Annotated in this window: 43 protein-coding genes and 1 tRNA gene (1 of these 44 running past the window's edge); 2 read left to right on the forward strand and 42 right to left on the reverse strand. The window is 69.1% G+C overall.

The genetic code is table 11. The features are described 5' to 3' along the window. Positions 1–436: 436 nt before the first annotated feature. The 30 genes from ACFV9T_RS30680 to ACFV9T_RS30825 form a co-directional block, all read right to left on the reverse strand. Positions 437–1,258, reverse strand: a complete 822-nt coding sequence (locus ACFV9T_RS30680; RefSeq protein WP_385445700.1) for a hypothetical protein — start codon at positions 1,256–1,258, stop codon at positions 437–439. Positions 1,259–1,587: 329 nt separating this feature from the next. Next, a complete protein-coding gene (locus tag ACFV9T_RS30685) occupies positions 1,588–1,908 on the reverse strand; it encodes a hypothetical protein (RefSeq protein WP_385445701.1) in 321 nt (106 codons plus the stop codon). Between the two features lie 76 nt (positions 1,909–1,984). After that, entirely contained in the window at positions 1,985–2,398 is a 414-nt protein-coding gene (locus ACFV9T_RS30690) for a hypothetical protein (protein WP_385445702.1), read from the reverse strand. Positions 2,399–2,516: 118 nt separating this feature from the next. Further along, complete coding sequence (locus ACFV9T_RS30695) at positions 2,517–2,894, reverse strand: hypothetical protein (RefSeq protein WP_385445703.1); 378 nt, start codon at positions 2,892–2,894, stop codon at positions 2,517–2,519. A 16-nt stretch (positions 2,895–2,910) separates the two neighbouring features. Beyond that, positions 2,911–5,433: a hypothetical protein gene (locus tag ACFV9T_RS30700; RefSeq protein ID WP_385445704.1), complete on the reverse strand. Its 2,523-nt coding sequence runs from the start codon at positions 5,431–5,433 to the stop codon at positions 2,911–2,913. A 177-nt stretch (positions 5,434–5,610) separates the two neighbouring features. Beyond that, entirely contained in the window at positions 5,611–6,810 is a 1,200-nt protein-coding gene (locus tag ACFV9T_RS30705) for a hypothetical protein (protein WP_385445705.1), read from the reverse strand. After that, positions 6,810–7,790: a hypothetical protein gene (locus ACFV9T_RS30710; RefSeq protein ID WP_385445706.1), complete on the reverse strand. Its 981-nt coding sequence runs from the start codon at positions 7,788–7,790 to the stop codon at positions 6,810–6,812. Before ACFV9T_RS30710 ends, ACFV9T_RS30705 begins: the two co-directional genes overlap by 1 nt. Positions 7,791–7,891: 101 nt before the next feature. Continuing rightward, positions 7,892–8,833: a hypothetical protein gene (locus ACFV9T_RS30715; RefSeq protein ID WP_385445707.1), complete on the reverse strand. Its 942-nt coding sequence runs from the start codon at positions 8,831–8,833 to the stop codon at positions 7,892–7,894. Next, positions 8,820–12,878: a hypothetical protein gene (locus ACFV9T_RS30720; protein ID WP_385445708.1), complete on the reverse strand. Its 4,059-nt coding sequence runs from the start codon at positions 12,876–12,878 to the stop codon at positions 8,820–8,822. Before ACFV9T_RS30720 ends, ACFV9T_RS30715 begins: the two co-directional genes overlap by 14 nt. Before the next feature lie 300 nt (positions 12,879–13,178). Next, entirely contained in the window at positions 13,179–13,703 is a 525-nt protein-coding gene (locus ACFV9T_RS30725; protein WP_385445709.1) for a hypothetical protein, read from the reverse strand. A gap of 101 nt (positions 13,704–13,804) precedes the next feature. Further along, a complete protein-coding gene (locus ACFV9T_RS30730; RefSeq protein ID WP_385445710.1) occupies positions 13,805–14,395 on the reverse strand; it encodes a hypothetical protein in 591 nt (196 codons plus the stop codon). A gap of 73 nt (positions 14,396–14,468) precedes the next feature. Beyond that, complete coding sequence (locus ACFV9T_RS30735) at positions 14,469–14,894, reverse strand: hypothetical protein (RefSeq protein WP_385445711.1); 426 nt, start codon at positions 14,892–14,894, stop codon at positions 14,469–14,471. Continuing rightward, the gene (locus ACFV9T_RS30740) at positions 14,894–15,142 is read right to left on the reverse strand and encodes a hypothetical protein (RefSeq protein ID WP_385445712.1); all 249 of its coding nucleotides are present in this window, start codon (positions 15,140–15,142) and stop codon (positions 14,894–14,896) included. The genes ACFV9T_RS30735 and ACFV9T_RS30740 overlap by 1 nt, the downstream gene beginning before the upstream one ends. A gap of 40 nt (positions 15,143–15,182) precedes the next feature. Beyond that, the gene (locus tag ACFV9T_RS30745; RefSeq protein ID WP_385445713.1) at positions 15,183–15,713 is read right to left on the reverse strand and encodes a hypothetical protein; all 531 of its coding nucleotides are present in this window, start codon (positions 15,711–15,713) and stop codon (positions 15,183–15,185) included. Then, entirely contained in the window at positions 15,713–16,045 is a 333-nt protein-coding gene (locus ACFV9T_RS30750; protein WP_385445714.1) for a hypothetical protein, read from the reverse strand. The genes ACFV9T_RS30745 and ACFV9T_RS30750 overlap by 1 nt, the downstream gene beginning before the upstream one ends. A gap of 15 nt (positions 16,046–16,060) precedes the next feature. Beyond that, positions 16,061–16,924, reverse strand: coding sequence for a hypothetical protein (locus ACFV9T_RS30755; RefSeq protein ID WP_385445715.1), 864 nt, complete (start codon positions 16,922–16,924; stop codon positions 16,061–16,063). Between the two features lie 12 nt (positions 16,925–16,936). Further along, positions 16,937–17,470, reverse strand: a complete 534-nt coding sequence (locus ACFV9T_RS30760) for a hypothetical protein (protein WP_385445716.1) — start codon at positions 17,468–17,470, stop codon at positions 16,937–16,939. Between the two features lie 152 nt (positions 17,471–17,622). Then, a complete protein-coding gene (locus ACFV9T_RS30765) occupies positions 17,623–18,087 on the reverse strand; it encodes an IPT/TIG domain-containing protein (protein WP_385445717.1) in 465 nt (154 codons plus the stop codon). Positions 18,088–18,211: 124 nt separating this feature from the next. Next, the gene (locus tag ACFV9T_RS30770; protein ID WP_385445718.1) at positions 18,212–19,345 is read right to left on the reverse strand and encodes a hypothetical protein; all 1,134 of its coding nucleotides are present in this window, start codon (positions 19,343–19,345) and stop codon (positions 18,212–18,214) included. Between the two features lie 110 nt (positions 19,346–19,455). Then, positions 19,456–19,731, reverse strand: coding sequence for a hypothetical protein (locus ACFV9T_RS30775; protein ID WP_385445719.1), 276 nt, complete (start codon positions 19,729–19,731; stop codon positions 19,456–19,458). Positions 19,732–19,816: 85 nt separating this feature from the next. Then, positions 19,817–21,103, reverse strand: a complete 1,287-nt coding sequence (locus ACFV9T_RS30780) for a phage major capsid protein (RefSeq protein WP_385445720.1) — start codon at positions 21,101–21,103, stop codon at positions 19,817–19,819. Positions 21,104–21,327: 224 nt separating this feature from the next. Continuing rightward, complete coding sequence (locus tag ACFV9T_RS30785; RefSeq protein ID WP_385445721.1) at positions 21,328–23,181, reverse strand: NUDIX domain-containing protein; 1,854 nt, start codon at positions 23,179–23,181, stop codon at positions 21,328–21,330. Between the two features lie 140 nt (positions 23,182–23,321). Beyond that, complete coding sequence (locus tag ACFV9T_RS30790; RefSeq protein WP_385445722.1) at positions 23,322–23,531, reverse strand: hypothetical protein; 210 nt, start codon at positions 23,529–23,531, stop codon at positions 23,322–23,324. Between the two features lie 13 nt (positions 23,532–23,544). Then, positions 23,545–24,132 carry a hypothetical protein gene (locus tag ACFV9T_RS30795; protein ID WP_385445723.1) on the reverse strand — a complete coding sequence of 196 codons (588 nt, stop codon included), beginning with the start codon at positions 24,130–24,132 and terminating at the stop codon, positions 23,545–23,547. 94 nt (positions 24,133–24,226) lie between these two features. Next, the gene (locus ACFV9T_RS30800) at positions 24,227–24,496 is read right to left on the reverse strand and encodes a hypothetical protein (protein ID WP_385445724.1); all 270 of its coding nucleotides are present in this window, start codon (positions 24,494–24,496) and stop codon (positions 24,227–24,229) included. 10 nt (positions 24,497–24,506) lie between these two features. Next, on the reverse strand, positions 24,507–41,825 hold the full coding sequence (locus ACFV9T_RS30805; protein ID WP_385445725.1) for a hypothetical protein: 17,319 nt from the start codon (positions 41,823–41,825) through the stop codon (positions 24,507–24,509). Positions 41,826–41,881: 56 nt separating this feature from the next. Then, positions 41,882–42,094: a hypothetical protein gene (locus ACFV9T_RS30810; RefSeq protein WP_385445726.1), complete on the reverse strand. Its 213-nt coding sequence runs from the start codon at positions 42,092–42,094 to the stop codon at positions 41,882–41,884. Positions 42,095–42,100: 6 nt separating this feature from the next. Continuing rightward, a complete protein-coding gene (locus ACFV9T_RS30815; RefSeq protein WP_385445727.1) occupies positions 42,101–44,512 on the reverse strand; it encodes a phage portal protein in 2,412 nt (803 codons plus the stop codon). Beyond that, a complete protein-coding gene (locus tag ACFV9T_RS30820) occupies positions 44,512–44,865 on the reverse strand; it encodes a hypothetical protein (protein ID WP_385445728.1) in 354 nt (117 codons plus the stop codon). The genes ACFV9T_RS30815 and ACFV9T_RS30820 overlap by 1 nt, the downstream gene beginning before the upstream one ends. Positions 44,866–44,906: 41 nt before the next feature. After that, the gene (locus ACFV9T_RS30825) at positions 44,907–45,428 is read right to left on the reverse strand and encodes a hypothetical protein (RefSeq protein WP_385445729.1); all 522 of its coding nucleotides are present in this window, start codon (positions 45,426–45,428) and stop codon (positions 44,907–44,909) included. A 296-nt stretch (positions 45,429–45,724) separates the two neighbouring features. Between ACFV9T_RS30825 and ACFV9T_RS30830 the strand changes: the two genes are divergently transcribed. Then, complete coding sequence (locus ACFV9T_RS30830; RefSeq protein WP_385445774.1) at positions 45,725–46,030, forward strand: HIT family protein; 306 nt, start codon at positions 45,725–45,727, stop codon at positions 46,028–46,030. 2 nt (positions 46,031–46,032) lie between these two features. On the opposite strand, the gene ACFV9T_RS30835 is transcribed toward ACFV9T_RS30830, so the two are convergent. The 11 genes from ACFV9T_RS30835 to ACFV9T_RS30885 form a co-directional block, all read right to left on the reverse strand. Beyond that, positions 46,033–47,139: a glycosyltransferase gene (locus ACFV9T_RS30835; RefSeq protein ID WP_385445730.1), complete on the reverse strand. Its 1,107-nt coding sequence runs from the start codon at positions 47,137–47,139 to the stop codon at positions 46,033–46,035. 129 nt (positions 47,140–47,268) lie between these two features. Further along, positions 47,269–47,343, reverse strand: a tRNA-Thr gene (locus tag ACFV9T_RS30840). 193 nt (positions 47,344–47,536) lie between these two features. Next, entirely contained in the window at positions 47,537–49,186 is a 1,650-nt protein-coding gene (locus ACFV9T_RS30845) for a proline--tRNA ligase (protein ID WP_385445731.1), read from the reverse strand. Next, on the reverse strand, positions 49,179–50,288 hold the full coding sequence (locus tag ACFV9T_RS30850) for a glycosyltransferase family 4 protein (protein ID WP_385445732.1): 1,110 nt from the start codon (positions 50,286–50,288) through the stop codon (positions 49,179–49,181). The genes ACFV9T_RS30845 and ACFV9T_RS30850 overlap by 8 nt, the downstream gene beginning before the upstream one ends. Further along, complete coding sequence (locus ACFV9T_RS30855) at positions 50,285–51,019, reverse strand: WbqC family protein (protein ID WP_385445733.1); 735 nt, start codon at positions 51,017–51,019, stop codon at positions 50,285–50,287. The genes ACFV9T_RS30850 and ACFV9T_RS30855 overlap by 4 nt, the downstream gene beginning before the upstream one ends. Then, positions 51,016–51,690 carry a PIG-L deacetylase family protein gene (locus ACFV9T_RS30860; protein ID WP_385445734.1) on the reverse strand — a complete coding sequence of 225 codons (675 nt, stop codon included), beginning with the start codon at positions 51,688–51,690 and terminating at the stop codon, positions 51,016–51,018. The genes ACFV9T_RS30855 and ACFV9T_RS30860 overlap by 4 nt, the downstream gene beginning before the upstream one ends. A gap of 52 nt (positions 51,691–51,742) precedes the next feature. After that, on the reverse strand, positions 51,743–52,267 hold the full coding sequence (gene dcd, locus ACFV9T_RS30865) for a dCTP deaminase (RefSeq protein WP_385445735.1): 525 nt from the start codon (positions 52,265–52,267) through the stop codon (positions 51,743–51,745). Then, entirely contained in the window at positions 52,264–52,809 is a 546-nt protein-coding gene (locus ACFV9T_RS30870) for a deoxycytidine deaminase (RefSeq protein ID WP_385445736.1), read from the reverse strand. The genes dcd and ACFV9T_RS30870 overlap by 4 nt, the downstream gene beginning before the upstream one ends. Then, positions 52,806–53,627 carry a TauD/TfdA family dioxygenase gene (locus tag ACFV9T_RS30875; RefSeq protein ID WP_385445737.1) on the reverse strand — a complete coding sequence of 274 codons (822 nt, stop codon included), beginning with the start codon at positions 53,625–53,627 and terminating at the stop codon, positions 52,806–52,808. Before ACFV9T_RS30875 ends, ACFV9T_RS30870 begins: the two co-directional genes overlap by 4 nt. Next, complete coding sequence (locus ACFV9T_RS30880; RefSeq protein WP_385445738.1) at positions 53,627–54,814, reverse strand: metallophosphoesterase; 1,188 nt, start codon at positions 54,812–54,814, stop codon at positions 53,627–53,629. The genes ACFV9T_RS30875 and ACFV9T_RS30880 overlap by 1 nt, the downstream gene beginning before the upstream one ends. Continuing rightward, positions 54,811–55,443: an rRNA adenine N-6-methyltransferase family protein gene (locus tag ACFV9T_RS30885; RefSeq protein ID WP_385445739.1), complete on the reverse strand. Its 633-nt coding sequence runs from the start codon at positions 55,441–55,443 to the stop codon at positions 54,811–54,813. Before ACFV9T_RS30885 ends, ACFV9T_RS30880 begins: the two co-directional genes overlap by 4 nt. 357 nt (positions 55,444–55,800) lie before the next feature. Between ACFV9T_RS30885 and ACFV9T_RS30890 the strand changes: the two genes are divergently transcribed. Beyond that, positions 55,801–57,240: a Twin-arginine translocation pathway signal gene (locus ACFV9T_RS30890; protein ID WP_385445740.1), complete on the forward strand. Its 1,440-nt coding sequence runs from the start codon at positions 55,801–55,803 to the stop codon at positions 57,238–57,240. Between the two features lie 92 nt (positions 57,241–57,332). Here ACFV9T_RS30890 and ACFV9T_RS30895 read toward each other — a convergent pair whose 3' ends face one another. Next, positions 57,333–57,671, reverse strand: partial view of an endonuclease/exonuclease/phosphatase family protein gene (locus tag ACFV9T_RS30895; protein WP_385445741.1) — the 3' portion only. Its footprint extends 561 nt past the window's final position; the window shows 339 of its 900 coding nt (coding positions 562–900); its start codon lies off the right edge, out of view; the stop codon is at positions 57,333–57,335.

The following is a 57,671-nucleotide window of genomic DNA, read 5'->3' on the forward strand; positions in this document are numbered from 1 at the left end:
GCCCCATCGGCGCGGGGCGCGCCCACCGATCCGCGCGGCGCGGCGCGTCTGGTCTCGACCGGTGCGCGCCCGCCCCTATGAGGCCGCGCGGCATGGCGCGCTCAGGACGGCGCTCCCCTCGGGACCGATGGCGCGCCCTGTGACCTGCGAATTCACCGAGGCATGCTGGCCGGATGGACAGCGCGCGCCTGCCCCGCGCGGGGGAACGGGCCCAAGGTGGAGGCGCGCGGTGAGTATGGCGCGGGTCTTCGAGCGCGCTGTCGTCCGCGCGGACAGACCGCGCCGCGCGGCGCGTGGCACCGGTCGGGCGCGCGCTTGTTCCCCTCGAGCGCGCCCCGCGGCGCGCCAGGACGCGCCGATCGCGCGCGCCCGGAGACGACGAAGGGCGCGCCCCAGGCGCGCCCTCTTCTCTCGATCCGGCCCGTGCCGCGCGGCCCTACGGCGCGCCCTGCCCCGCGGCCCGACGCACCGCGCGCGCGTCTCGGCGCGCCTGCTTCTTCCCCTCCGTCAGCTCCGCGCGGACCTGGCGCAGGAGACTCGACAGCTCCTCGGGGTGCTGCTCGCCGAGGAGACGGAGCGCGCGCAGCCGGACGTTCGGTTCACTCGGCATCCGGCCGTGGCGCGCCTCGGCGTACTGGATGCCGTACCGCAGGAAGCGTGCCTCGACCACGACCCGGTCGCGGAACTCCTTCACCCGGGCATCGCGCGCCTTACGGCGCTCTCCGGCCTCGGCCGCCGGCAGGAACCGGGCCGGTTCCTCCAGCATCAGCCGGCAGACCGCCTCAGCCCTGCCCGCTACTCTCGGTGAGCGGAAGGCGAGCGCTTGCACGCGACGCGGCACCGGCCCCGTGACCGGCTCGTCGCGGACAAACGCCGTCCACCGACGGGCGAACGTCTCGTCGTCGAGCGCGGCAAGCTGCTTGGCCTCCTCGTGCGTGAGGTCGTCGACAACGTCCTCGTACGGGCGCGTGGCCTCCTGGAGAGCCGCCCGGAACGGGGCGATGCGGGCCGCCTGCTGGCTCTTGCTCTCGCCCTCCTGGCGGGGCAGGAAGCTACGCACCCGCCTGATGGCCAGCTCCAGCGCATCGAGGGTCCGCGGGGCCATCCGAGGCGAGAGCAGAGCCGCGCCCTGGACGTCGCGCGGTGCGCCGGTCTTGGACCCGCCGGTGACGTACTGGACGACCGTGTTCATCAGGCCGTCGGGAGACATGCCCGACAGGCGCTTGATCTCCGCCTCGATCTCCTGCGCTTCGGCCATGCGGTCTGTTCCTCCTCGGGTTGGGCCCGCTGCTCTCGGGCCGAAGGTGCACGTCTTTCTGCCGGGGCAGCAAGAGGTGGCCGTACCGAGCCTTACGACAGCGTGTGCCGGATCATCGCTGAGCAGTGCTCCCCGGCCCCGAGTGCTCTGCACGCACCCGGTGGTCTCGATGCCTGGTGTCAGGCGCGTCCCTGGAGAAGGGTCACCGCGGTGTCCGAGAATCCAATGACGCCTGACGGCTATCTCAACGCTGTTGTCGCGGCAGCGGTACGGCCACCTCGAGTTCTGATGGTACCCCCCGGCAGGGGGCCGGCCGGGCGTCGTGGGCCTTATTCGGCCTGCTGAGCCGTCTTTTTGGCCGTCAGGGACTCGATCACCGGGGCGAGCTTGCTGGGCTTCCACACGAGGTCGTAGCTCGTCTGGGAGGCGGCCAGGACGCCGAGGATCGTCACGGCGGTCAGCTTGCCGTGCTGGAACTGCTCCCAGCCTCCGTCCGCTGCCACGGCTACGACGCCGACGATGAGTGCGGCCACGACCGCGACGACCTTCTTGCATTGCGCCGACCAGTTCGGCCGCTGCACGACTGCGGTGAGCAGGGGGAGCACCGTGCCGACCTGGGCACCGGTCGCGAGGGATTCGAGCGTTGTCATGAGGCCCAGCCCTTCATACGAGGTTGCGTATCGGGCGGACTGTGCGCGACGTCGGTGCCTTGCGTCGCGTCCTGGCTCAGCCGCTCGGCCCGTCGTCGTCCAGGTCCTCGGCGATCTCCGGAGGTGGGGCAGGGGCAGGACGCTCGTAGAGCTTGACGACCAGGTGGCGGAGCTGGTGGATGTACTCGATGGCGGTGGCCTTCCAACGACGCCACTGCCGCTGTTCTTCCTGCAGGTGCTCGACACGGCGCTCGAGGTCGCTGTACTTCGCTTCGAGGGACGCCATCCGCTCCAGGGTCTGGTTCGCCGCTGAGCGCTGCTGCTCCAGGAGGCTGGTGAATCCATCGGTGACGGTCTTCACCGCAGCCACCTGGGCGTCGCTATCGTTTTTGCGCGTGGTCTGTCGGTACACCAGCCACGCACCACCCAGCGCGCCGAGCATCCCGAAGAGAGGCGCGAGTACAGGCGCCAGCGACACGAGCCCATCCACTGGCACTCTCCTCGGCCGACCGGTCATATGGGTGCGCGGGAGCCGGAACCAGGACGGTGCGCAGCTCCCCGCGTGCCGTACCGTGCAGGATCTTCCGGCTTGTGTCTTGCCGTCGTGATCAGGTCGCACTCGGGTCCAACAGGTCGGGGGTCACCCCGGCCGTGATGTTCCAGGCGTCCTTCACCGCGGTGATGAGCTGTTCGTCGGTGACGGCGTCGCACAGCTCGGCTGGCTCCGAGCTGGGGGCGCCGGCCGCCGCGGTGAGGACGGTCTCGCATGTCGCGATGACGGGCGTGAGTCCGGCGCTGGTGGCCCCGGTGAGGTCGCTCGGGTTGAGGACTGAGCGTGCGAGGCTGACGCGTAGCGGGTTCCCGGGGGTGGAAGGGGCCTCGTCGAGGACCTGGCGAGCGACGTAGGTCCAGGCCATGCGGACACGGGCGGCAAAGGGCCCGTACAGGGCAAGGGTGTGCATGGCGGTGAGGGAGATGGCGGGCAAAGTGGTTCCTCCAGGGTTACTTGGTGTAGGTCACGCGCAGTCGCGGGGGGTTGGTCTGGCCGACGCCACGGGCGATGCCGTAGTACGTCGAACTGGTGCTGTTGGGGTCCAGGGCGATACCGCGCCAGGATGAGCTGTCGAAAACTCCGGTGATGTCGACCCACTTGCCCTCGTTGCGCTTCCACGAGATCGTCTGTGACTCCGAGTCGCTGGAGAACGTCGAGGGGCGAGACGTGTGCTTGTGGGCCTTGATGACGGCCTTTCCGCCCGCGTTCGAGTGCCAGTGCTCGAAGTAGAGATAGATCTCGGCTTTGATGATCTTGGCCCCGGACAGGTCGGTGCTCAGTGCTGAGGGGAATCCGACCAGGGCGGCCTGGGTTCCGTTTCCCGAGCTGTAGTAGCCCTGCACGCACCGGTTGCCGTAGAAGCTGTTGTGTGAGCCGCGGTTTGAGTACGAACCGCTCCAGCTCGCCGCGTAGGTCTTCGTATATTTCGTCATCGGGGGTGTGGCAGTGCCGCCGCCTGTGTTGTAGCCGCCGGTCTCTGGAATCCGGGGGCCGACGTCCTCGACGTAGTACTTGCCGAGGCTCGTGCTGGTGCCGGAGAGCGTTACCGTCTGGCCGGTGGGCTGGAACGCATTGGCGAAGGTGACCAGGGTGCGGTGCGTCCCAGCACCGAGATCCGAGCCGGAGACGATGTGCTCCAGCCGGGCCGTGAAACTGTTCCCGAGCGCCATGTGGTGAACGGCGACGTGGAGTTGCTTGCTGGTGATGGTCGGCGCCTCGGCGCCGCCGTCGCGGAGCCGGAGCTGAAGCTCTCCTCCTGCGGCCGAAGGGTTAGCACGGGCCTCGAAGACGAACCGGTACATGCGCTGGGGGTCCGCCTCGAAGTCCAGCTCGACGAACCCCATCTCGCTGCCCGACGCGGTGACGGTGCTGGACTGGTAGTCGATGGCGAGGATGCCTCGCGGGAGCTGGTTGAGGTATTCGGTCCAGTCGCTTCCGGCGACGGTGAGGGTTTCCGCGACGGCGAGCCGCTGGAAGCCTGCTCCGCCGTCCTGGTCGATCGTTGCGACGGGGGTACCGTCCGTGGCCAACGTCAAATAGTTGGGGCGGCCGGTCACCAGGGCGACGGCCTCTTGCCCGGCGTCGTCGTAGAGGAGAAGGCCCTGCGGCGATAGCTCGGCGCGGGCCCCGGCAACGCCTGACGCGAGGACGACCCGGCATGAGGAGTTGTCGTACGTCACGGTGCCTGCGGTGGAGTCCACGGTGGAGCAGGCGACGCGAACCTGGGTCGTGCCGGCGGGAGCCGCGGCGTCAGGTACCCCCGTCAGCCGCTGCCACGAGCCGCGCACCGCGCCGGCGTCGCCCGTGGTGATGGTGCTGTATCCGAGGGCCTGACCGTTGGCGTCCTGCCACTGCGCATAGAAGCTGATCCCGGTGCCAGCCCAGTCCTCGGAGACGAGGTAGTCGATGGTCAGCCACATCTTCTGGCCAGGGACGGCGGGCTGAGTGGCCAGGGCCACCGAGCGGGTGATCGCAATGGGGCTGGCGGCGTTCACCTGGAGCGCCTGGGGCGTCTCATTGCCAGGTGTCACGATCGACCAGTACGGGGAGGCGGTGACGCGCTGCGCGCTGATGGCGCCCTCAAAGGACGGGTCCGCGATGATATTGCCGTCGGTGCCCAGTGCCAGGCGGTCCGCGGTAAGCGCTCCAGCCTTGATGTGGGTGGCGTCGATCGCCCCGGCCAGGATCTTGGAGGCGGTGACAGCGTTCGCCGCGAGCTTGTCCGTCGTCACGGACAGTGCGGCCAGCTTGTCCGCGGTGATGGCCAACGCCGCGATCTTCTCGGCAGTGATCCCGAGGGCGACGATCTTCTCCGCCGTGACCGCGTTGACGGCCAACTGGCCGGCACCGATCGCGCCGAGCTTCACCTTGGCCTGTGACACGGCCTGTGCAGCGAGCTTTGTTTCGTCGATGATCCCGTCGATCAGGTCCCTCGGCACGGCCTGCCGAGGAGTGCCCTGCACGGTCGTCGACGGCGGCCCGGTGATCGAGGCGGTGTTTTGCGCGACGAGCCTCACCCAGACCGAACCGTAGCCCTCGATCGCGACGGTCACGGTCCCACCGAGCGGTGCGGTGATTGTGGCGACCTGGGTGGTCACGTCCGGCGTGTAGTCGGCGGCTGGTCCGACGTGAACCTGAACGAGGGCGAAGTCGGAGGGGGTGGCGTAGGCATCGTCCCATTCGCCGTCCCACCCGACGAGGAGTCCGGCGAGTACAGACTCGACGGTGGGAGCGGTCGGGGTGGGTGGCGGGGTCGCGTTGACCGGGACCAAGGCGACACCGCCGTCGGGCTGCACACCGACGCTGCCCTTGAGGATGCCATCCTCGTCGTAGATGTCGAGGGAGCCGCCGCCCTCGATCGATGTGTAGCCGACCTGTGTAGTGCGTTCCAGAGCCTGTAGACGCCGGTCGTAGTCGGCGAGCACCTGAGCCAGGCGTTTGGCTTGTGTCTGGCCGTCGAGGAAGTTCGCCATAGCCGTGAATGCTGAGCTCGGCGGCAGCTAACGTCGCGTGCTGCACCGGAGCTGTGGCATCAGACGGCCGCCGCTCGCCGCGAACTCGGCGCCCGGGCGCCGCCCGACGGCCGAGATCGCGGACACGACTGGGCTGGCCAAACGCACGATCACAGCTCTGCCTCGACGGCCCGTGACTCAGTAGTGGAAGCTGTCGGAGCGCTTCAAGGTGAGAGTGCAGGTGCCGTCTGCGCTGATCTCGTCTCCGACGATCCGATGCCACACGTCGATGTCACCGACCCACGGCACCTCGACCTGGACACGGATGTCGTCGCCCAAGCTCCAACTCCCGAAGCGGGCGTTGGGGTGGTTCCAGATCTGGATGGCGGGGATCTGTAGGGCCTGCGTTCGGCCAGCCAGTTCCTTTTCCCCTCGGGTGCGGAGCGCCTTGTCCGAGGACAGTGTCTTGTCCGTGACGGTAGCGACGCGACGTAGGCGGCCGTCGTACCGGTGTACCTGGGCGCGCTTCATTTTCTTGCCCTCGCCTTTGCCCAGCGCGATGGCCTCGTTGGCGTAGTCATCGCCCATCCCCTCGGGTCGAGCGATGGCGGCCACGTTCTCGCCATCTGCAACGCGCAGGTCGGTGCGTTTCCGGCCGAGGCGGGGCTTCCCCAGCCGGATGTGGTGCTCGATGGTGTTGCCGCTGTCCTCGGCCCAGGAGTGGGTTTCGGCCCAGTCGAACGGGGTCGTGCTGGTCAAGGTGTCGAGTGTCTGCCCGCAATCAGGGTTGTCCCACCAAGCCAGCTCCCAGGGGTCGCTCCCGTCCTTGGCCCCGAGCAGTTCGCCTAGGTCGTGGCTGTCGACCTTGATGCCAATGTTGCCGTACGGGCGGGATTGGACATGCCACCAGATGTGACGGAACGCCTCGAAGGTATCGAGGCGTGGCCCGCCGTACGGTTTCGGCGGCGGCGGAACCTTCTGCTTACCCTTCTTGCCGTCAACCCACCCGTCATGGTTTTTGTCCTTTCCGGCATAGGGATCTTTGGGGATGATCTTCTTGCCGGAGATGACGTAGCCCTCGTAGGGGATGCCGTGCGGGTACGTGCTGAACCCCTCGCAGGCGATGGTGTATTGCGGCCCGTCGAAGCTTGTCTTCGTGACGATGCCACCCCATCGGATGTGGCCGTCGATCTCCAGATACAGCTTGGTGCCCCACTCCTGCAGGATGGGCAGCCCGTCTGCACCGATCATCCGTGCGTACTCGGGGGTGATAGTGCCCGTCATCGAGCCGGGGCCGGACAGGTCCCGCTTCGGGTTGGCGTTGAGAGCGAACGGTACCTCCCAGTCCAAGATCGTCTCTGGTAGCGCGCGTTGAGCGATGAACCGCCACCCGTCCATCAGATCGCGTCCTCTGTTGCATCCTCGACGAATTCGATGTCCATGAAGATCGTGGCGCCACCGTCGGCCTCCAGGACGCCAGTGCCCAGGCTCGCGTCTTGGGCGCGGCACCCCTCGAGCACGACGTCGTACACGTTGCCGCGCATGCTCGACGGAATGGAGATAGTTCCTCCGCCGATGAGTGTGTGTCGCTGGGCTGAACCGACCCAGTCGCAGTTGTAGTTGGTCATTTGGGTGGCCAGGCTGCCCAGGACCGCCCGCAGGTGGCCGTAGCTGTCTTTGGCATTGCGCTGGTCCAGCCCGGACCACGTCGCGATGATCGTGGCGGATGTCGCCCACTCCGGAACCTCGACGTCCCATCTGGCGCCGTTCGGAAATTCCTCCCAGTTCGGGTAGACCGTGTTCCCGACCTCGTCCGGCGTGTCCCACACCCCACGCAAGGCCCGCACGACGCGGCGCCGGCGGGGGTTCGCCATCTCGCGCAAGTCCTTGATCATCGCCTGCGTGATGCTGTTCGTGTTCGCGGGGATGTCGATGCGCGCGAGGGTGATCGCGCTGTCACTGGCGCGGACCTGCTTCACCCTCGTAGTGGTCTTCGGTACGCCGGAGATCACCCGCGTGAAAACGTACGGGCCCACGGCCGGGTCGGCGGGCTGGGGCCACGTCTCGCCGTAGCTGTAGGGGTTCTCGATGCGGGCGACGATGAGGTCGCTGCGGGCGGACGCCCCGGTGGAGGCGATGCTCACCTGATCCGCTGAGGGCAGTCGGGCGGCGTAGGCCTGGTATTTGCCGCCCGTGGCCTTGTTCAGAATGGCGCAGGCGCCGGTGGTGATCTGCACCGCGGCGCCTGGAGTGCTGAGTGCTCGCACCTGCAGGTCGCTGTTGCCGATGATGCCCTCGGCGCCGGCGAACGCCGCGTATGCCAAGAGCCGGGCGACTTCGGAGCTGTGCTCGGCGCCGCCCTCAGTGAACCAGGGCACGGAATCCCACATATGTCTGTTGCCTCCGCTCGACTCGATGGAGGGCAGAGGCTGGCCCGTGAGAAGTGCTAACGTCGCGCGCTGCCAAGGTCTGGGCCCGGTCACAGATAGGCCCAGGCGTCGCGCCAGGCGATCGTCATGTACGACGTGCCTGTGCTATCAGTGCCACGCAGCACGAAGTCGTGGCGGCCGGGAGGAAGACGCATGTCCTTCAACCGGGGGGATGAGCGGGTCAGGGAGCCGGCCACGGACGCGGAGCCGTTGCGGAGCACGGTGCGCGCCCATGGGCGGGTGTCGATGGTGATGCGCTGCCCGGCAGACAGGGTCAGGTCCAGGGACGCCTTCCAGCCGCCGATGACCTCGCACGCGGGTTTGGAGACGGGGCCGTAGAAGGTAATGACGGGCCACGTGGGTTTTGTCCCCGCCATGACGGTTTCGCCGGGGACCTTGGTGGCTCCGGCGCCGGTCATGGACAACGGTGTTGTCAGCGGGCCGATGAGCCCACGGTGGGGTGGGGGAGCCATGTCCACGCGGATGGTGTGCTCGGTGTCGGAGTAGGCCGTGGAGTCGATGCACACGAACGTGGCCACCACGGGGGTGTATCCCTGTCGGGTGAGCTTGGACGCGGCCGGAGCGTATTTGCGCGGGCGGCCGTAGAAACGGCGCGCGCGTCCGCCCTGGACCGTCCGCAGGACCGCCGGTGTCGCGAACCGTTTCCGGACCGCCTCGCCGTCCCACGCCTGCAGCATGGCCGACACGGCGTCGAGATTCGCCCCGTGCCGACCGAGCTGGCTCGGGGCATCGGAGACGGTGTCGACCCCCACCTCGAACGTGATGGTCGCCTGCCCGCGGTAGTCCTCGCCGAGCCGGGCCCCGTCCTCGCGCGGCATGGGAACGTCGCCAGCGTCGACATCTGCGTACGTGATCTCGTACGGCTCGATCAGGTAGCAGCCCGACGCCAGAGAGCCGAACGTGAAGTTCGCGCCCGGGTGCACCCCATTGGCGCTGTACGACAGATTCCACTCACCTTCAGCCAGCGGCATATGCGCCTCCTCGGCGAATGCGACGCAATTCGAACAATGCGTCGCCCAGGGCCTCGCTCGGGGTCGTCGGCGCGCTGGTCAGGTTCAGGTTCAGGTCGCCGCCGACGAGCGCCGCGGCTGCCGGCACGGCGGCTGTCCTGGTGCTGCTCAAGCCGGTGCTCCGGCTGAGCGACACGGCGCCGTTGGCGAATCGGGACAATGCCTTCTCGGGGTAGACGACGGTTCCGCCGAAGTACTGGGCAACCCAATCGAGGATGGCCGCAGAGCGCTTCCGCTTGGCCGGAGCGAGAGGGATGTACGCCTCGCCCGGATACGTTTCCGGCTCGGCCCACAGGCGCATCTCACCGGCCCGAGCGATCTGCGCAATGTGCTGCTCGGCGCCGTTGGCGAAGGCCTTGACGCGAGCCCCGACGGTCGTGCCAAATCGGTGAATGCCGCCGTCCGCGTACCGGACGATGCCGCCGTCCGCATGGCCCGAGACCACGGACGGCTTGCCGACAGAGTTGTACTTGACCGTGACCGTGACCGTCCTGCCGGTAAGGGTGTTGATCTTGCCTTGGATCGCCTGCACCTGCTGAATGGGTGTCCTGGTCGGGGCTGTGATCCGCACTGTCTTGCCGTGGCTGCCATCCACTGTCTTGATCTTGTATCCGAGGTCTTTCAGCGCCGACTGAGCCGTCTTCGTCGGCGCCTTCACCTCGATGGACTTGCCCTTGGGCAGGCCGACGACCTTCTGCTGGACCACCTTGAGCTCGCCAGCCGCCTTCCGCACGATCGCGTTAACCGTGACGTTCTTCTTGTTCGGGGCGTTCGCGATGTCCTGCGCCAGCGCCGCCACGTTGATCCGCGCGCCTTTGGTAGGCGCGGTGATGACGACGTTCTTGCTCCCCTGCAGGCGGGTCACCGTGAAACCGAGGGCTTCGATCTGGTTGCGGGCCTCGATCGTCGGAGCCTTGACCTGGATCGACTTGCCCGGCCTGATGGACTCCAGCGTGCTCCGCAGGCTCAGGAACTCGGCAGTGGCCTGCGGGATGCCCTGCGTGATCATCAGCGTGGTGATGGTGTCTGGGACCAGCCCCATCTGATCGGCCAGAGCTTTCGCTTGCGTCTTGGGGATACCCATGTCCGTAGCAAGCTGGATCGCCTTGGCACGTGCCCGGTCCATGGCGGCCTGGCTCTTGTCCATCGCCACCGACATGGGCATAAGGCCCTGCTCTGCGGCCTCCTGGCTCTTGGTAGCGACAGCCAGCATCGAGTCGCGCAGCTCGGTGAGCTGGCTGTTGAGGGTCTGCCCGTTCTTGGTGCTGGTGTTGACCAACCCGTCGTTGGCGACGAGCGATCTGCCCCAACCGTCGGCGTGGGAGATGTTCGACTGCATGGTGGAGTCGATCCCGAGCATCACGGCATTGAGCTGGGCCTCTGCGTCGTGGAAGCTCTGGGTGTTGCCGTTCAGGGCGTCCAGTGCCCGCTTGAGGGCGTCGACGCGCTCGTCGGCCGTCTTCGTCTTGTCGCTGAACGCGGTCACCGCGGACTGCAGGCGGCCGTACGCGGTGGTGCCGGTGGTACCGGAATTGTTGATGGCATTGGCGAGGTCCTGGTGCTTCTTCTGGCTGTCCTGCAGTTCGCCTTTCACCGTGCCGATGGCGTCCTTCGCGCGGATCGCGGCGAGGCCCTCGTCGTCCCAGGACTGGGCGGCACCCTGGGCCGTGGTGGTCCAAACTTCGTGTGCGTCCGCTGTCTCCTGGAGCTTCTTCTGCAGCTCTCCGAGGGACGTGCCCTGCCCGAGGTAGGCGTTCGTGAGGTCGCCGAGGCTGATACCAGCCTTGCGGACCATGTCGACGAGCTTGCCCTTGCCGTTGGCGAGCTCCGTGTCTTGGAGGAGCGCCGCCGCCTGCGCCCGCACGTTGGCGTCGATCGCGCCGCCGGACGCGGTCAGGGCGTCAGTAAGGGATTTCACGCGTTGCTGGTGGGCCTGGGTGGCACGGGCCGCTTCCTCCTGCCGTGAGGCGAGCAGGCCGAGCCCGATGGTGACGCCGGCCAGGGCGATGCCGAGGGGGCCGCCGAGGGCGGAGGTGATTCCGCCGATGGCTCGCGACGCGACGCGGTTCGCCGCGCCGATCCCCCGGAGCGTGCCGGTCAGACGACCACCCTGTGCGGCAGCGCCCTGGTAGGCGAGCCCCATACGCTGCCACAGGCTGATCTGCGGGCCCAGCACACCGGCGCCCATGGTTCCGCGCATGGTGGTACCGAGCGTGCGCACGGAGGTGCCAGCGGCCACGACGGACCCCCCGAAGGAGCGCAGCATGTTCGCGACGCCGCTGACGATCTTGAGGGCGAGCATCGTGCCCAGGAAGGTCGCCAGCACAGCGTTGGCGCCGGGGACGACACCCATGATCCCGTTGAAGACCTGCAGCAGGCCGTTAAAGGCCATGAGCAGTACGCCGAGCCCAGAGCCAGCTGATGACAGGTTCCCGATCGCCGTCGCAATGTTCGAGATGACGCTGATGATCGCGGGCCCGATGGTCTGGCCGAGGGCGTTGAAGAACGTACCGAGCGCCGGCATCAGTTCAGTGCGGATTTGCCGCACCAAGTCGGTGATGCCGCCGTCCTTCATCGATCGCCCGAGACCGCGCATGAGGTCCCCGAAGAGGAGGTTGACCTCGTGGAACGCGGGGGCCGCGTCGCTGAAGAACTGCTTCATGGCTTTCTGGCCAGTGCCAGAGTTCGCCCAGCGTTCGAACCGGGTCATGCTGCCTTCGAGACCGTTGAGCAGCGCGTTACCGGTGTCCATGGCCGCTCGGCCGACACCGCCGAGGCCCTGGATCAAGCTGCCGGTGGTGCGGCCAAGCTGGGCGGCCTTGTCCCCGGCGTGGTCGAGGAACTTGGCAAGGCTGCCGGTCTCTCGGCCCGCTTGCACGGAGGCCCGTACCCACTGCGTCAGCCGCTCGCCGCCGCGCGCTACCCGTTCGACGAACGGTCCGCTGGACACCAGGAAGTCAAGGGTGGCGCGACCCATGTTGGCGAGGCCGTCCGTCATGTGGCCGACGGCCCGCGAGTTCGTCGACGCGATGGTCTTGAAGTCCTTGCGGAACGGGCCGGTCTGCATGAACTTCGCCCCGCGTTCCGCGAGGCTGCCCATCTGGCTGGCAGAGTTCCCGAGGGTGTCCTTGAGGAGCGGGAAGACGGACTTCGCGAGCGGCTTGATGTCGTCGGCGACCTTCGAGAAGAACCGCTCGCTGACGGACATGCGGACCTTGCTCCACGCTGATTGCAGGGAGGAGACGGCCTTGACCGTGTCGCGGGCCGACGGGGCGAGCTTGTCCAGTGCCTCCTTGAGCTTTTTCTGCTGTGCCTCGGTGACCTTGCCGTCCGCGGAGAGCATCTGCTGCGCTGCGTTGGACTGCTTGAGCGCTTCGCCGAACCCGTTGAACGCGACTTTCGTACCGATGGCCGCGGTGCCCGCCGCGGCGATGAGGCCGGGTATCGCCCCGAGGACACCCACCGCGGGCGCGGCCGCGGACACCAAGGCGGTCAGGCCTGCGCCGTACTGACCGATGAGCGCGACCGCGGGTTGCAGGAGGGAGACGATCGCGCCGATGCCGAGCATCCGAAGCGATCGGCGGCCGCGGCCGGGCAACTGCATCTGCACCGGCACGTTGACCGGGTGGCGGTCGGCCTCGCCCTGGGCGCCGGAGACCAAGCCCCGGAGGCGGCTGAGGAGTCCGCCGCTGCGGTCGCCGTCTCCGCCCGGCCGGACCGGGACCCGGATATCGGCATCGTCGACGCGGCGTCGTAGGGCGTCGAGTTCGGAGCGGAACCGCTCCTCGTCGACCTTGACCTTGATCTTCGCCGAGACGCCCTTGGACGCCTCCTTGACGACGTCCTTGAGTCGACGCCGCAGCCCCTTGGCGTCGATCTCAACCTTGATCTTGGCGGCCAAGCCCTCGGCGGCCGACTCGACCTCTGCGCGGAGCTTCGCGGCGAAGCCTGCAAGGTCGGCGACGACCGGTACGTCGAGGCGACCGGCCTGCAGGCCCTCAGCCACTGCGGACCATTCCTCTCTGCATGGCGGCCAAGAGCATTTGCCGGTGGCCGGACATGCGGGGTGCCTGCGATTCGGGGGCGGGCCGCGGTAGCGAGGCCGATGTGCCGGCGCGCTGGCGTGGTGCGCTCGAGTCGGAGCGAGGCGGGCGGATGACGTGGGTCGGCTCCTCGCGCCGCTTGTCCGCGGCGAGGAGGCCGATCTCGTCGACGATCAGCGCCAGTAGCTCGAGGACCTTGGTCCAGCCCCCGAGAGGGGCGGATCGGACCTGGGAGTCATCTGGCAGTCCGTCGACGAAGGAGATCAGTCGGCGGACGCCGATGAATCCGGGCTGTCCGGGGCGGAGCCAGACTCCTCGGGCATCGATTCCGTGGAATCGGGAGAGGTCGGACTCGACGTCTGCGAATCGCTCGCGGAGGAGCCGGCCGACCGAAAGAGCTTTCCCAACTCGACCCCGTAGACCTTGACGAGCCCGGTGGTCAGGCGGACGTAGTCGCCGACGTACGGGCGCTGCTTGAGGAAGCCCGTGTGCTGGTCGCCGAGGAGGATCGCGTACGTCTCCCGGATCGCACCGAGGAACTTCCGCGGCAGGGAGGGGCGCCGGAACAGGGCGGTGACGACCTCGGAAACGCCGGCGTCACCGTCGGCGGAGTCGACGACTTCGCCGAGGAGTCCGACCAGGTCCAGCTCGTCCGACAGGATCGGATCGAGGGCTTCGGCGGGCAGCTCCGCCGGAAAGATGAACTGTTCTCCGCCGAGCTTGACCGGGATGCCGTCGGGGTACTGAACCTCGCGGCGTTCGGCGTCCAGGTCGATGACGAACGACATGGGTGTGACCTCTCGTGTCTGCGTAGCTGAGTCGCGGTGGTGCGGCAGCGCGCGGACAGTGGCAAGCCGTCAGGGCTTGCGTCGCGCGCTGCCGCGAGGGGTCACGCCGTCGGCGCGAAGGCCGGGTCGTCGGTGATGAGGTACCAGGCGTCGAGGTCGTCGCCGCCTTGGACCGCCAGACGCAGAGGCAGCACGGCCTCCTTGGTCTTGGCGAGGTCCTTCGAGACGCCTTCCATCTGCATGGCGCGCGGGAAGACGTAGCGGTAGTGCTTGCCGCCGTCGATGACCTCGATGACGGCCATCACTTCGGTGCGGCCGCCGATCTTCGGCGGAGCGAACTTGTAGTGCTTGGCGCTGGTCTGGCCCGAGACGGTGATCTCGGTGATTTCGCCACCGCCGTACACGGCCCTGAAGTTCGCGCCCGACCACTGCTGCAGGTCGACCTCGATCGTCGCGGCGTCCGTGGTCTGGAACGTGCGGGTGGGGTACGAGGACTGGGCGCTCCGCACCTGCTCGAAGTTCGGCTCGGAGTTGAATTTGAGGGAGTCCTCGGTGGTGAGGCCTACGTTGCGCAGGGCTTCGGGGATCGGCGACGTAGCGTCGGCCGGGGCCGTCGACCCCACGGGGGCCAGGTAGATCCTGGTGATCGACGGAATGACGATCTCGTTGTTGTTGGCGCTCGCGCCTGCCATGACCTGCTCTCCAAGGGGGTCCGGTGCTAAGACGCAGACACCTTGAGGAGCCGCGGTGGTTAACGTCGCCTTGTCACGGGTGGAGGGTCACGAGGAGGTTCATCAGCCACCGCGGCTGACCGTCGACGAGCGGCGACCAGACGAGGAGGCCGGACGGCTTGACGCCGCTGATGACCGGCTGGCCGGGCATGTGCGGCGCCTCGACGACGCCCTGGGCAGCCTGCGCGCAGCGGACGAGGACGCGCCGCAGCTCCGCCTTGCCGGGCCAGCCGCCAGGGTCTCCGTGGACTTCGAGGGTCACCTCGGGTTCGGTGGCCCATCGGAAGTCGCGGAGGTCTCCGCCGGGTCCGTGGCCGATAGCGAGGTGCGGCCACGGGGCCTCGGCAATCCCGGACACGCGGCCGGGGCCGCCGAGGGCGTCGGCGACCTCTTCGCTCTGCTGGAGCCAGGTCAGGAGGACGGAGACCGGATCGGCGTCCGCGAGGGTCAGCTCGGCCATCAGGTACGAGCGGTGAAGCCTTGGCCGTGGAGACGGCGGGCGTAATCGGGGGACACGGTGATCTCGGCGCCCGGGGTGAAGTCGGCGGCGCCGATGCGCAGGTGATGCGACAGGGTGACAGTGACCGGCTCTTGGCCCTCGCCCAGGGGTGGGCCGACGACGGCCGGAGCTCGGCGAGTGCGCTCGGGGTGGTCCTCGGTGATGTCGGTGGCCCCGGCGGAGGTCTGCTTGGTGGTGTTCGTAGCCATGGCGCGCACTGTGCGGTTGTCGGCGGCTTGTGTCGCGTGCTCAGCGACGGGCGGCTACGATCGCGGCGCCGCGAGACATGAAGTGCGCGCCGTTGGCCACGAGGTTTCCAGGGTAGACCGTGCCGACCTCGGCCTCGACGACCAGGTGGCCGCGGGCGGTGACGGTCACGGTCACCTTCTTCCCGACGATGGCGGGCTGGCCGGTGTTGATGTTCTTCGCCATGCCGTCCGGGTCGCTGTACGTGGTGCACCGGCAGTTCTTGATGTTGGCGACCGCGCGGGACGACTCGTCCTTTGGGTGCCGCATGTATGTCTTGTCGCCGACTCCGCGATGCTTGCGGTCCCACTCCATGGAGTTGATGGCGAACCGGAGGTTCCCGGGGACCTCTTGCCCCTGGGCGGCCACATGGGTGGGGCGCACCTGGTTGTCGCCCACGGTCACCCAGCGCTTGACCGGCGGGGCGAGCCGCTTGGCCTCGATCTCCACCTGCTGAGCGATGCGCTGGACGTGTGGCGCCACCATTCGGGCGAGTGCCTCCTCGAGCCCGGGGGCGGCCGTGAACTTCGCCATCAGGGGACCTCCGGCGGGGTGAGGGTGGCGGTCGCCTGGACGTAGTCGGCGTCGGAGCACCCGGGCACGGTGTGGTTGCGGGTGCTGGTCAGGGTCCAGGACCGGCCGGTCTCGTCCTCGATGGTGTCGCCCTCCCTGACCGGCCACGCCTGCGGGTCGAGGCGTACCGACCATGAGCCGTCGGTCTGCTCGAGGACCGACCCGGGCCAGATGCCGCGGGGGGCCGGCTTGTGGTTGGGGCCCGGCGGTACGGGCACGCCGTTGGCATCGCGCTCCCAGGGGTGGGCGAGCGCGCGCACCGTCAGCATGGCATTCGGCAGCACGACGGACACGTGGGCAGCCTCCTTTCAGCGACGGCGGTAGCGGGTGGAGGAGTACGGCCACGGCGGGCGCGGCGGGATGGCGAGCGGCTGCCAGAGGCGGCGCTTCAACCGGGACAGGGTGCCGATGGTCGGCAGGGCGCCGGCCTGACCGGTTGTGGGCGCTGAGTCGTACGAGATCGACTGTCCTTCGGCGCTCACGGAGGAGACGCGGCGACCCTGGGCGCCGACGCCACCGGGCCGGTTGCGTTCGGACTCTGCGGCGTGGGCGGTGACGTAGCGGACGACCGGGTCTTCGGCGGCGCCGTTCAGGCCGACGAGGAGGTCGACATCGTATGTGCCGTCCCCGCGGTCGCGGTAGGCGGACACTTGCCAGTCGTCATCGATGTCGAACGGCCACGCCTCGGGGTCGGTCAGGTCCTCGCCGGGGTGCCAGTAGGGCGTGACCGCGGTGCGGGTGACGACGCTCGGAACGAGGGATCGCCCCAGGTAGCCCTCGACGTCGGCTTGCGCCCGGCGGATCGCGGTCGTGAGGGCGTCGCGCTGGGTGGGGGTGAGCGGGAGCGGAACGCCGAGGTCGTCGGCGACGGCTTCCGGGGAGGTGGCGAGCCCCAGCCCGAGGGGAAGGTCCAGCCGTACGGACTGGTCCTTGACGGGCTGGGCGCTGTTGCTCGGGATGAAGGTGACGGTTGCCCAGTACCGGCCGGGCGGCACGTCGGGCAGCGCGAACCGGTACGTCCCGGGCCGCAGTCGAGTGCCCGGCCCTGCCGCGGCAACTTCGGTGGTGCGTTCCGGGCCGTCGTAGAGGATGAGGCTGGTGACCTGTCCTCCGGCCCGTTCGGGGTCGTAGTGCGCCCCGCCGTACATGGGCTCGTAGTCGACGACCGACACCCCGGGCCTCCCTTACTTCTCGGCGCCGGTCGCGTCGGCCTGAGCAACCAGGCGCTCGCGGATGCGGGCGGCGATGCTCTCCGAGACGTGCGCGCCCTTGGGCTGCAGCAGCCGCTCGATCGGGTTCCGGTGCGGTCCCACGTAGGTCCGCTCGAGGAGGCGGACGGTGCACCGGAGGGTGGAGCCGTACGGGGTGACGGGCTGGAACACGGCGTCGATGTCGGCCGGGGGCTGCTTGGTGGCGTCGTCGAGAATGACCTCGGCGATGTCGTCGGGAATGACCTCGGTCGGGGAGACGTAGCCGGGTTCCGCCGGTGCCTCGGGAGCCTGGTGGATGGCCGGCGGCTCCAGCGGGGCCACGTCGGGCGCCTTCGGGCTGGCATCGGTGATGGTCGTCTCCTCGACGGGCTCCGTGGTGGTCGTCTCCTCGACGGTCAGAGCGTCCGCGGGCTCCGCGGTGGTCTGCTCGGTCTCGGCGACGGGGGTGTCGCCGACGTCCGCGGGCTTGGCCGCGGCGGTCTTACGGGTACGGGTGGTGCCTGCCATGGGTGGGATCCCTCTCGGGGTGGTGGTCCGGTAGGCGCGCACCCTGCACGCCTGGCGGCGTTTGTGTCGCGTCCTGCCTCAGCGGGGCGGCGCGGGCGTACGGGCCGTGCCCGGACGGCTCCCTTCGCCTGTGGCCGTCCGGGCGCCCGTGGTCAGGCGGTGTAGGTGAAGCCGCCGGTCTTGGTGATGTTGCCGGCGTCGTCGACGAGGACAACGTTCACCGCCCCGGCCGCGCCTGCGGGCGTCTTGACGCGCAGCTCGGTCGCGGAGACGACCTTGAGTTCGGTCCCGGCCGTCGCACCGAAGGTCACCGCGGAGACGCCATCGAGGGCTGTGCCCGTGATGGTGACGGCGGTGCCGCCCGCGGCTGGGCCCGTGGCCGGCGTGAGGGTGGCGATCGTCGCCGCGGTGAACAGCCGGTCGATCACGGACTGAGGGACGATGTCCCCGGCCTCGTAGAGCAGGTAACGGCGGGAGCCCTCGGGGTGGCCGTCGCCGCGGCCGTACGGCTCGGACTGGTAGACGTTCTCGGTGAGGCGCTTGGGCGGGTCGGCGAGCGCCGCGGCCGGGAACGCCGCCTTCGTGATCCGCTGCCCGTTCTCTCGATAGAGACCCATGGGTGTCCTTCCGCTGCTTCCGGTGTGGTGGCCGCGGAAGGATGAGGGACGGGAGGCGCTACGGTCGCGCCCTGGGTTCGCTTGCACTTGTGCAAGAACGATCTTGGGCCGGGATCGCGGTCCTTCACAAGAGCCGAAGGTCGTCCCAGCCGTCGGGGCCGATGCTGAACACGAGGAGACCGGACGCGGAGACCTCTCCGCTGCGGGCGGCATACCAGTCGGACCCGTTGTCGAGGGTGGGGGCCTGAATCCACAGGCGGCCATTGCCGACCTGCTGGGCGCGGAAGTGGTGGAAGTGTCCGGTGACCAATACGTCCGCGTCGGCGATCGGCTGCCGGCCGAACGTCTGCCCGCGCCACCAGTCCACGGCCTTGTCGGGCCGCGCGTACTGGTGCCCGTGCGCCAGGCCCACGATGGTTCCGGCGATGTCCAGCGATACCGACTCCCGCCACCGTTCCGGCATGACGAAGCTGACGTGCCCGTAGGCCGCCTCGTTACGGGCGTAGGCGTCAGCGATCTGCGACAGGACCTCAATGCCCCAGTCGTCGCTGGGTGGGCCGACAGCCTCACGGCCGCGGCGGACCCGGCCGTGGTTCGAGCCGCACGTCGCTGCGACAACCCGGCCGAAGCGCCCGGCGAGGCGGTCCAGGCCCTCAAAGGTGATCCGGCGATGGACGCGGATCATCTCCGTCATGGTCAGGTCGTTGGTGTACGCCTGCTGCGCGATGTTCTCGTAGTTCTCCACGCAATCCCCGGCATCCAGCCAGTACGCCGCGGTCGGTGCCCGACCGATGGCCGCGAGGTCGCGCAGGTGGTCGTCGAGCCGGTCGAAGCGATCAGCAACCCGTGCGATCAGTTCGGGGGTTCCACCATCCCGGCCGACCTTCCCGGCCTGAGCGTCGGCGTAGACGACGACCAGAGCGCGCTCCGCAGTGTCGACGGTGGGGCGGAGCTTCCTGCGGCGGCGCATCGCATCCCGTACGAGGGCGTTGACGTCGCCAGCGGACTGCCAGATGGGGGCGGCCGGTTCAACGACGTAGCGGCAGCGCCATACGGCGCGGGTCACCGCGTCGTCGCCTTGGTTGTAGCGATGCCACGCGGCCGGATCGTGCTTGGCCTCCACCAGACGGACACGGAAGCCCTCGGGGATGGCGAGCCCCATCTCCCCGACGCGCTCGCGCCAGTCAGCCTCGCCGCCGGGCTGCGCCTCGGTGGGCGGGGCCGTGACCACCATCGTGCCGCCGGGTTCGTATCGCACCCCTGCCTCCCAGCCGCGGGGGGCGGCCGACTGTGTCCGCTGGGCTTGCGTGGGGTGGCTCTGCTCGTGGGAGGCAGGGTCGAGGAGCGCTTGCAGGTCGCTGTCGAGGCTCATCGCTCGCACCGGCATCCGTTGGACTGCCCGCGACGCCGGTGCCGGGCAACGGTGTACGCGGTGACCGCATCGCCGTACCGGCTGAGGGTGTCGGCGATAGCCTTCGCCGTGACACGGTCGGAGTCCAGGGCCGCACGCAGGGAGGCCGCTGCCTTCTCGTCCGCGGCGGCCAGGAAGGCGCCGACGCTGCACTGTGGGCCCCGGTGGGTGGTGGGGGCGCTGGCAAGCGCGTCCAACTCTTCCGCGAGGCCAAGGGGTTGTTTCTCGATCACCGGCGTCCTCCGTGGTCGTGATGGTGGTACGTGGAGGGGGGTGCGCTCGCCCGCGGCGGGACGCACCCCCTCACCCGTGTCCGGGTCAGATCGGCTGGGTCCAGGTGCCGATGACGAAGGACTCAGGCCGTGGGACCTCGAGCGCCAGGCGCTCGTCCGCCCTGAAAGTGATCAAGCCCTTCTCAAAGTTGTCCGCGTTCTCCGAGGAGACGGTGACGCTGACGTTCTCCCTGTCGTGGAGCTGCGCGCCGAGACCGAAGGCGCCGATGAGGAAGTCCCCATCCGACATGGCCGTGGTCTCGACGACGTTCAGCCTCCAGACCTTCTTCTCCGCGCCGATGGCCACGGCGATGGCGACGCGAAAGGCCCCGTTGTCGTCCTCTTCGACCTCGACGTGCTCCCACATCGTGGGAGACAGGACGATGCCGGTCGGCTCGTACTCGGCCAGGAGCGCCTTGGTGATGGCGCGCCGGATCTGGACGCTGTACTTGTCGGTCGAGAGTCCCTGGTACTGCTGGACTCCGGGGGTGTTGTAGATGCCGGTGAGGGACTGGCCGTCGCCCACGGAGTGGAGCAAGTCCCAGTCCTCCTGGTACTTGACGCCCTCGACCATGCGCCCATTGATGAACGTCTTGAGCCTCGGCTCGTCGCTCAGGATGTTCTTGTGCGCGTCGATCAGGTGCGCGACCTCGGCGACCGGGTACATCACCGGGGTCAGGGACAGCTTCGACCGCGGGGCGCGGCCCCAGGTGTCGGTGTCCGCGCCAGTCGCCGGGCTGGTGCCGTCGGCGGCGTAACGCTCCTTGACCTGCCTCGCATTGTTCGTCCAGCCGGTCTCCCGGGCGCCGTAGAGGACGGCCTGCTTGGTCGAGGACTTCGGGAACAGGTCCCGGATGTGCCACTTGCGGTAGGCCCGCTCGGCGATACCCAGGTTCTGGACGCTGCCGAGGGTCTGGTGCGTGACCGTGCCGGCGCTCAGGGAGAAGATCGACTTCCCCTCCATCGCGGCGCGGATGTACGGGCGATCGTCGAAGCCCGCGGCGCTGGCGCGCTTGAAGGAGTCGGACTCGACGAACATGTCGCCGAGGGACTTCCCCTCCATGGTCTGCGTCTTGCCGTAGTGCGCGGCCGCGGCCGGCGTGGTCTCCGGGGCGTCGAGGTATTGCTTGATCTCGACCAGGCCCTGCTCGGCGTCGATGAGCGCCTTGATCTCCTGCGCCTCGCTGGAGACCTTGCGGAACTTGGTGGCCTGCTCGGTGGAGACGACGAACCCGCCGTCCTCGACCTTGAAGGACCTGCTGATCTCCTCGGCCTCAGCGCTCTTGGCCTGGAGCTGCTTCTGCAGTTCCTTGATGCGGGCGTTGTCGGGCATTGCTGCTCTCTCCCTGGTGCTGGGGTGCGGTTGACGTGCGTCGCTCCGCCCGGCCAGCACCGGGACAGCCTCAACGCGTGGCGTGAGTGAAAAGGGAGAGAGGGGCTAACGTCGCACGCTGCCCGCTCAGGGAGTCAGGAGCGGCAGCGCATAGGGTTTGACCTGCGGCTTTTTGCCGTGCAGATGGGGAGGCCAGGGGAGCGGGGTGAGGCTGGTCGTGCGACTCAGCTCCGCATCATGGCGAGCACGGACTTCACTTCGTCCTCGTCCAGACGGACTGTGTCCGCGTCGTCCTCCGCGTCGACGTCGCCCTCGGCGGGCGGCGGAGCATCCTCAGTGGGCACCTCGTCTTCGTCCTTGTCGTCAGTGAACGTGTAGTCGTCCCACAGGTCCATGCCGGTGGGTCCGGCCGCGCGGTCCCGGAAGGGGGCGGCGGTCTTCGGCGCGCTGGTGTCGTCGGCGACGTCGAGGCCCTTCGCTGACAGGGCGGCGATCAGCGTGCGCACCTTGTCCCGTACGTCCGTGAGTTGGTCCGGGTCGGCCTCGGTGGTGTTGATGCGGGCGGTGGCGTCGGCGAGGGCTTCCACGGTGGGCTGCACGACGCGAGCGTCGACGTCTTCCGCGTCGGTGGCCGTGCGCTGCGCGCTGGCACCCTCCGGGAGTACGACGGTGGCGAGTTCGACGGGCTGAGGGGTGCCGAGGCTGATCTCGCCGTTCGCGGTGGCCGTGTACGGGATGGCGTAGTGGCTGCTGCGCCGCTCGTCCTCGCTGTGCACGGAGACGATGACGCGGTCCGGGTAAGTTCCCTCGATGCACGTCCAGGTCTGGCCGTCCTGGTCGAGGAGTTCGCGGACGCTGTCCGAGAGGCGGGCACGGAACTGCTCTTGGGACTCGGGCAGGGGGTTACGGGACATCACAGAAGCCTCCGGGAGGGGCATGGGATGGCTCTTGGCCTCGGCGACCGCGGAGCGGGCGGACTTGTGCTCGATGCGCGGTTGGACGGAGCCAGCGGCGGCCACTGCGGCGCGCGCGGATTTCGCTTCCGTGGTGCCGAGAGCGGCGTAGGCGTTCATGACGCCGGCGGCGAACTGCTCGGCCTCGGCGCTGGGCTTCTTGGCCGCCGGGCCCTGCGGCAGGGTGGCGCCTGCCAGGAGGGACCAGGGGGTGTCACGGCATGCGGGCCGGAGCAGGGACATGTCGGGGAGGGCGGTGATCGGCCACCAGGCGGTGACCTCTGGCGTTTCGCCCTGGGGGTCGTCGGGGTTGGTCACCCGTCGTTCGCTGGGGGGCCGGTTCAGCGGTATGTGGGACTCGCCGGGGACTATGGCGACGAACCCGCGGTAGATGCCGTTCGGGGCGGTCCAGGAGCCGACGACGCTTGCCGATCCGGGGAGTTCGGCGCCGGTCTCCTCCTGCCACTCGCGCAGCGCCGCGGCGAGCGCGTCCTCGTCCTTCTCCAGGTGCCCGCCGGGGAACTCCCAGGTTCCGGCGGCCGGGTCCTCATCGTCGAGTGCGCGCTGGATGAGCAGGACGCGGCCGGTGTCCTCGGCCTTGAGGACGAGTCCGGCGACCTTGATACGGTCCTCGTCCTTCCCTGCGTCGAGTTCGACGACGCTGGGCGTCGCCTTGTACTCCATGCCGGGGTTGGCCGCGGCCTTGACCTCGAGCGCCCGGGTCATCGGGTGCGCGCCGTGCAAGACGGGGCTCACTTCGAACAGGTCGAGACGGTGGATGACGCGGACGCCGTCACCGCGGCGGGTGGCTCCGTCGGCGGGCACGCGGTAGCCGATGGAGAACGCGGCTTCGCCGTGCTCGTACCACTGCTTGACCTGCTCGTAGGTGTCGCGGCCCTTGCTGGTACGCCGGTTGTACTCGACGGTCGCGACCAGGGCGCCGGCCTCGGCGGGCCAGTCGGGGACGTCGGCGAACCTGGGGTCGCCGGGTAGCCACTCCTCGACGTGCAGGACGACGCCGACGGCGTCCTTCCATTCGTGGTGCCATACGGCCTTGACGCGACGGGTGGCCAGGGTGTGAGCGAAGGCGCCGGGGACGATGAGGTCGTTGACCTCGTCGACCACGCCAGTGACGGCGTAGATTGCCCGGCTGGTGCCTCGCAGGGTGTTCGGGTGTGACGATCTGGTGGGTGGAGCGCTCGGCACGGCGGAAAACCTCCGGCGGTGGACAGTGGGCCGCCGGGCACCGTGCCGTTCGCGCCTGACTAACGTCCTGCGCTGGCTCCGGCAGGCTCCTGGGCGGCCTCGGCGGCCGAACGCGCCGTGATGTAGCCACGGGTCCAGAACTGGTAGCCGAACTGCTGCTCCGCGTTGCCGAATCGGTCGTACGGGCTGGAGTCGGCTGGGTCGCCCTTCTCGTAGGCGGCCTTGCCCTCCTGCTGGAGCGCCAGGGCGGTGCTGCGGGTCAACTGCACGTCGTCAGCTCCTTCACTGGAACATCGAGTCCTGTACGCCACGGTTGCCGCCGGGCGGGGCGGCGGGTTCATCGGCCTGGCTGTGCGTGCGGGTCATGTGCGCGCCGTCCACGTCGACCGCCCACGCGTCCGGGTCGGTGTAGCGCCACACCTGGCCCGCGCTGTCCCTGACCCACCCGGTCAGTGTGCCGTCTGGGGCCCGGTCCAACCAAGCCTGTTCGCCGTTGCTGCCGGTGTACGCGGAGAAGGAGTCGGCTGGGTCGGTCTCGTCGCCCTCGTCATACATGTCGCCCGCCCACGGCCGGGCGTCGTCGGCTGGAGCCTTCGGCATGTCGCCCGGCTGCTCAGCCTCGGCCGGGGGCTCGGCTCCCTCGCCGGGCGGCGCTTCGGCAGCTGGGCTCTCCGGAGGCGTGGCAGGTTCCTCGGGCGGCGCCGCGGGGTCCTCGCCGGTGTCAGCGGAAGGGTCCTCGAAGGCCGCTGCGGGGTCGTCGTCCTCGAACGCTTCCTCCTCGGCGCCTTCGGGCTGCTCGTCGTCTTCTTCGTCGCCGAACGGCTTACCGCTCTTGGGGAGAGCCTTGATGGCGAATCCGTATCTGGTCACGCGGGGAGGATGTCGGGCGGGGCCGCTTGTGTCCTGGCCACCCCGCCCAGTCCCGGACCAAGATCGTTCTTGCGCAATTGTGCAAGCGCCCGGGTCACCCGGGAACGCTGGCCTGCCGGGGGGTACCGAGCCCCTCCTCGATGACGTGGGTGTACTCCCGCAGTACTGCGAGCACGGTCGCCTCATCGTCCCCGGTCATCGTACGCACGGGGCCGGCCGGGGTCAGGGAGACCGGGCTGCCTTGGTGCAGCTCCACCAGGGCGGTGGCGCGGTGCGACCCGATCACCGGACGGTCGGCCCGCCCGGTGACCTGCACGCTGTAGGTCGCCCCGTCATCGAACGCGCCGGTGACGGTGAACGGCACGACTACCTCCTCATCGGGTGGCGAGCAGGCCCAGGAGGAACGCCCGCAGGTCGTCATCCAGGTACCAGTCGCCGTTGAACATCGATTGAACGGACCGGGCGAGGGTGTCACCGGTGTCCGGTTGCGTCTGCTGGCGACGCAGGAGGCGGCTGAGAGGACTGCGTCGCATGCGGCGAGCGCCCGGTCGGCCGGTGTGGGTCTGGTTGAACCAGAACACGCGCTGGGCGGCGTCCAAGTCGTCCAAGTGCCGGGCAAGGTGCTGCGCCAGGGCGTGCCCGGCGGTGCCCAGCCCGTTGTCGGCGAGGTCGGCGACGGTGATTCGCTGCGTGTCGGGCTCGTAGCGGCCCTCTTGGCCGTCCACAGCCGTCACCCGGCGGCCGGCTGGCGTGTTGAGCCACGCCCGCGGCATGAGGTACTGCACGTCCCGTACGGCCCGCTCGGCGTCCGGGGTGGAGTCCGGGCCGAACACGAGGCCGGCGTTCCCTTCGGGGCCCATATGGCGGATCTCGGCGAGTGCCGCCGCGACCGCGTCCGGGACCGCCGCGGCGTACTGGGCCCGCAGGTCCGCCCACTCCCGGCGAGCTGCTGCAGCTTCGGCCCGAGCCGCGGTGATCTCGATCTCGAGGTCGGGGTCATCTGGCAGGGCGCTTCCGGTGTGGGCGGCCTGGAGGTTGACCAGGCGGCGCTCGGTGAGCGCCACGTAGTCGTCTGCGCGCTGCAACGTGCCGTGCGGGTCGCCGCCGAAGTCGTCGCTCAGGAGGTCGGCCAGACGGCGAATCACGTCTTCGTCGACGTCGCCGCCGACCGCCCGTAGTGCTGCAAGGTGGCGGAGCGCGGTCAGGCCGGGGCCACCGTCCGCGGCCCGGTCCGGTGCCCACTGAGTGCGGTCGCTGCGGCCCGGGAGTCGTCCGGCGGCAAGCTGCGCCCACGTCGTGGGCTTCCACCAGGTGACACGGCGCTGGGTCTGGCCGAAGCGTCCGGGCTCCGGCATCAGGCCCGCCCAGTGGGAGATCCGGGCGGCCAGGGACTGGCCATCGGCTCCGGGCAGGTCGAGGGCTCGGTGCAGGTGGGCCAGACGCCGGGACTCAGGCCACTCCCGGACGCGGCGGGCGAGGCGGCCAAGGAAGGCGCGCAGGCGTCGCAAGCGTTCACGGGCGCCGCGGTACTTCTCGGCGATCTTCCGGGCTCCGGCCCGCAGGAGTTCCGCGAAGCGCTTAGCGAGTTGGATGAGCGCGGCCACAATCCGGGCGAACAGCCCCGGCTGGCGGCCGGCCTGCGGGGACGCCGCGGTGACCTGGTGGGCGATTTGCCGGGCGGTGGCCTGTCGGGACCCGTCCATCTGCTGGGTGAGGATGCGAGCGATGCGGTCGGCGTCGCCCGGGTCCACGCCCGCGGCCTGGAGCTGCTGCAGGAGCGCGTTCACGGCGTCGTCGACGTGCCCGCCAACGGTGCGGGAGACGTCTGCGTTGCCGTCGTTGTCGGGCCCGTTGGGGGTTCCTCTGATCTGGTCGGGGATGAGGCTGAGGAGGTCGCGGGCCCGCGCGGCGAGGTCCTCGTCGCTCTCGTCGGGCAGCGGCTCCAGGTCGTTGATGGTGCGCAGGGCAGCGCGCACCGTCGCGGTGTGGGCATCCTGCCGTATCCGCTTGAGGGTCTGCTGCGCTGCGGCCCGGTCGCGGCCGGTGATGCCCGCGGCGTCCAGCGCTGCGGCGGCGTCCTGGCGCGCGGTTTGACGTGCGTCGCGCAGGGCCTCGGCGGTCAGGCGCTGGGCGATCTGCTCGCGCAGAGCGTGGATGTCGCCGGGCGGCTCGGTGCCCGCAGTCGCCTCGTCGATGATGCGTGCGGCGACCGCCCGCGGATGGTCGGCGACGATCCGGTCGGCGTCGGATTGCGTGGACGGGTTGGGGTCCCGCGGGGCACCGGCCGCCGGCAGACCCGGGATCGGCGCACTCGGGGCGCCCGGTACAAGGGCGGTGTCGTCCGGTCCACTCTCGCCGTCCGACTGAGGCTCACCAAGCTGCCACAGTGGCATGGCTCCATGGACGACACGGCGGCGCGTCCGGCCGTCCTCGCCTTCCAGTAAGAGATTGCGCGTACTGCCGGGGCCGTCCTCGACCCCCCGGACTCGGTAGACGCGCACGTGGTTGCCACGGTCGTCGGGGATGGCGACCGTGTCGTCTTCCCCGACCTGGGCGGCGTTCGACGGCCGCGGTCGGTTGAGTTCGGGCGGAGGGGTTCGGCCGATGGCCCGGTCCAGATGGTTGGCGGCGCGCAGGGCAGCACGGCCTTCCGGGGTCGAGGTGTCGGCAGAGTTGCGGAGCTGCGCAGCGAGTGCGGCGGCCTGTTCCGGGGTGACAGGCAGGTCGCCGGTGATGCGGACGGCGGCCTGCTGGGCGTCGGGGTCGTCGTCCGGGCCGTCGGCAAGGTCGCCGATGATGTCCCGGTCGCCCGTCGTGAGATCGGGATCGACGGTCGGACCGGTGACGGGCTCGACGCGATGCGGCGGCTCGTGCACGGTCAGGTCGTCCGGGGCGTCCGGGATGTCGTCCGGCCCGAGGTCGGGAGGGGTGCCGTCGGCGCCCTGGGCCCGTGGAAATACCTGGGCGGCGTCCACGTCGATCTGGTCGATCTCGCCCGTGGTGGTGTCGGCGAAGTCGATGGTGACGCGGTCACCATCACGGTTGATACGGGTGACCGCCACGGTGGTGGGCGTGCCGTCGAGGTCCAGGACCACGACGTCGTCCACCTTGAGGTCCGCGGCCGCCGAGTCGCCGATGCCGGTGACGGGATCGGCGCCCAAGGTGTCGTCGCGGACTTCACCGGCGACCTGGAGGTCTCCGGCGCTCCGCGTGATGGTGCCCTCTGCGGTGGTGATGGTGACACGGTCGCCGTTGACCTCGTCGACGGGCCCGAGGAGGGCGCCGTCGGTGTCGGCCACGATGTGCCGCGGAGTCACGCGCTGCCCGGACTGGGTCCAGCCGTCGGGACGGTCGCCACCGGTGACGGTGAGGGTGTTCGGCGACAGTCCGTTGGCGGTGGTGTCGTTGTCCCAGCGCACGGACACCGTGGTGTTGGTGGCGCCCGTGATGGTGCCTTCACGGGTCTGCAGCCCGTCAACACCGGTGACAGTGCTGCCCGGGAACAGGCCCCGGCCGTTCCGATCCGCCGGGACCACGTCAGGCAGGTTTCCGGTCTGGACGGCGCTCTGGGCACCGCTGGCCGGGGACCCGGGCACCACGTCGTCGGGCGCCTTGGCCCGCGCCGCGGCAGCGTTCAGCGGCGTGAAGACGTTGCCGCGCTTACCGGTGCCGTCCGGGTGCTCCGTGATGTACGTGCGCAGCATCCGCTCGGTGCGGCCGTTGCGGGTGACCTCCACGTCGACGGGGCCTGTGTAGACGTAGCCGGACCGCGTGATGGCGCGGCCGTTCCTCGTCTGGCCGTCCATGCGGACCAGGTCGCCCTGCACGAGGTCGCGGACCCGGGCCCAGTGCGCGGGCTGGCCACCCACGGGCTCGGGTTCGCTCTGCGGCTCGTCGGCCGGCGCCGAAGGGGCGGACGGTTCGGGCTCCGCGGGAGCGCGGTCCGTGGCGGGCTGTCGGCGCGTGGCGGGCGCCGCACTGCTCGAGGGCTTCGGCTGTGGCGTTTCCGCGCGGCCGTTCCCGTCCTCCTCGCCATCTCGGGGGCGGCGGAAGGCAGTCGGCCGATTCGGGTTGTCGACGAAACGCAGGCCGGGCAAGGAGGTAATGCGTGAACTGTCGCCGTCGATCTCCTCGGCCCTGTCCGCCGTGTTGGAGCTGTAGTCACCGCCGATGCCGAAAGGCCACTGACCGACCTGGCTTTGCCCGCCTACACGCAGATCACCGCTGAGTCGGCCCCGCGTGGTGACGGGGCGGTCGTAGCGGTTCGGGTCCAGGGCGCTGACGTCGTCACCGGCCTGGGAATCTTGTATGTCGACGGGGACCGTGTAACCGTCGGCGATCTGCTGTGCTCGCCACTCGTCGTAGTACCGGTCGAGGGCGTGCTCCCGGCCGAGGTAGGCGCGGGCCTTGTCGATCTGGTCGTCCGGCCAGTCGGCGAGTTCGCCGGAGTCGGCGCCTTCGACCATCCGCTGAGCGATGGCCTGGCCGAGGACTTCGCCGTTGGGCCCACGCCAGGTACGAGCGCGCTCTGCGGCGTCGGGAGCGTCCCATGGGAACGGGTTGCCGTCCGCGTCGCGGATCTCCTCCAACAGGCGCGCGTACTGGAGTGCCTGCGCCCTGTTCCGAGCCTGGAAGAGACCTTCCATAGAGCCTGGCGCTGCGACCCACCACCAAGGCGCGTTGTACTGCGTCTCCTGGTTCGCGTCGCGGATGGTGAGGCGCCCGCCCGGGGTCAGCTCCAAGGTGGGGTTGTTCGCGATGGCGTTCAGCCGGTCCTCGCCCGGCTCGGAGCCGGAACTGCTCGGTTCGTCCAGTTCGCCGCGGCGGATGCGGTCGCGAACCGCGTCGAGGTCGTTGAACCGGGGTGCGCTCGTGTCCGCCCCGGGGGTGTCGGTGCCGGAAGCATCGCCCGAAGTGCCGTCGCTGGTCGTGCTCTCCGGAGCGTCGGCGTCCGCCGCGGCCTGGCGGCGCTGCTCCTCGTAGCGTTGCCGCTCGATGCGGTCGTTGTCGCGGTGCTGCTGCCGGAACTGGTTGTAGGTGATGCGGTCGCCGTTGGCTTTGTACCAGTCGATCAGTTCCTCGCTGGCGTACTTCATCCAGCGGCCGAACTTGGCCAGCTCTCCACCGGAGAACAGCTCTCGTTCGCTCGGACGGTCGTCGCCGTACTTGTGCTCGCGGTTGTAGAAGTAGCCGTTTGTCGCCTCGATGGCCTGCTGGTATCGGGCCTCGTCGAAGTCGGCGAACTCCGCACGGATGATGTCCTCGCGGGTGCGACGTGCGCGGGGAACATCGGTACCGGCAAAGCCCAGGGCCTCGTCCACGGCCTTCGCGCGGCGCTCGGCCTCTTCGGCGTCGGTCGGCGGGGCATCCGGAAGGACACTGCGAACACGCTGGTCCGTGTAGCCGTCGCGTCGGTCCATCTCCTCCATGAGGCGTTTCTGGTCGTCGTCGCTGAGATCGTTACTCCACGCGTTGATCAGGGCGTCGTCGTCCAAGGTGGTGAGATCGTCCGGTAGGGGCATCCGCTCCGGCTCGGGCTCCCGCTGGGACTCCGGCTGGGACTCCGGGCGGTCGGCAGCGCGCTGCTGCTCGAAGTCGTCGAGGGCGGCGTGCAGGGCGTGCTGCAGCTTGCGGCCTTCCCCGTCGCGCCACTGGGCGACGGTGCTCGGCCCCCACGGCTGGTGCCAGTCGAAGGGTTGCCCGTCGCGGCCGGTAATCGCCTCGAAGCGGCTGGCGAGGGCGCGGGCCTCCTCGGGGTCGTCGGTGGCCAGTGTCAGGCCGGGCAGGTTGGTGCCGTTCCGGGCCTGAGCGAAGTGCCACAGAGTGGTGCCGTCTTGCTGCGGCTCCGGCCACGTCACCAGGCCACCGTCCGGGGACAGCACCAAGCCGGCACGGTCGGCTGCCTGGGCGAGGACGGCACGGCGCTGCGGGCTGTCCTCGGCGGCGGTGAGGTCGTCGCCGCTCCTCCAGGCGCGGCGCAGCGAATCGAGGTCACGGTGCCGCGCGGGGGTGCGGCCGCGGGCTGTACTGCCATCCCTGCTGTCTCCGCCGTCTCCGTCACCACTGTTTCCGCTCGGGTTCGGGGCGTTGAAGTCGGGGAGGTTCATGTGCGGCAGGCCGGGCCCGCCCGGTCCGCCAGGGCCGGAGTTGCCATCGCCGTCGCGGCGGCGACGCTGGCGTCGACGACGTCGGTCGCGGTCGTCCTGCTCGCCCTCGTCCCGCGCGTCCGGCTCGTTCTGCTCGTCGTCAGCGTTGTTCAGAGCGTCGGGGCTGTCGTCGCCGTCCTCGTCATCGGTAGGTGTGTCGGGGGCGCCGTCCGGGTCGGCGGCGCCGCCGTCTGTGGCACCGTCTCGGCGGCGACGCCGACGTCGCTCGTCGTCCTGGCCCTCCTCGGAGTCCTGGTTCGTAGCGTCGGGGGTGTCGTTGTCGTCCTCGCTGCGATCGTTGTCGTCGCCGCGACGGTCGTCATCGTCCTCGCCCCTCGCGATGCGGGCAGCGTGCCGGAACAGCTCTGCTGCGCGCTCTCCGTCCGGGCCCCCCAGCTCGTACATATCCGCGAGGTCGTCGAGCCGGTCGGCTGCGGACCGCAGCTCGGCTTCCGGGTCGTCGGCGTCCTCGGCCCGGCTCAAGGCGTTCCGGATCTCGCTGACCTCGGGCAGCTCGTCTCCGCCCGCCCCGTCAGTGGCCTGGTCGATGAGGTCGGACATGCGGTCGACGCGGTCCTTGGCGCTGCTGCGGTCGCGGTCCGTGGTCGCTTCCGGCTCGTCGGCCGCGGGCTCGTCGACGTCCGGCTCGGAGCTATCCGGCTCGTCAACGGCCGGAGCGTTGTCGGCATCCTCGCTGCTGGACTGCTCGTCGGTGTCGTTGTCGGGGATCTCCTCGTCCGGGTAGCGCAGACGCACCCGAGCGTCGGCGTTGTAGAAGCGCTCCTCGCCGTCATCGGTGACGATGCGGGTCCGGCCACGAGGCGTCTTCACCGGCGGCTCGGACACGGTGCGTGTGCGGCCGTCGGCGTCCGTGTACCGGTCGCCCGGCTCCAGTTCGGCGGGGTTGCGCATGCGTGCCGGGCGCAGGCCCGCAGTGTCGCGGCCCTCGGCGTCGGCGAACATGTCCGGGGTGCCGAAGCGGTCGTCGGGCCGGTCCTCGGGGTTGCCGGGGTCGGCGGCGCCGTCGGCCTGTCGGGGGGCTGGCTGGTCAACGTCGAAGAGTCCACCGGGCTCGACGGTCTGCTTCGGCTTCGGCTGCTCCTCGCGCTTCGGCGCGCGGCCGGCGCGTCGGGCTTCCTCTGCTTCGAGGACCTGCAGGCGGGTACGGTTTGCGCCGAAGAGCTCTCCCGCCATCTCGCGGCCCATCAGGTCCAGGATCTCGTTGCGGATCTCGCCATCGTCCATGGAGGACGGCGCCTTGGACCCTTCGGGGCGTACGGCGTCGAGCTGATCGGACACCTCGTCCGGGGTCAGGGTGACGTTGTCCTCGCCTGAACCAGGGGTATCGAAGGCAACACGACGCCTTCGGAGTTCTTCGGCGATGGCACCAACTTGTACGCCGAAACGGCCGGAACGCTCGTCTGGTGTCATCTCCAAGTCGTGGAGGGTTTCGGCTAGGTGCAGCGCGACACCACTGGCCGGCCCGAAGGTGTCTCCTGCCGCTTCGCCCCACTGCTGGTCAAGGAAGTTGAATAGTTCGTCAGCAAGTTGCGCTACACGGTCTGGCCTACCGTCGGGGAACTGCTCGAGGTACTCCTCTTTGAGTGCGTCCAGCACATGCCGGTTGTCGGCCTTCTCCTTGCTGAACAGGCCGTCGACTGCTGGGGTGTCGGCCGGCGGCTCGTTGCTGCCGCCGTCATGCGTTGCATCGGCCTCCGGGGCGTCGTCGCTCTTGTCGGAATCATCGGCGGCCGCAGCCTCCCGCTCGGCGCGTCGGCGCTGCAGGTCGGCATCGGCCTCGTCAATGCGCTTCGCGTACGCCTTGTAGGCCCGAACCTCGCCGGGGTCGGACTCCAGCCCCTCTCCGCCCTCGAGCGTCCACGCCCACTGGAGGAGGGCGCGGTGTACCTCAATCGGTCCGGTCACCTGGAGCGTGCCACGGCGGCCAGGCTTGGCTTCCTTGAGGGCCTTCCGGGTATCGGGGTCCTCCATGGCGGCGGTCTCGTCGACATCCAGGAAGTCGACGAGCGCGGCTGGCATGGTCAGGGTGACGAAGTCCTCCGGCTTGTCCCACGCGTACCGCAGCGGCTCGTCCAGCTCGCTGGTGTCGGCTGTGCCGGTGGTGGTCGTGTCGGCGTCCGGCTGGATGCCGGCGAGGGTGTCGTTCACCTCCTCCTCGGAGAGGCGAACGACGTCGTCCTGGTCCTGACCGTTGTTCTGGTCGCCCGTGCGGCCCGCCGTCGGCACGTCGGCCGACGGCTCGTTGCCGCTGCCCCAGCCGGTGGTGTGGGGGGTCTCCGTCCCGTCGGTGTTCGGCTCGTCGACGTCGGTATCGGCGGAACTGCGGTCGCTGGTCTCCGGGGCGTCGGGCTGCGGGGTGGTGCTGGGCTCCGGGCGGAGGCGGGCGAGGGCTTCGCGCACCTCGTCCTCGGAGAGATGAACGGTGTCATCCTGCTCCGGCGCCGGGTTCTGCTCGTCCCAGCGCTGGAGGTTCGCCACGGCCTCGTCGACCGCGGCCTGCAGCGGCGCGCGCTCCTCGCGCCGCTCCTTCGCGATCACCTCGCGGTCGTGCTTCTTGTACTTCTTCTTGTCGAGTTCGTCGGCGTCGATCTCCGGCTTCGCGTCGAGGTCGGTTACCCGGGCGACGATCTCCTCGAGCAGGTGGGACCGCTTGCGGGCGTGGTCGATCTGCGGAGTGAGGTCCGCGGCCGCGTGCGCGGACTGGAGCAGGGCTATCTGCTCGTCCAGCTCCGGCACCTTGGCCCGGTCCGACTCCTGTAACGCCGGCGCCTTGTCGAGAGCGTTGCCGAGGCGGGTGATCATGCCCGACCCGGCGCCCCTCTTCTGCAGGTCCTCCACGGTGCGCTCGAAGCCGGAGTGCCGCAGGTCGGGGAATCCGACGTGCGCGAGGAGCTTGCCGTCCGCGTCGCGTTCGGTGCGGACACCGAAGTCCAGACCGCGGAACTGGCCGAGGATGTGCCAGTCGCTCAGGCCCACGCGGTCGTGCGCCAGGAGGCGGGCGGTGATCTCCCGGTGCAGGGCCTTGCCAGCATCGGAGCGCTCGCCGTACGGGGAGCCGCTGAGGGGCATGCGGAACTGGTCGCCGGCTTCTTGGATGCGGGGCAGTGCCTGCTCGCGGCGCTGGATGCCGTCGCGGGTGGCCTGGGACTCCTGGTGCAGTACTTCGAGGGTTTCTGCGCGGCGGATGCGTTCGGCGGCCTCGTTGTGCTGGTCGATCTCCAGGTCCTTGAGGCGGCGGCGGGCCTTCATGAGCTGGCTCATGTAGGGGTTGCCGCCGATCTCGGCTTCCATCGTCTCGTAGTCGAACTCGGCGCCGTCGATCTCCTGGACGACGTCGCTGGAGTCGCCGTCCTCCGGCTCCGGTCGCTGGATGTCGACCAGGCCCTCGGCCTTGGCTGCGACGAATCCGGCCTTCCAGCCGTCCATGGAGCCCTTGGTCGCGAAGATGTCGATCTCAAGTTCCAGATTTTGGTTGCCGTACCGCAGGCCACGGCCGTTGCGCTGCTCCATCAGCGCGGCGCCCCAGTCGAGGTCGACGTGCGTGACGGAGACCATGCGGTCCTGGGCGTTCATACCCGTGGCCGCCACGGAGCTGGAGCCGATGAGGACCGCGATCTCACCTTCGCGGGCTTTCCGGAACAGCTCCGTCATGTCCTCCGGCTTGCCGGACTTCTTGGCGTCCTGGACGAAAGCGATCTTGTCGGCGGGGATCCCGCCCGCGACCATGTGCAGCTTGAGCTCGGCGTAGGCGTCGAAGTTGCCCTTGTTCTTGCCGCCCGGAACGCCCTCGTTCAGGAAGATCATCTGAAGTGCGCCGGGGACCGGGTGGTTCTCGTTGCTGCCGTACGCGATCTTGTAGACCCGGTCCTTGTTGGCGTGGTATCGCTCGACGTGCCGGTCAGCGACGGCCTTGAGCTTGTTGCCGGCTGGGGCCTTGGCGTCGATGAGCCGCGGGTCGAGGGCCACGCTGGTGCCCTCGTTGGACACCGCGAGCATGTTGTCCTCGTGGCGGTCGACCTCGCCGTTGTGGATGGCGCGGCCGCGGGCGACGAGCCCCTTGAGACGCTTCTTCTGGTCGGGCGTCGCGTCGACCAGGATCAGGTTGGGGGCACCGCCCTTGACCTTCGGCCGGGGTATGCCGACGTCGTCGGCGCGCTTGGTGTCCGCGACCAGGCCCCACATGGTCTTCATGGCGCGCTTGTTGTGGAACTCGGAGAACCGCTCCACCACGCGGAGGCCGGAGCCGTCGGGGGCGTTCTCGATGCGCAGGGTCTTGCGGCCGAAGGTGTTGGCCCACAGGTCCGGGGCGCCAGCCTTGTACGCGTCCAGCACCCACGGCGCCGCGAACTGGAGCATGGTGAACTGCTCACTGATTGAGTTCGACAGCGGCGTTCCGGTGGCGAGCGTGATGGTGGCGCGGCCCTGGCGGCGGCGGTGCAGGTCGGTGGTCTTCTGGTGGAGGTCGACACCGCGGATCGACGCCGGGTCGCCGCCGGCCTCCTTCGAGCGGAAGCCGACGCCCTTGTAGCGGTGGGCCTCGTCGACGACGAAGTAGTCGAAGCCGAGGTCATCCCAGTACGTCTCGCCCGGCCGCCGCATCGGGGCGGCGTTCTTGTTGATGTTCTTGCTGACCGTCGCGATGCGCTGCTCGATCTTCGCGACGATGAACGGGTGGTTGGGGTTGTCGGCATCCTCGTACTGGCGGTCAAGCTGCTCGCGCAGCCCCTCCAGCTCCCGGAACTCGTACTCGTCCTGAGCCTCCGGGCTCATCTTGATCGAGCCGAATGCCTCTTCGGTGAAGATGACCAGGTCCGGCTTGTTCGCGCGCAGCCACTCCAGCGTGCTGCCGCGCCGGTCGCCGGCCAGGTCCGCCGAGGTGATCAGGTGGATGTCGGCGTTCGGGTAGAGGAACCGGGCCTCGTCCGCCCACTGCTTGGCCAGGTGGTTGGGCACCACGGCCATGGGCTTCTCGATCTGCCCGGACGCCTTGAGCGCCTGGATGCCCATGACGAGCGTCGACGTCTTGCCGAGGCCCACCTCGTGGGCGAGGATCACGCCCCGCTCGAACTGCATCCGGGCCGCGCCGGAGCGCTGCCAGGCGTGCGGGTTCCGGTCGGGGGTGAAGCCCTCGAGCGTGGGCGACATGCCCTCGTACGAACGGACGATGTGCCCGTTCATGATGCGGTTGTACGAGTCGGTGAGGACGCTCAGCCGCTCGGCGTTCGCCGTGGCGTACTTGGCGAACTCGGCCCGCATCTGGTCGGCCTTCTGCCGGATCAGACGTGAGGTGGCCTCGTCGACTTCCTTGCGCTTGTCGTCCTCGTAGACGGTCAGCGAGCCGAAGCCGAGAATCGCGCGGGCGATCTCAAGGGCGGTCTTCCCCTTCGTGCCCTTCTCCGGGGCGGCCGCGACGCCGTACATGACGTTGTTGGCCTCGGGCACGCGGCCGGCGTTGAGAATCCAGCCGTACCGGTCGTCATGTGCGACACGGAGGGTGCGGTCGCCCAGGTACTCGCGCAGGAAGTTCTGCAGAAGCTCCGGAGGCGTCCAGTGGGCGCCCATCTCCGGGGTGAACTGGCCGATGGTCCGGTCCGGCGGCTGGACGGCCTCCAGCGCGGCCACGTTGACCGCGTACGCCGGGTCGCGCTCGGCGGCCTTGCGGGCGGCGTCGAGCTTGTCGCGGACGCCCCCGGACAGGTAGGCGCCAGCCAGCTCCAGGCGGCCGGTCTCCGGATCGGTGAAGACCTCGTTGCCGAGGCGCTTCAATGCCTCCTGCGGGTCGACGTCGAGGAGCCGCGCGACCTCGCCGAGGTCCACCTCGCCCTTGGCAGCAACGACCGCGGCCAGGGCCGCCTTCGGGTCGTCGGTCGAGGAGAGCGGCTGCCGACGGGCGGCGGCACGCTCGATGAAGACGCGGGAGAGGACGGCCTCGTCCTTGTCGGCGTCCCACCGTTCCAGGGCCAGGACCGCCGCGGCGTCCGGGTCGGCACGGAAGTAGCCCCACGCCGTGGGGCGGCCGCCCTTGGTGCGGTGCTGACCGGGCTTGGACAGCGGCCCGTGCTCTGCAACGTAGGCGGCATGCAGGTTCCGGAGCTGGGCTCGCAGGGCCTCGGCGCGCTCCTCCTCGTCGTTCTTCCGGTCCAACTCGCGTAGCTCGGCGGCGACGTCGCGGAGCTGCATGAGGGCGCGGAGTTGGGCGGTGTTGCCGTCGGCCGGCTCCAGCAGGACCGGTTCGGCGCCGTTGACGTGCTGGTAGAACTGGCCGTCGTCGCCCTCGTACAGGCGGCCGGTCCAGTCGTTCGCGTGCTTCTCCCGGGCGGTCTGGAGCTGCACCGGGGGCCGGTTGTCGCCGTCGGGGTGCGGCTCGTAGCCGCGGCCGTCGGCCTTCGCCTTGGTGGCGATGTCGTCGAGCGCGGCGCGGAGCTGTTCGGCGGCCTTCGCCGGGTCGCCCTTGACGGTCACCTCGGGCCCGTACGGGCCGGACTTCGTGGTCAGCGTGCCGAGGATGTGCTCGGGGTGCTCATCGAAGTAGGCGTTGATGTGGTGCGCGGTGCCGTTGATGTCCCGCTCGGGGGCGTCCAGCCATGATGTGTCGGCCGGCTCAGTGCCGTCCTCGCGGCGACGGAATACGAGGACGTCGGTGGTGACCCCGGTGCCGGCGTCGTTGAAGACGCCGGAGGGCAGGCGGACGGCGCCGACCAGGTCGCCGTACTTGGCCATCTGGCGGCGGGCCTTGTCGCCCTTGGAGTCGAGGGTCTGGCGGGAGGTGATCACGGCGGTGATGCCGCCGGGCCGGACGAGGGCGATCTCCTTGGTGACAAAACCGTTGTGCAGGCTCTCCGCCGGGTACCGCTTGTCATCGAAGGGCACTTGGGCGAAGGGGACGTTGCCGATCGCGGCGTCGAAGGTGCCCGGTCGGGCGTCGGTCTCCGCAAAGGATTCGTTCAGGACGTTGGCGTGCGGGTAGATCGTCTGGGCGATGCGGGCTGTGGTCGGGTCCAGCTCGACACCGGTCAGGCGTGCACCGTCTGGGGCGACGCCGAAGAACGTGCCCGCGCCGGAGCCGGCTTCGAGGATGTCGCCGCGGTGGAAGCCGAACGCGCCAAGGCCCTCCCACATCGCCTGGGCGATGGGCTGCGGCGTGTAGTGCATGGACAGCACGCCGCGGGAAGCCTGCCGGAACTCCACCGGTGTGAGTACGCGCTGCAACTCGCTGCGGATGTCGCTGTACTCGGACCACCGCTCGTGGTCTTTAGCGAACTTGCCGTACCGGGCGCCGCCCTGCTGGTAGCGGGGCTCCTTCTCGTTCGGCTCGTTGGCGAAGAGGATCGGCACCGAGCCCCAGCCGGACCAGCGGGCGAGGATGCGCCGCTCCTCGCCGGTGGCCGGCCGGTTCTCGGCCTCCAGTTTCTTGAGGACGCGGATGGCCTCGACGTTGGCCGTCGCACGCGCGCGGGCGCCCTTCGGCGCGTCGGCCGGGTCCGGCCGGAACCGCGCTACGCGTCGTACATCAGGTCCCTGATCTCCTGCAGGTGCTGCTCCATCGGCGTCTGCTCCGGCGCCTTCTCCGCCCCGGGCTCCGGCTCCGGCAGAAGCTCCGCCAAGACCATCGCCGTCGCGTCCGCCCTGATCTGCTTGAGCCGGCCGACCTGAGCCTCGTACTCCGTCGGCTCCGGCACCGCTTCCTCCAGTGCCTGCTCGGCCACCAGAATCCGAGTCTCGATCTCCTCGGCCTTCGCCTTCACGAACGCCTCCGGATCGGTCATCGCCGCCCACTCCTGCGGCCGGTACGTCCGCCAGTGATCCCGGACCGTCGGACTGAACATGCTCATCGTCGTCGCCTCCCAGCGCTTCACGGAGCGCGGCCTGCTGTGCCTCGATCTCCTCACGGGAGATGACCTTCTGGTCGTCGTTCCCGCCATTCTTGCGGACTTCCTCACGCACCGCCTCAATGCCGTGCAGAGCCACGTTGATGGACGCGAGCCGCGTCTTGGCCCACGAGCGGTCCGAGGCGTCCGCGTCCCGGTTCGTGGCGCGCACGGACATTTCCCGCGACAGTTCCTCTGTCACGCGGTTCAGCTCCGCGAGGAGGCCCTCGGGCACGTGCAGGTTGCGGCCCTTGATGCTGTGGCCCTTCTTGCCGCTGGGCACCAGCGGGTTCACGCCGTCGTCCCAGCCGTACCGGTCCCGGAAGAGGCTGTAGAGGTACTGCCGCTCCTCGCTGGCGTCGGCGAGGCGGTCGCCTAAGCGCTCGTTCTGGTACAGCTCGGCGAACATCTTCGGCACGAATACGCGCCGCTTGCGGCCCCAGGTGCGTTCGCCGCGGGTGTCAGGGTCGTTGTCGTACGCCTGGACCATGGCCGCTAGAGCTGCGGCACGCGAGGGATAGGCGCGGTCTTCGTGCCCCCAGGAGTGTTCGCCCCAAGTCCACCCGATCTCGCGCGTTGTGTGCCCGTGCGTCTGGTCTCGGTAGTCGACGTAGCCGTAGTCACTGCGACCGTCGATGCTGATCACGCCGTTGTCGTCGGGGTTGTCGACGCGCGCGAGGAACTGCTCGACCTCCGGCGTGACGCTGCGGCGGTTCTGCTCGGCCTCCAGCGCGGCCATGCGCTCCTTGCGGGCCGCCTTGACGTCGTCGGTCTCGTTGTACGAGGAGCGAGCGCGGCGAAGCTCGGTGTACTCCGCCTTCAGGTCCTTGTCGGTCAAGTTCTCGGGGGCGTCCCGGTCGGTGATGGCCCGCTTCTCCCGGTCGCGGCGCTCCCGCTTGACGTCCTCCATGCGGCCTTCGAGGACCTGCTGGGCCTCCGGCGTTGCCTTCCGGAAGTCCCGTCGAAGCAGGTCGTTGTACTCCTCCGACAGTTCCTCGTCGGTGAGGTCCGCGACCGCTCGCCGATCGGCGATCTTCTCGGCATGGCGGCGCTGCTGCTCGCCGACGATGGCGTCGTGCCGGTTCTGCAACGTCTGGCGCATGGTGCGCTCGGCCTCGGCGTCGTCGCCGGCGCCCTGGTGCATGCGGACCCGCTCGGCGATGGTCTCGCGGGCCTTCGCCAGGTCGTCCTCGGCGGCCGTGGTCAGGTCGGTGTCGTCGTCGACGAGGGCCTGCGAGCGGCGGCGGCGCTCGCTGTAGATGGCACGCTCGACATCGTTGGCCTCCTGGCGCTTGCGAGCCCCGTACATACCGCGCTCCTCCTGCGACTGGCGGATGCGGTGGGCGATGTCGTCGTCGCTGAGCGACGTGGCGTCCCGGGCGGCGGCCTCGTCCCGCTCCTGCCGGCGGCGCTTCAGCTCCTCGTTGATCATTTCGATCTCGGAGTTCAGACGTCGGCGGTTGGCCTCGGAGCGGGTGCGGCTGAGCGTTCCCCACCGGTCCTGCTTCATCTGCGACAGGCGGGTGTCGTCCGCGGTGGCGATGGCCTTGCGCAGAGCCTCGGTCTCGTCGACGGCGTTGGCCGGGGCGTCGGGGCTGCCCGCGGCCGTCTCGTCGGTGACGTGGATGTTGCGGCCCTGACGGGCGAGCTTGGACAGGACCTCCGAGATCCGCTCATCCCGCGTGGCCTCGGTCATGTTTGACTGGGTCGAGTACGCGCCCATGGACGGGGCCCACTTGATGGCGCGAGTGGAACCCACGGCGTCGTAGTCCCGCTCGTCGCCCTTGATGGTGCCCCTGAAGACCATGACCCGCTTGGCGGGCTTGCCGTCCTTGCCGGGCTTCATGACCCAGGCCGCGGTGATTCGGTCACGCCGGTCCGGGTTATGGGCGGCACGGTGCAGCCGAGCCATCACCGCAGCGCCCTGCTTCGGGTACTGCGGCACGGGCACAGTGACGCCGTCGATCTTGGCCTTCGGCGGGTAACCGCGCTCGCTGGTCGCGGCGATCTGACCGTCCGGGCCGTACAGGGTGATCGATCCGCCGTCGTTGACGTAGTGGTAGCCGTCGACGCCCTCGACGGGTTCGGCGTTGCCCGGCAGCGCAGGCGCCTGCCGCTCCTCCGGGGGCTCCGCTGTCTGCGGAGCGGCGGTCTTCTCCGGGGCTGCGGTCGGCGTCGGGGTGGCCTCGGGCCCGCCGTCCGCGGCGTTGTCGCGTTGGAACTTCTCGGCGGCCGCGTCGATGACTTCGCTGATCGAACGGTTGTCTTCGGACCGCCATGTCGTGATGCGGGTGTTGGGGTCCGACAGGTCCAGCGGCTTTCCGTCGTCCCCCATGGGGGCATCGGCAGTGAAGGACTGGGCGAACGCCTGCGCGTCCTGCTGAGAAGTCCACCGGCGGCGGAGCGGCAGGCCGCTGCCGGTAGCGACCAGGAACCACTCCCCGTTCTGGTCCTGGCCGACGACGAACTGGCCGCGCCCGACGAGCTTGATCCGGTCGTTGCCGATCAGCCCTTCGAGGTGTTGTGCGGCGCGCTGCTCTCGGAGGCTGTCCGGGCCGATGTCGTTGATCTGGCCGAGGCGCTGCTGCCAGTGGGCTCGAACGGCCTGGAGCGTGCTGAAGCGCTGGCCGTTGCCGTCGGCCGGGCTATCCGCGGTGGCCTTCGGCGCGGCCACGGGCACAGGTATGGCGTCGAACTCCTTCCGGGCCCGCTGGATGGCGGCTTGGATGTTCTCGCCCTTGGTGGAGTGCCAGTCGCGGGCGGCGCTGTCGAGCTGCGGGTCGGAGAAGTCGAACGGCTGGTTCAACTGGGTGAGCCGGCCGTTGACCGCGGTCTTGTCGAGGTGTTCGGCAAACCGCGCGGCGTCCTGGGCGGTTTCGAAGTCGCCGGCGGCGTCGACGCGCTGTCCGGTGCCGGTGGCCGTGAGGTAGAAGCGGCCGTTCCTCTCGTCGCGGAGGATCGCGAGGCGGCCGGAGGGGGTGGTTTGCAGCGCGTCGTCGTGCGCCACCGAGCGCAGGAAGGTGGCCATGTTTGGGCTCGTGCCGGGCTGCTCTGCGAGCTGCGTGAAGTGGCGGCGGACGGCCGCGGTGTCCGCGTGCCGGGCCCCGGTGGCGTGCTGCTGGTTCGGCAGGGCATCGACGTGGACCGGGTGTACGCCGTCCTCGGGCTCGTCCTGATCGTCATCGTCGTCCGGGCCGTCGCCATCGTCGTCGCCGATTGGGCGGCCCTTGTCGTCCTGGTCGTGCGGGTCGTTCGGGGTATCCGGGTCGCCGTCGTCGTCCCGGGCCACGCCGTTGCCGCGGCGCGAGTCCTTGGTACGCCGCTCGTCCTCTTCGGCGACCTTCTCTTCGTCGTCGGTGGGCGCGCTGCCGTCGGGGCGGGTGACCATGCTGACCCACTTGGCACTGGTGGTGTGCCGGCGGCCCTTGAACTCGTTGGGGCCGCTCTGGTCCTGGACCAGGATGCGGTCGTGCGGGAGCGCACGGACGACGCGCGCGAGTTTGCCGCCCCACAGGCGGACCGTTCCACCCGTCTCGATGAAGCGCCCCTTGCTGTCCCGAGGGTGCAGGGCAGAATTCCACGGCCGACGCGTGACCTTGACCTCGAGGTCGCGACTCAGATCCTGCGACTCAGCCTGTGCAGTGGGGCGATTCAGCATGGCGCGGACCATGCACAGCGCAGGGGGTTAGCGTCGCGGCCTCGGGGCCGGGCGGGCTACATCGTCTCGGTGAGGATGTGGATGGCGAACCAGCCGGAGAACCCGAACCAGCCAACGGCGAAGACGGCTCTGCCGACCTTGCTGGTGCGGGTGCAGAACAGGCTGCGGAAGTTCTCGGACAAGGTGTCGCCCTCGCGTTTGTTGGCCAGGGCAATGCCTTCGGCGACGGCGAAGATGGCGGTCCAGGCGCTCCAGATATACGGCCACATGGCGGGTCACTCCTTGGGGTCGGTCGTGTAGTGCAGACGGCAACGGCAGTTGACCGTGAGGGCGGTGGGGGCGAAGGGGTCGCCGGGGTAGCGGAGGCTGGCGCCGTCCACGGTGAACGGAGTACCGACGGGCAGCGTCTTGCCGTGCAGGACCTTGTGGGTGGGCCGTACGCGGGTGTCTCCCCGAGTGATCCATGTCCGGACGACCTCAGGGCCGGCATGCTCCGCTGCTGCGTCTGCGGCGCCGTTGATGGTCGCCACGGCGCAGGCTTCGGACAGCCGTGCCACCAGGCGTGGGCCCTGGGTTCGGTAGAAGAAGGCGACTGCCGACTCGAGATCGCTAATCGTCGGTGTGCCGTGCTGCGCATCGAACAGGGCTGTGGCCAGTTCGCGGAGGAACGTGGTCATAGCCTCGCCCGCGTACACCGCGGTGGCGATGGCGGCCGCAGCTGCGGAGGGGGGTACCTCGTCTGTGCTGGTGAGGGACTGGCCGACCTGACGGGCCGTGGTGATGGCGGCCTGTTGCAGGATCGGGGCCAGGGTCTGGCTGGTCTCCTCGGCCCAGCGGGCGGCGCTGACGACGCGGTCCTGGTCGAGGTCGGCGTCGACGCGGCGCACGTCGTCGTCGTTCTCGGGCTCCCAGTACCGCGTGTACTTGCGGATCTTCGGCGCGCGGAGCCGGGCGAGTATGACGCCTTCCTGCCGCGCGAGGAGCGCGGTGACGGCTGCGGCCACGGCCATGGACAGGTCGTCGAAGTCGTCGTCGGTGACCTCGTATCCGTCGCCCTCGGGCAGGGCCTTGGTCTCGATCGAGGTGCGGGCGGCGTCGACGTCCTCGGCGGCGTCTCCGGGCGGGGCGGTGTTCTGGGTGCTGCGGGCGCGGTCGACGTCGGCGGCTGCGTCGCCGGGGCCGCTGTCGGTCGTGGTGACGCGGGCCGCGGCGACGGTGTCGGCAGCCGTCGAACCTGCGGCCAGGACAAGGGGGGCGCCGCCCTGGGCCCGTGCGGCGGCAACGTCCGCGGCCGCAGTGTCCGGAGCCGTGCCCGGGGGGAGCGGGGCGCCGGTAGGCGCGGCGCCGGGCGTTCCCGCGGCCGCCTGGTCGGGGCCGAGGCCCAGCGCGGCGGCGTCCTGGTCGTTGGCGGGCACGGGGGCCTTCTGCGGGGAGATCCACAGGGCCCGGGATTGCGGGACGTTGAACGCCGGCCGCCCCGCGATCTCCCGGTACTCGTCGATCGTGATGAGCCCGGCTTCCCACTCCTTGCGGGCTTCCTCGCGGGCCTGGCGGCGGGGGAACTCCAGCGCCTGAACGCTGGAGGTGTCGAAGCGGACGATCCATTCGTCATCGAGGTCCGGGTCGAACCCGGAGGCGATCAGGTTGAGGTGGGGCAGCTCCGTGTGATCCCAGAAGTTGTATTCCTCGCGGTCGGCGTTCGCGTAGGTCCGCTCGGAGGCGTTGCCGACGATGCTTTCGGGGACGCCGAACGCGGCCAGGATCTCGCCCTTGGCGGTGCTGGACAGCGTCTCGTACGCCATCTCGCGGGGCCGGGCGGCGGTGTCGGTATAGGTGAGGCCGCCGGGGCCGGTGCCGACGAGGGTGAGCTGCCCGGCGTTGTGTGCGCCGGGCGCCAGTCGCTTCTGGATGCGGTCGACTTCGCGCTGGTCGACGCCGTCCAGGTCGATACCGACGATTCCGCCAGGTCTGCCGTCATTGTCAATAAAACTGATGTTGTAAGTGCGGGCCTTCACGTCCAGGTCGATGGAAAGGCCCGCCGCTTCGAGCGGGGTGACGCCGCAGAAGGGGTCGAGCGGATGGGGGTCGCGAATCCAGATGACGTGCTTGGGCAGCAGCTCCCGGACGTGGCCGCTGTAGTCCGTGAACTCGAAGTGCTTCACGTAATCGGCGTTGCGGTCGTCGGGGATGATCTGAACGCGGTCCGGGGGAAGCAGGTCGAGGCGTACAAGCGTGCCGCCGCGGCTGTAGGTCTTCTCAATGAAGACGCCCTTCTTCGACAGAAGGAGCTGCGCGCTCAGCCGCTTCTTGAAGACATCTCCGGTCTCCAGCGGGTTGGCCTTCTTGTTGAGCAACTTCAACAGCGGGTGGCTGTCCAGCGTCTCCTCGAAGCGCCGTTCGTCGCCGCCTCGGCCGATCTGGATCGGGAGGGTGCTGGCGTGCTTGCTGATCGCCTCGATGGACTTGAAGGTCCAGATGGAACGCTCGTAGCCCTCAACGATGACGCGCTCCATGTCCCATCCGTCCGCGCGGCCGGGCGTGCCCCACACATTCGTGACGCCGGCGTACGTCATCGACACGTATGCGTTGCCCGCGAGCAGATCCTTCGTCTCGGCGGGCGGCGGTGGGGGAGCGGCGGAGCGCGGAACGAGGAGCCCGCGGAGAGCAGGGAGGAACTGGCGGGGCATCAGGCGGCCCCCTCGTCCTCGTGCTCACGGGTGGTGAGCCACAGGCCGACGAGTACGACCGCCAGGGAGACGCCGATCCAGCCCAGGGGGACGCAGAGTGCGAAAGCACAGCTGGTGAGGCCGCCGTATCCGAGGAGGCAGACCACACCGCGGGCGATGTGCGCCCATCGATCTGTTCTCGGCTTCGGGCGCATAAGCATGCCCGTGGTGAGGAGGCTGGCCATCGTGGCGGAGAGTCCGGCGGCCCAGTGGAATGCGCTCAACGCCACGAGGACGCCGAGCAGGCCGAACGCGGTTAGGAACAGGCCGGCGGCTTCACGAGCGAGCGCCCAGGAGGTTCGCTGAGTAGTCACGCCGCGAACCATGAACAGCGGACGGCGTTAGCGTCGCGTGCTCACCGCTTAGGGCGGGACACCCCGGACATGTAGGCGCCGATTCCGCGCCGGTTGATGGTGCCGCCGGGGATGACTCGCGCGTTCGGCGGCAGGGCCGGGACTTTCCGTTTGGCCCGCTGGCTCTGATCCCCGCCGATCAAGTGCGTGTTGTCGATCTTGGCGACGCAGTCGTCCCCCCTCACCTCGTCGTACGGGCGGCGGCAGGCGCGGCAGTACACCTCGAGCGCGTCAACGCGCTGGCCTTCAGCCGTCTTGAAGCTGCCCCGGTAGTCGGCGACGTTCGCGATCTTCGGTGTGACCTCGATTTCGGCTGCGACGACCCAGACGTGGGAGAGGTCCGGTGTCTCTTCCTCGGCGGTCGGTGGCTTCGGCGGTGGAGCGGTCTTCTGCTCGGGCTGCGGTGTCTCGGCCGGAGCTACGATCTGCTTGGGAACCGTCCCGGGGGCGAGCCAGGAGAACAGGCTCTCCTGCAGGCGAGAGCGGTCGGTCTCGGGGGAGGGGGGAGCTGTCGCGGTCGTCACTGTTCCTCCGGATCACTGCGGGGCTGCGTAAAGCGCGACCCCTTCACTGCCGGAACGTCAACGATCGTGTTCTGTTACACCCGGCGCCTGGGTGCTCAGTCGCGTCCAGTACGGGACCTGGCATCAGACGCGACTCCGAAGTCGGAATCGAAAAAGAGAGCTGACGGTAGTCTTGCAGCTACATCACCGACACATACCGAAAGTGACGTACTGTGACCACTGCCCCTCTGGCTCCCACGATCTCGGACTTCTACTGCCACCAGGCGATCCCCGGGAACGTAAAGATTGACCGCGTGATGGAGACGGAGAGGGTACTGGCCTTCCACCACACTCGGCCGTCGTACCCCGTGCACATCGTGGTGGTACCGAAGGAGCACACTCCATCGCTTGTCAACCTCGGTGGCGGCGGCCCCGAGCTGCTGGCGGAGGTCATGGATGTGGTCACCAAGGTGGCTGCTCAGGTGGAGCAGAAACACGGCGCCGCCTCAGTGACCACGAACGTCGGGCTGTACCAGGAATCGAAGCACCTGCATTGGCACGTCTATCACCGCGGTGAATCCGACGAGCAGATCCTGGCGATGTACGGTCACCACGACGGCTGAGGCTACGTTCGGCGAGCACGCCTGATTCGCGCTGCGGCAATGGTCTCCTGCGCGATGCGGTCGGCGGCCCGGTAGACCGCCTCCGGATCGGGGCGCTCCTGCGTAGCGCGGCCAAGGCCGGCGGCCAGCTTCAGGCAGGCTTCCGCCAGTTCCCCTCCGCCCTTCAGGCTCTCGCTGTCGGGGACGACCATGCACTGTTCCGGGTGGCGACGCTCAAAGGCGTCGGCGTTGTCGAGCTGATCGCCACGGCTGACCGCCGCGGGCAGTGGTACGAGAACCGCGCGCTTGTCGAGCGCTTCCAGCTCGGCAAGCGTCGTAGCGCCGGCCCGTCCGATCACCAGGTCGGCGAGCCACAGAGCGTCGGCCATCTCGTCGTGTAGGTATTCCACCTGCCAGTAGCCCGGTACGTTCTGGAGGGCTGGGTCCAGATTGCCCTTACCTCGAACGTGCAGGATGGAGAAGTGCCCTCGAAGCAGAGCGAGTTGGCTCTGCACGGCGGCGTTGACGCGCTGAGATCCGCTGCTGCCGCAGAAGATCAGCAGGACCGGCTTACCGACGGGAATGCCGAGCTTTCGACGCAGTCGCTCCGGGTTGCCGGCAGCGAGGTCGTGCCGCAGCGGGAGGCCGGTCACAGTGGACTTCCGGGAGATCCATCGCGGGGTGTCTGCGGGGGCCGCGACGGATAGGCAGACTCGGGCGGCCATGCGTGCAACGATCTTGTTGGCGAGGCCGAGAGAGTGGTCGGACTCGTGGACCACGATGGGGACTCGGCACAGCCAGGCGGCGATCCCGACGGGTACGGAGACGTAGCTGCCCTTGGAGAACAAGGCGTCAGGGCGCTCGCGTCGCATGGCAACCACTGCGGCCCCGATGCCGCGCAGAACGGTGAACGGCATCAGGAGATTGCCCCATGAGCGGTAGCGCTTCAGCCCTGCGGAGGGCACCGCGCTGAAAGGGATGCCGGCCTTTTCGGCGTATTCGTGCTCGATACTTCCGGAGCGCCCGAAGAATACGAGTTCTTGTGCTCCGTGAGCGGGGAGTCGGGCTGCCACGGCGAGGGCCGGGACAACGTGTCCGGCACTCCCGCCTCCGGTAATTCCAATTTTCATCTACACCGCACCTGGATCGCTTTGTCGAAATTAATTGACGGGCTTCATGTTTCGAACGGAACGACTGAATGCTGACAGGTCCCCGCTGGAAGTTTTGAACGCCTGAGCAATGTTAGTCGCATGTGACATTGGTCGGGTCGGCTGGACTCGAACCAGCTCCTCGGCAACACTTATGCCGTGCTCTTGCCCTTGAGCTACGACCCGATTACTGCTTCCGAGGCTAGAGATGTGAGAGGGTTCGGTCAATGCCAAGTTCGATATTGGCGGCAAATTTCTGCCACCTGGGCGAGCGACTTTCGGCTTCTTTCTTCTTGTTTTTCTGCATGCGAATTCTGGCGCCGGTCGATAATAGCTAAACGGCGACTCGTAACGAGGTCAGCGAGTGATTTGGAGTGTGTTAGGGCTGACTCCAGGTGTCCGGGATCTGGCTGATATGCGTTCGGGGGGCGCGGGAGGTCCACCGGTCGATGAGTTCGACCTCGTGCTCGTTCTGCTGGGGGGAGAGGACCAGAGCGTGCGGGAGGCCGAGGAGGTTGGCGTAACGGAACTTTTCGCCGGCCGGTTCGAGCCGGTCGTCGATGAACAGGGACGCCCCGCGGTCGCGGAGGTGTTGGACGACCTGTTCGGAGCGTTCGCGCATGGCGGGCAAATCGGGGCGCAGGACGATGATGTGGAGGGCGGCCGGGGCGGTTGCTGGTTTCCAGCGCAGCCCGTCCTTGTCGCGGTGCAAGTCGGCGAGTGTCTGGAGGCATCGTGTGATGCCGATGCCGGAGCACGCCGCATGGGGGGTGCGCGCGGTTCCGTGCTCGTTGGTGAAGGACAAGTTCATCGCGGCGGTGTACTGGGTGCCCAGCTCGAAGACATGGGCGAGTTCGATAGCACGGGCTTCGCGGTAGTGCCCGTCGTCGCAACGGCCGCATCCCATCCCCTGAGCGGAGCGGTGAAGGTCGACGGCGGTGGGCGATAGGGCAGGCAGATCCTTCGTTCCTGACCAGGTCACATGGTGTCGCAGTCCGGTGGCGCCGTCGGAGATGGAGAAGGTCTCCAGGTGGGCGACGGAGGTGTCGAAGAGTGTCGCTTTGCCGCAGTCCCAGGGGGTCAGGGTGCCGGCTTCTTTCCCGAAGTGTTCGGGCAGCTCGGCGGAGTTCAAGAGTTCGACGCGGGCGGCGCCGGTGGCGGCGGCGAGCTTTCGGGGGCTGACGCGGAGGTCGGAGCGGATCGCCACGGCGGCGGGGGCTGAAGCGCCGTCGTGGGCGGTGAGCGCGAAGGTGATGACGTTGACGATCGGATGCTTCAGTGGGGTAGGCCGAGCGCTCAGGACGGCGTCGTCGCCGCGGTGGCCGCAGTGGTCGCAGACAAGGATGGTGCTCTGTCCGGTCTCGCCGAGGACCAGGTGCTCGGTGGACGGTCCGGCCGAGATGCTGCCGCCATCGGCCTGAGCTTGGAAGACGCCGGTGAGACCCATGCGGAGGAGGGCTGCGCGGCAGGCGTCGTTGAGGAAGTCGATCGATGTGCGCATGCCGTCTGGGGCGGTATCGAACGTGTAGGCGTCCGCCATGGTGAATTCGCGGCCGCGCATCAGTCCACCGCGCGGAGCGATCTCGTCGCGGTACTTGGAGGTGCTGAGGAACAGCCGGACCGGGAGGTCGCGGTAGGAGCGCAGGTGCTCCCGTACGGTGGCGACCGCGATCTCCTCGGATGTCGGGGCCAAGCACATCTGCTCGCCGCTGCGGCTCGTTACGGTCAACAGCGCGCCTTCGGCCTGGTAGGCGGCCCACCTGCCGGACTGTTCCCACAGCGAGCGGCTTTGGAGGGCCGGGAATCCGACGGTGTTTGCACCGCGCTCTTCGAATGCTGTGCGAGCGATTCCGGCGAGTCGGTCGTGGACGCGGAGTCCCAGCGGCAGCAGGGTGAACACGCCGATGGCGTCGGTCTTGGCGATGTAGCCGAGGGATTCCAGCAGATCCAGGGTCGACACGGTCGTGTTGATCGCGCGGCGGCGCACGGGCGGCCATAGTCGACTGGCGTACAAGGGTGTGTCAGGCACCGGCCCTCCTCATCGCGGTCTTCGAAAGGTCGCGCAGGTGCGCGGTGGTGGTCGCGAGGTCGTGGCGTCGGGCGTTGATCGCCGCGGCGCTGCTGAGGGTGCGTCGCAGGCCGGAGTCGTTGGCGAGCTGGTCGATGCGCGCGGCCAGGGCGGTTGCGTCCCCCGGCGGGTACGCCAGGGCGCCGGCGCCGAGCGTGTGGCGCAGGCCGGGCAGGTCGCCGTGAAGAACCGGGAGGCCGTGCGCCTGGGCCTCGACGGCGACCAGACCGAACGCCTCCAGTTGCTTGGTGGTGAGCAGGAACGCATCGAAGTTGGCGAAGCGCTGCCACAGGGCCTTACGGGGCAGGAACGGCTCGAACCGGACCCGGTGGCTCAGGCCGAGGGCGGCGACTCGGGTGGTGAGGCAGCGTAGTTCGCTGCCGCTGCCGATGATCGTGAGGTGATGTTCGTCGGTGGTGAGCCTCAGCGCCTCGATCGCGGTGATCGTGGACTTGTTCGAGTCGAGGCGCCCTGCGTGCACCAGCAGCAGCCGACGCTCGTCCGTGGGCAGGGCGGTGGGGCACTTCGGTAAGGGGACGCCCCAAGGCACGGTGACTAATCGGCCGCTGTATCTCCCGCGGGTGAAGGCATTGACCTGGTCGGCCATCGCGGTGTTGGGTACCGCGACGGCCGTGCTGGCAGCGACGATTTCGATCAGCGCATCTCGGGCCTGACCGTTTTCGGTGGCGGCAATGATGTCGGTGCCGTGTGCGATGGCGATGATGGGCGTTTGGTCCGCAGCGCGGGCGAAGGCGAGCGCGAGCCCGAAGCCGAGGTGCTGGGCGTGGATGAGGTCGGGACGCCGGTCGCGCAGTAGCCGCTCGACCTCCTCGGTCAGCGCATCGGCGTACTGGGCGAAGTACGGGCCGTACGGCTGTTTCGTCGCGCGGAGGGAGACGGTTTCCTCGAAACCGTGCTGCCACACCTCGCCGCCGGGCAGCGCCAGGAACGTGGTGTGAAAGTCGGGGGCGAGCTGGTGGTACACGTCGCTCGCCCAGATGGTGGAGCCGCATGACGGCTGGAGGGGCAGGTCGATCCCGGTGATGAGGCGCGGGCGGGTCATTGTGCGTCTCCCGTGGGTGCGGTGGTGCGGTAGTCGTTGAGACCGGCTCGGAGCATGGCCGAGACACCGGCCCAGCCGATGGAGCAGGCCGCGTCGATGACCGACAGGGCCGGGGCGAAGCCCTGCTTCACCCACGGCTGGGCGTAGCGGGGATGGCGACTGGCGTACTCATTCCAGGTGACGGTGATCCCGTTCCTGGCGAGCGCTGTGGTGTCGAGGTACTTCCGCGTGCCCGACCCCGCCCACAGGTCCCGCTCATCGGCAGCTGCGCAGATGCGGGCCAGCCGTTCGGTCTTGTCATAGGAGCCCGTCGCGGACATGCAGGAGGTAAGCAGGAGGGATGCGCGGGAGCCGAGGGCTGTCGCGATTTCCGTGATGAGGGCCACGTTGAGGTCGGCCAGCCACTGGTGGCCCGCCGAAAGGGGCGGCTCGATGACCTGGAGGGCTTCGTCGGCGTACGGGCTGCGCCCATACGCCAGGCGGATCGTCTTGACCATGGTCGTCGCGTCGAAACCATCCGCGATCCGTGTGTCCCGGATGAGTTGGCTGGTGTTCCTGGCCACCGGCACGGTGATCCAACTGATGCCGTTGGCGGTCTTGATCCGATTGCGGTTCTGCCAGCCGCGCTCAACGAACTGCACGTCGTCGTACAAGGCGATGCTGGTGCAGGCGATCAGCGCCTCGCAGAAGCCCAGCCATGGCAGGAACGGTGGCTGTTCGATGTAGATCACGGGCACTCCAGCGCCGGAACGTGGTGCAGCAGGGTGAGCAAGGGAGCCTCGAACGCCTCGAAGCTGCGGCCCGCCGCGGCATCAGCGGGCCGCAGCCGCCAACCGGCCGCTGCCGCCCGTTGACGGGTGTAGGGCTCGCCCAGGTACCAGCGGCCTCCTTGCGTCTCGTGGCGGGCCAGGGCCTTGACCTTGTCGTCGAGGAAGTCCGTGATGTCGACCAGGATGGTCGGGGTGAACCCGCTGCGAGGAGCGTGCGGTTCGCCGTACAGCACGGTGTGGCAGGACGGCACTCGGGTGGCGGCGTTGGCGGTAGCCGCACCGAGGGCGAGGTGGTCCTGATGGTCGTTGTCGGCGCGCGGGCTGTGAGTGATCACGGTTGTGCAGCCGCGGCGCGCCAGTTCGTCCTCGACGGCCGAGATCAGGCGTCGGTCAGGGTGAAGCGCACCATCGGCGAGGCCGAGGCAGACGACCTCGACGCCCGTGTCGTCCCAGGCCAGGCGCACTTCGTGCACACGTTCCTCTTCGGAGAGGCGGACGCCGCGGGCCGCGTCGGTGAGGGAGACACCGTTGGCCCCGTGGGTCGCCATCAGCACGGTGACGTCGGCGCCGAGCTGGCGGTAGCGCCGCAGGGTGCCGTAGGCGAGCAGTTCGGCATCGTCAGGATGCGCCACCACCGCAACGACATGCTCTGCGGTGTTCGGTGTCTTCGTGGGAGGCACTGGGCTACCGCCCCTCGAAGTCGCGATGGATCTGGGAGGGCATCGCCTGCTCGGCGCCCTGGTACTTGCCGTCGTACAGGACGATGTCGCCTTGGACCGCCCAGAACGTGACCTGCCCAATCCGTAGGCCCGGGTAGATCTTCACCGGCTGCACCGCGTGCAGTTGCAGCGTCAGGCGATTGTGGGAGCCGATATCGATCAGATCGGCGGTGACGTGGACGAACAAACCTAGCCGGGCCACGGAGGAGCGGGCACGGATGATCGGCACGAAGTGGTCGCTGCCGATGCGCTCTTCGGTGGCGGCGAGGTAGATCCGATCGGGGGTTAGGAGCATGCCCTCGGACGGAATCGGGTGGGATTCGAAGGGGTTCGGGCGCGCGCAGTCGAGGCGGTGCTCGGTGTACCAGCCGATCGAGCGGCCGAGGTGGAAGTCGTAGCTGTTGGGGCTCAGGAGGGCGGGGTCGAACGGCTCGATCTCGATTTCCCCGGCCTTGACGCGCCTGTGGATCTCCGGCCCGGTGAGGATCACGCCGCGCTCCCCTCTTGCACCGGGGCGCCGGCCAGGGCGCTGGGGGAGCAGGGCGACGGGTCGTCGAGTCGGCCGTAGTGGCCGACGTAGGGCATCGGCGCGCCGGCCCGCTCCCAGAAAGAGACCTGCCCTACGCGCATTCCGGCGTAGATGGTGAGAGGCTGGACGACGACGATCTCCAGCGTCCACTGGTGGAGCGCTCCGAGCTGGGCGAGGTCGGCGGAGATCTGGAGGAAAGTGCCGAGGCGCCCGAGGGAGGACCGTCCGATGAGGCTCGTCACGTAGCGGGCGCTGCCGATCCGCTCGACCGTAGCGCCGAGATAGAGGGTGCCCGGTTGCAGCTCGTATCCGCCGACGGGAATGTGGACGGTCTTCAGCGCCGTTTCCATGCGGGGATCGGCCGGTCCGTCGATGGGGACCTTCAGCACGTCTCCCAGGCGGTAGTTGTAGCTGTTGGGGTTGACCAGGTCCGGGTCGAACGGGTCGATGGTGATGTCCCCGCAGCTCACGGCCTGCTCGATGGCAGATCCGGTGAGAATCACCGAACACCTCCGGTGCCCACATGGCCCACGTAGCTCTGCTTCAGCAGGCGCCGCTGTTTGGCCGGAAGCGTTTCTTGACCGGGGCCCAGCGGCATCCGGCCGTGCGCGTAGCGCCACTGGTCGAAGACGAGCAGCTGCCCAGGGGCCAGCCGGACGGTGGTGCGGTGCTTGTAGGCGGCGGTCACGAGTCGGTCGAACGCCTGGGCGATGTACGGCACGGTGTCCTGTTCGGCATTCACAAGCTGGCCTTGCCGCAGGTGGGGCTGCATTTTGCTGGTGAATCGGATCGGTGTGCCGTTGTCGATCCGCTTGGGCAAGACGGGGAAGTGAGGCAGGCTTTCGCCGACTCCGTGCACGTCCTTGTCGGCCCAGTAGGAGTAGTCGGGCCTGCTGAGCAGGTCCCGGTCAGCAATCGTCAGGTCGTCCGCTGCGGCCCATAGATCGGAGAGGGCCGACGCGCCCCCGTTCAGCGGGTCGTTGCGGACGCAGTACAGGGCGATGTAGCGGGGGCTCAGCTCGCGGTCAACCAAGTCGACGTGGAGCCGGTTCTCGCCGACGCCGTGTGTGCGCGCGGGATTGACGTCGGTGCGTACCGCCAAGTCGCTCCAGCAGCCGTCATTCGGGTACACGCTCAGGATCGGGCCCAGCACGGACAGCAGTCCGAGAGCCAGTTCCAGGTTGTGGTGGTGGTCCGTGTCTCGGGGGAACGAGACCACCGTGGCTCCGGCGCCATCGCCGGTCAGGCGGACCGCGAACTCGCGTGGCGCGGTGGGGCCGCGCACCAAGTCGCAGCTTTCCAAGGTGAGCACGTTACTCATCAGGTCTCCGTAACGAGATCGGTGAGGATGTCGCGCAGAGTGCGCGACGGGAAGACCGGCCGAGCGGGGAGGCCAAGTCGGTCGGCGAGATAGCTTGTGGTCACCAGCGAGGGCACCGGGCCCGCCCCGGCGGCCGGACGGCACATGACCGGTTCTTCACCGATCCGGCGTGCCTGTTCCAGGACCCCTTCCACGCGGTACTCACCGTTCAGGAGGACGAGGTTGGAGTCGAAGGGGGCGCAGTTCATGAGGGCCCGGCGGGTGACGGTCTGCGGGAGCCCTTCGCGCAATGCCCACAGGCTCATGAGGAAGGCGTCCGCGCCGGTGGCGGCCTGAGCCCGCTGGGCCAGCAGGTGCGCCACGTCGCTTCGGTCCGGGACAGGCGCGGGCAGAGCGCCGATCAGCTCGGCACCCCAGGCCGCGTACCGGGCCATTTCTTCTTCCAGTCCATCCGGAGCCGCCGGACGGCTGGAGGGCAGAGCTTCGACGGTGAACTGGTGGCGGCCGGCTTGGGGGTCGAGGTTGAGGCGGAGGAGCCCCTTGCCTATCTCCGGAGCTTTGATGACGTGCCGGCCTGCGGATGCCCAGTGGTACGAGGGGGTGTGGCAGTGCCCGGAGACGACTAGGGGCAGCGGCCAATCGTTGTCCTGCTCGGCGACGTCGAGGGCGAAGCCGCTGTGGCTCACGCCGATCACAAGGTCGGCCCCGGCAGACAGCAATCGATCCCGCTCGGCGGCGATCAGGTCTGCAGTCGGGTCCACGAACTCGAATCCGGCACGCTCCGGGATGGGGACGGCTTCGTACGCCTGCCGACCCAGGTACCCGACGATGCCCACTCTCGGCACGGAGCCCGGGAGCAGCAGCCTGCTCTTCCAGCGGCCCGCGAACCCCCGCGGAGGTCGCAGGTTCGCGCACACCACCGGCGGGAACCGCTCGGGGTTCCGCAGCCGCATGAGGTCGGCGAAGTCGTGGTTACCCGGCACGAGCGCGTCGTACAGGTCCGCCAGGAGTCGCTCTTCCACCCTCCCGCGGGAGAACGCGTGGAAGGCGGTCCCGCCGAAGAAATCTCCGGCATCCACCGTGACCGCACCGCCGGCCTGGCGGAGCTTGCGCAGGGTAGCCAGCAGGGCCCGCCCCTCGGGTACGCTGGAGTGGAAGTCGGTCGTGACGATCAGCGGGGTGTTCACCGGCGCCTCTCGATGGACACGACGCGCAGCGCCTCGGGCGCCTTCGGCCAGAACTCGGAGCGGGATATCCCGTCGACCTCGCGCAGCCTCAGCCCGCTCGCTTCCTCGCTGGCCTCCTGGTACTGCTCCAGCGTCCGGCTCGGCACGACCACGAGTCCCCGTTCCACCTTCGGCGTGGAGGCGAAAACGTACCGGGTGAGCACCACCGACAGCTCCCAGTCGAACGGCATGATCGCCAGGAGCACAGCGCCCGCAACGAGCCCGTCGTCAAGGTCAACCTCGCGCACGTCCGAGATGCTGACGCGTGCCCGCGGGCCGAACCTGCGCAGCACGTCCTGGAGGATGGACCCCAGCCGTCGGTCCTTCTCCACCGCCCAGATCCGACGTCCGCTCTCAGCCACCGTGCCGGACAGCGTCCCCAGTCCCGCGCCGACCTCCAGGACCTGGTCCTCATCCGCCAGGTCGGCGCAGTCCAAGAGCCGGTACGCCGCATCCTGCGATCGCAGGAAGTGCTGGCCGAGATCGGTACGGACGTCGAAGCCGGCCTCCGCGAGAAGGTCGGCGGTGGCCCGGTCTCCACGGGCCAAGGGGATAGACACCCGCTGGTCGGTGTGCCGCGTCTTGCTCACGGGCATCCCTTCAAGGTTCTGAGGTGTGGCGGTCACTGAAGTCGCTCCCATCGGATGAGGGACGGTCGAAAAGCCGTGGTGAACGCAGCAGCCTCTACTGGGAGTAACGGGCCAGCGATATATGCCACTTGGCCATCGGCCGAGTACACACATGTCGTGATCATGGACGCCGTGCTGGATTCGCGTGGCGCGCGCTCGCTTATCGTGCTGGCGGGTGGTCACCAAGTCATTGCCGGATCTGATTGCGCACATTGCGGGCAACTCGCAATGTCGGCACCGTCGGGACAAAGCGCACTCCCGCGGCGCAGAAGCTCCGCTACCCTGACGACCAGTCAGCTTCATTGCGGAGGGTGCGTAATGATCACGGTCAGTCGATCGCGTCGCGCCGCTATCAAGAAGACCGCCGCCGAGATCAGAGAACGGTGCATGCACAGCGGCAGCGGAGTCGAACGGACGGCCGGCGAGATCCGCGCCGAGCTGCCCGAAGTGCAGTCGCTGGAGGCATGGCGCTTCGCGCTCGGCTGGCCTCGGTCCCGCACCATCGAACGAGTGGGCGCCCTGTACCGGTCGCGTGGATTGTTGCCGCCGGGCATGTCGGAGTCGATGCTCTGCCGGTGGGAACACCGATCCTATGAGCGCCCCGGCCCGGAGTACGTCGAGGCGCTGTGCACGGTCTACCGGGCCCGGCCGGAGCAGCTCGGGCTCGACCGCGCCGCTGACCACGAACAATCTCAGTGGGCCCAGGTCAGTCGATACAGTGCTCCCGGGCCCCAAGCGTGCGTCCTTCCCGCACGGGAAAGCATGGTGACCATGACGACCTCCGCCGGTCTGCCGGCCGTCCGGGAATCTCTGCATCTCGCGCTGCTCGCCGACCCGTCGGGCAGTACGGCGGTCGTGGACCTGTCCGAGGCTACGATCGAGCACTACGCACTCGGCTACAGCAAGCACCCGCCCCACGTGCTCTTCACCGAGGTGCACGCGGCCCGGGGCTTGCTGATGCAAGCCCTCACCAGCACCGCGCCGACACCGGAGCGAATCGAGACCGAACTGCGCCGAGGCGTCGGCTGGCTCTCCGCCCTTCTGGGCAACCTCGCCTACCACCTCGGTGACCACGCCGGAGCACGGGCACATCTCGCTACGGCCACGACCTACGGCGACCGCAGCGGAGACGCGCGGCTCACAGCATGGGCTTGGGGCGCTCAGGCGATGGTCGCCCGCGCGACCAGCCAGCATACCCTCGCCCTGACCCATGCTGAACGCGGCTTGGCCTGCGCCCCCTCCGGGCTGCCTCGCGCGCAACTCCACGCCTGGGCACTGCTCCCGTCCCTGGCCGCACTGAACCGTCAAGCGGAAGCTGACGCTGCGCTGGCGACCGCCACGCGTGAACTGGAGACCGACGCAGCGGGCTGGGCGCCAGGCAGGTTCGGCTACGACATCGCGGAGCACCGGCTGCACGAAGCCGATGCCGATCGCGCCCTGGGCCGGACCGATAAGGCGGTCGCTACTGCCGAGACGTCCATGAACGCCTGCACCACGGCCACCCCCGGCTGGGCCGCCGCCGCCTTGCTTCTGGCCCAGGCCGAAGCCCCCACCCAACCGACCGACGCCGCGCAACGCGCTCTGGACGTCCTGTCCCGCGTGCCTGCGGCGCGGCTCCGCTCCACTTCCAGGAGCCGCCTCACACAGCTCGACGCCGTCCTCGCTCCGACGCGCGCAACCGGTGTCGACGAACTGCATGACCGGGTCCGTGCCCTCCCCGCGATCATCGACGCTCACGGCATCGCTGCGCCCGCGTGAAGCTGCTCTCACAACCAGCGTCGCGTATGGCCGTCGTAACGGCTGCCCGATAGGGCACCCGCCCGCTGCGGTGATGCCGACGGGCCACCTGATTACCGTGTGCACGATGCGGCTTGGGTCAGTATGCGGACCAGGCGAGCACGGTTGAAGCGGTACAGGACCAGGGCATGGTCGGTGGCAGCACGGGTGTCATCGGTGTCGATCACCTCAACATGGTCGAGAGCACCAGCCGCACCACCAGCCGCGTAGCCGCGGTCAATGCGCTGCGGACCGCCTTGGTGCGCTTTTTCGAACCCCGCGGTAGGGGCGAGCGCTATCTTGCTGTCCACGCCGAGATGGTCAGCGGCGTGCCGGGCGAGATCGACGTACCCGGCGTCGATGAGGGTTCCGTCCGGTCGGGTGTCGCTGCGCCGGTGGCCGTCGGCGTCCAC

It is taken from the genome of Streptomyces sp. NPDC059850, from assembly GCF_042731515.1.
Classification (GTDB): Bacteria; Actinomycetota; Actinomycetes; order Streptomycetales; family Streptomycetaceae; genus Streptomyces.

What these genes read in the sequence shown, in the direction of transcription:
- ACFV9T_RS30680 (WP_385445700.1), bottom strand. Translation starts at nt 1,258, where the DNA reads ATGGCCGAAGCGCAGGAGATCGAGGCGGAGATCAAGCGCCTGTCGGGC.
- ACFV9T_RS30685 (WP_385445701.1), bottom strand. Translation starts at nt 1,908, where the DNA reads ATGACAACGCTCGAATCCCTCGCGACCGGTGCCCAGGTCGGCACGGTG.
- ACFV9T_RS30700 (WP_385445704.1), bottom strand. Translation starts at nt 5,433, where the DNA reads ATGGCGAACTTCCTCGACGGCCAGACACAAGCCAAACGCCTGGCTCAG.
- ACFV9T_RS30705 (WP_385445705.1), bottom strand. Translation starts at nt 6,810, where the DNA reads ATGGACGGGTGGCGGTTCATCGCTCAACGCGCGCTACCAGAGACGATC.
- ACFV9T_RS30715 (WP_385445707.1), bottom strand. Translation starts at nt 8,833, where the DNA reads ATGCCGCTGGCTGAAGGTGAGTGGAATCTGTCGTACAGCGCCAATGGG.
- ACFV9T_RS30725 (WP_385445709.1), bottom strand. Translation starts at nt 13,703, where the DNA reads ATGTCGTTCGTCATCGACCTGGACGCCGAACGCCGCGAGGTTCAGTAC.
- ACFV9T_RS30730 (WP_385445710.1), bottom strand. Translation starts at nt 14,395, where the DNA reads ATGGCAGGCGCGAGCGCCAACAACAACGAGATCGTCATTCCGTCGATC.
- ACFV9T_RS30735 (WP_385445711.1), bottom strand. Translation starts at nt 14,894, where the DNA reads ATGGCCGAGCTGACCCTCGCGGACGCCGATCCGGTCTCCGTCCTCCTG.
- ACFV9T_RS30740 (WP_385445712.1), bottom strand. Translation starts at nt 15,142, where the DNA reads ATGGCTACGAACACCACCAAGCAGACCTCCGCCGGGGCCACCGACATC.
- ACFV9T_RS30745 (WP_385445713.1), bottom strand. Translation starts at nt 15,713, where the DNA reads ATGGCGAAGTTCACGGCCGCCCCCGGGCTCGAGGAGGCACTCGCCCGA.
- ACFV9T_RS30760 (WP_385445716.1), bottom strand. Translation starts at nt 17,470, where the DNA reads ATGGCAGGCACCACCCGTACCCGTAAGACCGCCGCGGCCAAGCCCGCG.
- ACFV9T_RS30765 (WP_385445717.1), bottom strand. Translation starts at nt 18,087, where the DNA reads ATGGGTCTCTATCGAGAGAACGGGCAGCGGATCACGAAGGCGGCGTTC.
- ACFV9T_RS30780 (WP_385445720.1), bottom strand. Translation starts at nt 21,103, where the DNA reads ATGCCCGACAACGCCCGCATCAAGGAACTGCAGAAGCAGCTCCAGGCC.
- ACFV9T_RS30805 (WP_385445725.1), bottom strand. Translation starts at nt 41,825, where the DNA reads ATGCTGAATCGCCCCACTGCACAGGCTGAGTCGCAGGATCTGAGTCGC.
- ACFV9T_RS30810 (WP_385445726.1), bottom strand. Translation starts at nt 42,094, where the DNA reads ATGTGGCCGTATATCTGGAGCGCCTGGACCGCCATCTTCGCCGTCGCC.
- ACFV9T_RS30815 (WP_385445727.1), bottom strand. Translation starts at nt 44,512, where the DNA reads ATGCCCCGCCAGTTCCTCCCTGCTCTCCGCGGGCTCCTCGTTCCGCGC.
- ACFV9T_RS30830 (WP_385445774.1), top strand. Translation starts at nt 45,725, where the DNA reads ATGGAGACGGAGAGGGTACTGGCCTTCCACCACACTCGGCCGTCGTAC.
- ACFV9T_RS30835 (WP_385445730.1), bottom strand. Translation starts at nt 47,139, where the DNA reads ATGAAAATTGGAATTACCGGAGGCGGGAGTGCCGGACACGTTGTCCCG.
- ACFV9T_RS30850 (WP_385445732.1), bottom strand. Translation starts at nt 50,288, where the DNA reads ATGACCCGCCCGCGCCTCATCACCGGGATCGACCTGCCCCTCCAGCCG.
- ACFV9T_RS30875 (WP_385445737.1), bottom strand. Translation starts at nt 53,627, where the DNA reads ATGAGTAACGTGCTCACCTTGGAAAGCTGCGACTTGGTGCGCGGCCCC.
- ACFV9T_RS30890 (WP_385445740.1), top strand. Translation starts at nt 55,801, where the DNA reads ATGATCACGGTCAGTCGATCGCGTCGCGCCGCTATCAAGAAGACCGCC.